The 57,671-nt window shown below is 47.3% G+C and carries 44 protein-coding genes and 1 pseudogene (1 of these 45 running past the window's edge); 35 read left to right on the top strand and 10 right to left on the bottom strand.

Annotated elements, in window-relative coordinates; genetic code table 11:
- Positions 1-309: 309 nt before the first annotated feature.
- The 12 genes from ODZ53_RS03815 to ybaK all read left to right on the top strand — a co-directional run bounded on the left by ODZ53_RS03815 (position 310) and on the right by ybaK (position 16,440).
- Positions 310-1,152 (top strand): ABC transporter ATP-binding protein, encoded by an 843-nt coding sequence (locus tag ODZ53_RS03815; RefSeq protein ID WP_064199589.1) that lies wholly within the window; start codon positions 310-312, stop codon positions 1,150-1,152.
- Positions 1,085-1,840, top strand: a complete 756-nt coding sequence (locus ODZ53_RS03820; RefSeq protein WP_372675983.1) for an ABC transporter permease — start codon at positions 1,085-1,087, stop codon at positions 1,838-1,840. The genes ODZ53_RS03815 and ODZ53_RS03820 overlap by 68 nt, the downstream gene beginning before the upstream one ends.
- Before the next feature lie 30 nt (positions 1,841-1,870).
- Entirely contained in the window at positions 1,871-2,866 is a 996-nt protein-coding gene (locus ODZ53_RS03825; protein WP_372675984.1) for an aliphatic sulfonate ABC transporter substrate-binding protein, read from the top strand.
- 79 nt (positions 2,867-2,945) lie between these two features.
- Positions 2,946-3,806: a tryptophan 2,3-dioxygenase gene (kynA, locus tag ODZ53_RS03830; protein ID WP_372675985.1), complete on the top strand. Its 861-nt coding sequence runs from the start codon at positions 2,946-2,948 to the stop codon at positions 3,804-3,806.
- Positions 3,807-4,006: 200 nt separating this feature from the next.
- Entirely contained in the window at positions 4,007-5,107 is a 1,101-nt protein-coding gene (locus tag ODZ53_RS03835; protein WP_372675986.1) for an ATP-binding protein, read from the top strand.
- A complete protein-coding gene (locus ODZ53_RS03840; protein ID WP_372675987.1) occupies positions 5,068-7,470 on the top strand; it encodes a DUF5682 family protein in 2,403 nt (800 codons plus the stop codon). Before ODZ53_RS03835 ends, ODZ53_RS03840 begins: the two co-directional genes overlap by 40 nt.
- A complete protein-coding gene (locus ODZ53_RS03845) occupies positions 7,455-8,594 on the top strand; it encodes a VWA domain-containing protein (RefSeq protein ID WP_016740514.1) in 1,140 nt (379 codons plus the stop codon). Before ODZ53_RS03840 ends, ODZ53_RS03845 begins: the two co-directional genes overlap by 16 nt.
- Positions 8,595-8,613: 19 nt before the next feature.
- Entirely contained in the window at positions 8,614-12,081 is a 3,468-nt protein-coding gene (locus tag ODZ53_RS03850; protein WP_372675988.1) for a DUF4132 domain-containing protein, read from the top strand.
- A 2-nt stretch (positions 12,082-12,083) separates the two neighbouring features.
- Positions 12,084-13,742, top strand: coding sequence for a hypothetical protein (locus ODZ53_RS03855; protein ID WP_372675989.1), 1,659 nt, complete (start codon positions 12,084-12,086; stop codon positions 13,740-13,742).
- Positions 13,743-13,766: 24 nt separating this feature from the next.
- On the top strand, positions 13,767-14,057 hold the full coding sequence (locus ODZ53_RS03860) for a hypothetical protein (protein ID WP_064199585.1): 291 nt from the start codon (positions 13,767-13,769) through the stop codon (positions 14,055-14,057).
- Positions 14,058-14,267: 210 nt separating this feature from the next.
- Positions 14,268-15,845, top strand: coding sequence for a glutathione ABC transporter substrate-binding protein (locus ODZ53_RS03865; protein ID WP_372675990.1), 1,578 nt, complete (start codon positions 14,268-14,270; stop codon positions 15,843-15,845).
- A 115-nt stretch (positions 15,846-15,960) separates the two neighbouring features.
- The gene (ybaK, locus tag ODZ53_RS03870) at positions 15,961-16,440 is read left to right on the top strand and encodes a Cys-tRNA(Pro) deacylase (RefSeq protein ID WP_064199583.1); all 480 of its coding nucleotides are present in this window, start codon (positions 15,961-15,963) and stop codon (positions 16,438-16,440) included.
- 40 nt (positions 16,441-16,480) lie between these two features.
- Here ybaK and ODZ53_RS03875 read toward each other — a convergent pair whose 3' ends face one another.
- Entirely contained in the window at positions 16,481-17,305 is an 825-nt protein-coding gene (locus ODZ53_RS03875) for a hypothetical protein (protein WP_372675991.1), read from the bottom strand.
- A 181-nt stretch (positions 17,306-17,486) separates the two neighbouring features.
- Between ODZ53_RS03875 and ODZ53_RS03880 the strand changes: the two genes are divergently transcribed.
- Both ODZ53_RS03880 and ODZ53_RS03885 read left to right on the top strand, forming a co-directional pair.
- A complete protein-coding gene (locus tag ODZ53_RS03880) occupies positions 17,487-18,512 on the top strand; it encodes an AraC family transcriptional regulator ligand-binding domain-containing protein (RefSeq protein WP_372675992.1) in 1,026 nt (341 codons plus the stop codon).
- A gap of 188 nt (positions 18,513-18,700) precedes the next feature.
- Complete coding sequence (locus ODZ53_RS03885; protein WP_372675993.1) at positions 18,701-19,492, top strand: SDR family NAD(P)-dependent oxidoreductase; 792 nt, start codon at positions 18,701-18,703, stop codon at positions 19,490-19,492.
- Between the two features lie 112 nt (positions 19,493-19,604).
- Here ODZ53_RS03885 and gltC read toward each other — a convergent pair whose 3' ends face one another.
- Positions 19,605-20,507 (bottom strand): glutamate biosynthesis transcriptional regulator GltC, encoded by a 903-nt coding sequence (gltC, locus tag ODZ53_RS03890; protein ID WP_064199579.1) that lies wholly within the window; start codon positions 20,505-20,507, stop codon positions 19,605-19,607.
- A gap of 124 nt (positions 20,508-20,631) precedes the next feature.
- On the opposite strand from gltC, the gene gltB reads away from it, so the two are divergent.
- The 3 genes from gltB (at position 20,632) to ODZ53_RS03905 (ending at position 27,806) form a co-directional block, all read left to right on the top strand.
- Positions 20,632-25,245: a glutamate synthase large subunit gene (gene gltB / locus ODZ53_RS03895; protein ID WP_372675994.1), complete on the top strand. Its 4,614-nt coding sequence runs from the start codon at positions 20,632-20,634 to the stop codon at positions 25,243-25,245.
- A gap of 135 nt (positions 25,246-25,380) precedes the next feature.
- Positions 25,381-27,315, top strand: coding sequence for a hypothetical protein (locus ODZ53_RS03900; RefSeq protein ID WP_372675995.1), 1,935 nt, complete (start codon positions 25,381-25,383; stop codon positions 27,313-27,315).
- Positions 27,316-27,329: 14 nt separating this feature from the next.
- Complete coding sequence (locus tag ODZ53_RS03905) at positions 27,330-27,806, top strand: YfbM family protein (protein ID WP_372675996.1); 477 nt, start codon at positions 27,330-27,332, stop codon at positions 27,804-27,806.
- A gap of 60 nt (positions 27,807-27,866) precedes the next feature.
- On the opposite strand, the gene ODZ53_RS03910 is transcribed toward ODZ53_RS03905, so the two are convergent.
- A complete protein-coding gene (locus ODZ53_RS03910; protein WP_142496388.1) occupies positions 27,867-28,079 on the bottom strand; it encodes a glycine zipper domain-containing protein in 213 nt (70 codons plus the stop codon).
- 184 nt (positions 28,080-28,263) lie between these two features.
- Here ODZ53_RS03910 and ODZ53_RS03915 point away from each other — a divergent pair, with 184 nt between their 5' ends.
- Positions 28,264-28,686 (top strand): VOC family protein, encoded by a 423-nt coding sequence (locus ODZ53_RS03915; protein ID WP_372675997.1) that lies wholly within the window; start codon positions 28,264-28,266, stop codon positions 28,684-28,686.
- 75 nt (positions 28,687-28,761) lie between these two features.
- On the opposite strand, the gene ODZ53_RS03920 is transcribed toward ODZ53_RS03915, so the two are convergent.
- The 3 genes from ODZ53_RS03920 to ODZ53_RS03930 all read right to left on the bottom strand — a co-directional run bounded on the left by ODZ53_RS03920 (position 28,762) and on the right by ODZ53_RS03930 (position 32,719).
- Entirely contained in the window at positions 28,762-30,090 is a 1,329-nt protein-coding gene (locus ODZ53_RS03920; protein ID WP_015891027.1) for a GntP family permease, read from the bottom strand.
- 25 nt (positions 30,091-30,115) lie between these two features.
- A complete protein-coding gene (gene gntK, locus ODZ53_RS03925; RefSeq protein WP_372675998.1) occupies positions 30,116-31,657 on the bottom strand; it encodes a gluconokinase in 1,542 nt (513 codons plus the stop codon).
- Positions 31,658-31,852: 195 nt separating this feature from the next.
- Positions 31,853-32,719, bottom strand: a complete 867-nt coding sequence (locus ODZ53_RS03930) for a MurR/RpiR family transcriptional regulator (RefSeq protein ID WP_372675999.1) — start codon at positions 32,717-32,719, stop codon at positions 31,853-31,855.
- Positions 32,720-32,890: 171 nt separating this feature from the next.
- Between ODZ53_RS03930 and gnd the strand changes: the two genes are divergently transcribed.
- Both gnd and ODZ53_RS03940 read left to right on the top strand, forming a co-directional pair.
- On the top strand, positions 32,891-33,787 hold the full coding sequence (gnd, locus tag ODZ53_RS03935) for a phosphogluconate dehydrogenase (NAD(+)-dependent, decarboxylating) (protein WP_372676000.1): 897 nt from the start codon (positions 32,891-32,893) through the stop codon (positions 33,785-33,787).
- A gap of 182 nt (positions 33,788-33,969) precedes the next feature.
- Positions 33,970-34,755, top strand: a pseudogene (locus ODZ53_RS03940) (enoyl-CoA hydratase/isomerase family protein).
- On the opposite strand, the gene ODZ53_RS03945 reads toward ODZ53_RS03940, so the two are convergent.
- Entirely contained in the window at positions 34,756-35,460 is a 705-nt protein-coding gene (locus ODZ53_RS03945; protein ID WP_372676001.1) for a MerR family transcriptional regulator, read from the bottom strand.
- Positions 35,461-35,598: 138 nt separating this feature from the next.
- Here ODZ53_RS03945 and ODZ53_RS03950 point away from each other — a divergent pair, with 138 nt between their 5' ends.
- From ODZ53_RS03950 to ODZ53_RS03960, 3 genes are all read left to right on the top strand, one after another.
- The gene (locus ODZ53_RS03950) at positions 35,599-38,619 is read left to right on the top strand and encodes an Ig-like domain-containing protein (RefSeq protein WP_372676002.1); all 3,021 of its coding nucleotides are present in this window, start codon (positions 35,599-35,601) and stop codon (positions 38,617-38,619) included.
- Positions 38,620-38,770: 151 nt separating this feature from the next.
- On the top strand, positions 38,771-40,036 hold the full coding sequence (locus tag ODZ53_RS03955; protein ID WP_372676003.1) for a class I SAM-dependent methyltransferase: 1,266 nt from the start codon (positions 38,771-38,773) through the stop codon (positions 40,034-40,036).
- A gap of 2 nt (positions 40,037-40,038) precedes the next feature.
- Positions 40,039-42,624, top strand: a complete 2,586-nt coding sequence (locus ODZ53_RS03960) for a metallophosphoesterase (protein WP_372676004.1) — start codon at positions 40,039-40,041, stop codon at positions 42,622-42,624.
- Between the two features lie 54 nt (positions 42,625-42,678).
- Here the strand turns inward: ODZ53_RS03960 and ODZ53_RS03965 are convergent, their stop codons facing one another.
- Together ODZ53_RS03965 and ODZ53_RS03970 are read right to left on the bottom strand one after the other, a co-directional pair.
- Entirely contained in the window at positions 42,679-44,091 is a 1,413-nt protein-coding gene (locus ODZ53_RS03965; RefSeq protein ID WP_372676005.1) for an alanine/glycine:cation symporter family protein, read from the bottom strand.
- 43 nt (positions 44,092-44,134) lie between these two features.
- Positions 44,135-45,112: a glutaminase gene (locus ODZ53_RS03970; protein WP_087347399.1), complete on the bottom strand. Its 978-nt coding sequence runs from the start codon at positions 45,110-45,112 to the stop codon at positions 44,135-44,137.
- A gap of 264 nt (positions 45,113-45,376) precedes the next feature.
- Between ODZ53_RS03970 and ODZ53_RS03975 the strand changes: the two genes are divergently transcribed.
- The 7 genes from ODZ53_RS03975 to ODZ53_RS04005 all read left to right on the top strand — a co-directional run bounded on the left by ODZ53_RS03975 (position 45,377) and on the right by ODZ53_RS04005 (position 51,858).
- Entirely contained in the window at positions 45,377-46,636 is a 1,260-nt protein-coding gene (locus ODZ53_RS03975) for an ATP-binding protein (RefSeq protein ID WP_188069825.1), read from the top strand.
- Positions 46,637-46,640: 4 nt separating this feature from the next.
- Positions 46,641-47,573 carry a response regulator gene (locus tag ODZ53_RS03980; RefSeq protein WP_087347395.1) on the top strand — a complete coding sequence of 311 codons (933 nt, stop codon included), beginning with the start codon at positions 46,641-46,643 and terminating at the stop codon, positions 47,571-47,573.
- A gap of 155 nt (positions 47,574-47,728) precedes the next feature.
- Positions 47,729-48,478: an alpha/beta fold hydrolase gene (locus tag ODZ53_RS03985; RefSeq protein ID WP_372676006.1), complete on the top strand. Its 750-nt coding sequence runs from the start codon at positions 47,729-47,731 to the stop codon at positions 48,476-48,478.
- Positions 48,479-48,485: 7 nt separating this feature from the next.
- A complete protein-coding gene (locus ODZ53_RS03990; protein WP_372676007.1) occupies positions 48,486-49,082 on the top strand; it encodes a TetR/AcrR family transcriptional regulator in 597 nt (198 codons plus the stop codon).
- Positions 49,083-49,211: 129 nt separating this feature from the next.
- Positions 49,212-49,874 carry a GntR family transcriptional regulator gene (locus tag ODZ53_RS03995; protein ID WP_372676008.1) on the top strand — a complete coding sequence of 221 codons (663 nt, stop codon included), beginning with the start codon at positions 49,212-49,214 and terminating at the stop codon, positions 49,872-49,874.
- Between the two features lie 11 nt (positions 49,875-49,885).
- The gene (locus ODZ53_RS04000) at positions 49,886-51,223 is read left to right on the top strand and encodes a serine hydroxymethyltransferase (RefSeq protein ID WP_372676009.1); all 1,338 of its coding nucleotides are present in this window, start codon (positions 49,886-49,888) and stop codon (positions 51,221-51,223) included.
- Between the two features lie 146 nt (positions 51,224-51,369).
- Complete coding sequence (locus ODZ53_RS04005) at positions 51,370-51,858, top strand: MarR family winged helix-turn-helix transcriptional regulator (RefSeq protein ID WP_372676010.1); 489 nt, start codon at positions 51,370-51,372, stop codon at positions 51,856-51,858.
- 12 nt (positions 51,859-51,870) lie between these two features.
- Here ODZ53_RS04005 and ODZ53_RS04010 read toward each other — a convergent pair whose 3' ends face one another.
- Positions 51,871-52,767: an NAD-dependent epimerase/dehydratase family protein gene (locus tag ODZ53_RS04010; protein ID WP_372676011.1), complete on the bottom strand. Its 897-nt coding sequence runs from the start codon at positions 52,765-52,767 to the stop codon at positions 51,871-51,873.
- 201 nt (positions 52,768-52,968) lie between these two features.
- On the opposite strand from ODZ53_RS04010, the gene ODZ53_RS04015 reads away from it, so the two are divergent.
- The 5 genes from ODZ53_RS04015 to ODZ53_RS04035 all read left to right on the top strand — a co-directional run.
- Entirely contained in the window at positions 52,969-53,955 is a 987-nt protein-coding gene (locus tag ODZ53_RS04015; protein ID WP_267970102.1) for a substrate-binding domain-containing protein, read from the top strand.
- A 64-nt stretch (positions 53,956-54,019) separates the two neighbouring features.
- On the top strand, positions 54,020-54,988 hold the full coding sequence (locus ODZ53_RS04020) for a sugar phosphate isomerase/epimerase family protein (protein ID WP_372676012.1): 969 nt from the start codon (positions 54,020-54,022) through the stop codon (positions 54,986-54,988).
- Positions 54,989-54,999: 11 nt separating this feature from the next.
- Positions 55,000-56,058, top strand: a complete 1,059-nt coding sequence (locus ODZ53_RS04025; protein WP_372676013.1) for a Gfo/Idh/MocA family protein — start codon at positions 55,000-55,002, stop codon at positions 56,056-56,058.
- Positions 56,059-56,081: 23 nt separating this feature from the next.
- Positions 56,082-57,419, top strand: coding sequence for an ABC transporter substrate-binding protein (locus ODZ53_RS04030; protein WP_372676014.1), 1,338 nt, complete (start codon positions 56,082-56,084; stop codon positions 57,417-57,419).
- A 108-nt stretch (positions 57,420-57,527) separates the two neighbouring features.
- Positions 57,528-57,671: the beginning of a carbohydrate ABC transporter permease gene (locus ODZ53_RS04035; protein WP_372676015.1), read on the top strand. The gene runs 1,167 nt beyond the window's last position; the window shows 144 of its 1,311 coding nt (coding positions 1-144); its start codon is at positions 57,528-57,530; its stop codon lies off the right edge, out of view.

The following is a 57,671-nucleotide window of genomic DNA, read 5'->3' on the forward strand; positions in this document are numbered from 1 at the left end:
TTTTATTTTATCAAACCAGTAACGACTATTATAAGTTTTCGGAAGGCGCCTCTCCCGAACAAATCGAAGCATTTAAGAAAAATAACATTGACTTTCTTATAAAACCAGACAGTTCCATATGGGTCAACCGATCGGATGAAATGGACGTAGTGCAATGCTGCACCTAAAGTGTCGCCCTTGCATTGAATAGGAGAAGGTGCCCGCGGCCTTCCCTTTTTTTATCGGATTATAGTTGACAAAAACGATAGGATTAATCATTATTTATTCATAATCCCCATCGACTAAGTTGGAATAAAAAGAGGTGCATTCATGTATCTGACTATTGATAATGTTACGAAACATTTTGTGAATGAGCAGAAACAAAAAGTAAAGGTGCTGGATGATATCAATCTGGAAGTGGAAAAGGGCAGCTTCGTTTCCATTGTCGGCCCCTCCGGCTGTGGAAAGTCGACGCTGCTCTACTTGATAGCGGGATTGGATCAACCGGACAACGGTGACATCCACGTAGCTGGCAATAAAGTGAATAAGCCCGGACCTGACAGGGTTGTCGTTTTTCAAGAAGCAGGGTTATTTCCATGGCTGACCGTTTTGGAAAATGTTACATACGGACTCAAGTTGAAGAAAATGTCTACAGCGAAAGCCAACGAAAAGGCGCTGGAAGTACTCAAGATGGTTCATTTAAGCAAGTATGTTCATTCCTATCCCCATCAGCTCTCAGGCGGGATGAAGCAACGCGTAGCTATCGCTCGGGCACTTGTCATGGAACCCGACATTTTGCTGATGGATGAACCGTTCTCGGCGCTGGATGAACAGACGCGGATGGTTCTTCATAAGGAGTTGCTTGAGATTTGGCGGACGACCAAGGTCACGATTTTTTTCGTTACCCATAATATCCGGGAGGCCGTTTTGCTTGCGGAGAGGATCGTCGTTTTTGCCACACGCCCCGGAAAAATCAAGGAAATCATTGCGGTTCCTGCCATGCGCGATGGGGTCATGCCGGACAGTGTGACAGTAAGCACCGAGCAGAAGGTGCTGTCGATCTTGCAAGAAGAGATAGAAAAGGTGCTGAAGGAGGAAATGGGCAATGACTACAGCTTTAAGACGGGTTATCTTCATCGCTATGATAGCGGCGATATGGGAAGTCACATCTAAATTATCGGGGCTGCCATCGTTCATGTTTCCTAGCCTGACTCAGGTTTTTGAAACACTCGTAAATGGCTTGATAAGCGGGCAAATTACCGCCGCGATTGGAAAAAGCATGGGACGAATCCTGTTGGGCTTTCTCATTGCCATTATCATCGGACTGATATTGGGTTACTTCATTTGGAGATACAAACTCGTAGAAGATACACTTGGCTTTGTCGTGACTGCGCTTCAATCTATCCCGAGCATTGTCTGGTTCCCGCTTGCGATTATCTGGTTTGGCTTAAATGACTTCTCCATTCTGTTCATCGTGACGATCGGGGCGACCTGGACCATGACGGTCAACGCGACCAGCGGTTTCAAAAATGTCCCGCCGCTATATCAGCGGGTAGCCAAGACTTACGGTTCGACTGGCTTTCACTTTGTACGAACAGTCATTCTTCCCGCATCTGTACCACAGATCATCTCTGGGCTTCGAATCGCTTGGGCATTTTCCTGGCGGGAGCTCATGGCTGGTGAGCTGCTCGGGGGTGGCGGTGGTCTTGGGCAATTACTCGAGATGGGCCGTTCACTTGGACAAATGGATTTGGTGATATCTGTCATGATCATTATTGCGATCATCGGGACCATCGTCGATAATGTTGTCTTTTCACGGATCGAACGCAACGTTCAGATGAAGTGGGGAGTCCATTCATAAAAGAAAAATGGCTAAGGAGTGTGTTGTCACATGCTAAAAAAAGTGTTCAGTACCGTGGTTGCATCCCTATTATTGATGGGGATTGCGAGCGGGTGCTCTACAGGCGGAGCCGAATCCTCTGAGAAGGAAGTCAAGATCGGATATTTCCCAAATCTAACCCATAGCGCAACGATCATTGCATTGGAGAAAGGCTATTTCAAGGAAGCTTTCGGTGCGGATGTAAAGATTCAAACGAAAACGGTCGCCAATGGCGGATTGTTTATGGAAGCAATGGCAACAAAGGCGATTGACGTAGGGACAGTCGGACCTGGACCGTTGTTGAACTTTTATGTCAAGCATCCCGGGTATCGTTTGATTTCAGGTGCTGTCAATGGCGGCGCTGTGCTCGTCATGAATGGTTCAACCAATATTACCGAACTAAAGGATTTAAAAGGCAAAAGAATCACGATTCCGGTAATCGGCAGTACACAGGATGTCATGCTCAGAAAAGCACTGAATGAGGTTGGCCTGAAACCGACGACGAATGGTGGAGATGTGGAACTGTATGCGGCAGCTCCGGCAGATACGGCAGCCTTATTCGTACAAAAATCCGTTGACGGTGCAGCAACGCAGGAGCCGTGGGGATATGTCCTGGAAAATCAGGCTGGAGGAAAATTGCTTTTGGACTGGGATCAATTCGCTTGGGGGAAAGAGTCAACCAATACCGTGGTAGCAGCCAGCGATGAATTTTTGAAACGAGAAGGCTTGGCAACTGCCTACCTGCAAGCACATAAAAAGGCAGTCAAATTCATTCAGGAAAATCCCGAAGAAAGCCAAGACTTGATCATCAAGCATTTGAAAAATCTGACTGCCAAAGAGTTGAGCAAAAAAGAAGTGCAGGCAGCCTTTTCCCGTTTGGAAGTTACAACAGCGGTTAATGAAAAGGTCATTCAAGAAATGGCAGATATCAGCCAGGAAGCTGGATATATTTCCAGTAATAAAATCGAAGGATTGATCGATTTGAAATATTTGGAAGCAGCGAAATAATTCGGGTGAGAAGAATGAATATTCAGCAGGAGGAAAGAGGGGTGGAAAGGAATTAGATGGGAAAGGAGGTCGTGCCACGATGAGACCACATGAACAAGGAAATAATCAACCGATCGACACCTCATTAGAGACACAGATTCATACTGATTTCCAAAAGGAGATGACGTACGGCGATTATTTACAGCTCGATCAAATCTTATCGAGTCAACAGCTTCAATCTACCCATCATGATGAAATGCTGTTTATTATCATTCATCAGGTGAGTGAGCTATGGATGAAACAAATTTTGCACGAACTGTCAGCAGCAAATGAATGCATCTGCAATCATGATCTGGAGCCTGCTTTCAAAATGTTCGCGCGAGTCTCGCGTATCCAGCAGCAATTGATTAAATCGTGGGATGTCCTTTCTACATTGACGCCAGCTGACTACCTTCAGTTCCGTGACAAGCTGGGTCATTCGTCAGGATTTCAATCCTATCAAAACCGACTGATCGAATTTACGCTAGGATATAAGAACCAGCATGTCCTTGCGGTGTATGCGCATCAACCAGAGCTTCACGCCCAGATGAGTGTGGCCTTGCAGCAGCCTAGCATTTATGATGCGGCGATCAGGGAGATGGCTGTTCGGGGCTTGCCGATTGATCCGGAATGCTTGAATCGCGATTGGTCGCAACCATATCAACAAAATCAGAGTGTAGAGCAAGCCTGGCTGACCGTGTATCGAAACGTGAACCAGTATTGGGATTTGTACGAGTTGGCAGAAAAGCTGGTGGATATCGCAAGTCAGCAACAGCAATGGCGCTTTAACCATATGACGACAGTCGAACGTATCATAGGCCAAAAGACGGGAACGGGTGGGTCATCAGGCGTCATGTACTTACGCAGAGCGCTCGATCACCGTTTTTTCCCGGAGCTTTGGAGCTTGCGGACACAGTTGTAAAAAACTCTTCAAAAAACAGCGAGAAAAGCGTCTTGGGGACCCAGGGCGCTTTTTGGCATGTAGTACTCAATTCACATCTTTTCACATATCTTTCCTAATAATGGGTACAAATACCCTTCTTTTCCTGACAAACATATGTTTTCATTTTTTATAGTATACCTTATTTTTCAAGTACAACCAGAAATGGAGTGGGCATTTGGATGGAAACAATGAAGCCACCTATGGAAGTGTTATATGCGAAACAGCTGAATGCACTGCGATCCCAGGATACAGGGACAAAACCTCCCAATTGGCTGATGTCGCCCAGAGCTGTGCGCGACTTTATTTTAGGAACGGATGAACCCCTTTCTTATGAGGGCGAAAGTATATCGATTACGAAGAAGTTCTATGGAGACGATGTGCTTATTGAGCGTGCAATCGTCACGTTGGCAGGCAATCGCGGCTTAATGCTCGTCGGTGAGCCTGGAACGGCAAAGACGATGCTGTCTGAGCTGCTGTCTGCGGCTATCTCTGGTACGAGCACAAATACGATCCAAGGCACCGCGGGAACGACAGAGGATATGATCAAATACTCCTGGAACTACGCGATGCTGCTGGACAAAGGTCCTTCGTTGCAAGCGCTGGTTCCTTCTCCTTTATACACCGGAATGAGCAAGGGAATCATTACCCGTTTTGAGGAGATTACCCGTTGTCCGTTTGAGGTTCAAGACGTGTTGATTAGTATTTTGAGCGACAAGGTGATGAACATTCCCGAGCTGTCAGACGGCATCCTGTTTGCCAAGCCCGGTTTTAATATCATTGCAACAGCAAACTTGCGGGACAAAGGCGTCAATGAAATGAGTAGCGCCCTCAAACGCCGTTTTAACTTCGAGACAATCGCGCCGATTAATCATGTGAAAATGGAAGCCCAAATTATCGAATCTCAAGCAAAAGTGATTTTGGAGCAAAGTGGCGTAAACATCGAAATCGATCGCGATGTAGTTGAGATATTGGCGACGACCTTCATGGAACTGCGGATGGGCGAGACCAAGGAAGGATTCAAAATCGATTCCCCTCAATCCGTGATGAGTACAGCCGAAGCCGTATCCGTCTATGTTCAAAGTGCAATGACGTCCCATTACTATGATGGCAGGTCAATTTCCATGGATCGACTGGTACAGAACATGCTGGGAGCCGTCGTCAAGGAAAACCAAAAGGACGCAAATATCCTGAAAACCTACTTTACCAAAGTGGTCAAAGAACGGGCAAAGGAAGAGGGTCTATGGGGAACGTATTACAACGAGAAGAAATGGATCAAATAAAAGATCAGGACCGCTTCATAAAATCATTCGTCGAAGATGAGGTCTACAACCTCAGCAAACAGGTCGTCTATTTCCCGGTTCGTCATCATAGTCCTGCGTGCGCGTTTCATTTGAAAAAAACGATCGAAGAGTATCAACCGGAAATCATTTTGATTGAAGGCCCGGACCATAGCAATCATATCATTCCGATCTTAACGGATGAACGGACGAAGCCTCCTGTAAGTATTTATTATGCGTACGCCTCAGGGGAGCAAAAATACGTCTGTTACTTTCCGTTTCTTCTGTATTCGCCGGAATATGTGGCCTTGGTTGAAGCAAAACGCCGGCAGATTCCTGCTGCTTTCATTGATCTAAGCTACGGAAGCCGCCTCGAAAGCTTGGAAGACGGCCATGATTTGAAAAAGAAGAATGAAAAGCTCTCCTATCACGATGAGCGCATGCTGGCAGGCTCGCAGTTTATTCAGCAATTGTGCCAGACGATGAAATGCCGGAACTTCGATGAGCTGTGGGAAAAGTTTTTTGAGATTGATGGGATTCGCAAACAGACGAAGGATTTCGTCAAGGATGTCTTTGCCTACTGCTACCTGTCTCGAAAATGCTATGATGACGCTACTTTGGAAGCGGAAGGCGATTTGATTCGCGAGGCGCACATGCGTCAAAAAATTGCAGAGGCAAAGAAAAAGCATGCGAGAATTCTCGTGGTGACCGGGGGCTTTCATACATACGGACTCATCGAGGAACGCAAGACTTCCTACAAGATACAAAAGGTACAGGAAGAAAAAATATATCCGATGGTGTACACGTACCAGGAAGCAGATCAGTTGAATGGATACGCAAGCGGGATGCCGTACGTCCATTATTATGAGAGTGTGTGGAAGGCACTGGAGAAGAAGGAGCCTGCTCCCTTCTCGAACAGCGCGTTAACGTACCTTCCACAACTGCTAAAAAAATTGCGTGGCAAGGGAGAAACGACGTCTACAGCGGATGCGATCGAAGCATATAGCCTCATGAACGGCTTGGCTGTCATGCGGGAAAAGGCTGAGGGCGGTGCCTATGAGTTGCTCGATTCCGTTCTCTCTGCTTTTACAAAAGGCGAGCGCTCGATAGCAACCTCTCAGCCGATCGAGACATTGCGAGAGCTATTGACCGGAGACGGAATCGGTGAAGTGGCTCCTAATTCACTGGATGTGCCCATCGTTCGCGATTGCAAAGACAGATGTAAATCGTTAAAGCTCGCGATCACGACGACAGCCCGCAATCAAAAGGTGCTAGAGCTGTATGCCAAGAAGTCGCATCGCGAAGCCAGCCAGTTTTTTCACTGCATGCAGTACTTGGGCACAGAATTTTGCACCAAAGAAGCCGGACCTGACTGGATGAACAACCGAAATGTCAATCTCGTCCGAGAGACATGGCGCTACAGCTATTCCTCTTTCGTAGAAGCCCGTCTGATCGAGAGCTCGGTCTACGGCGGGACGGTGAAGGAGGCAGCTGCCCATAAGCTAGCCGATATGGTAAAAGAACTGCCGCAGCATCAGAGCTATGAGCTGGCAAAATGGCTATTGATGGCGGTCGTTATGGGGTTGGAAGAGCTGTCGGAAAGGCTCTTTGAATCTGTAGTAGAGTCCGTTAGGCAGGATGGACATTTTCTCTCGCTATGCAAGACATTAAAGACACTCACCATTCTTTTGGAGCAAAAACGGTTGTTCGGTCTTAGCGAAACAGAACGGTTGGAGAACTTGGTGGAAGAAGTATATTACCAGGCTGTGACCAAAATCGTCGAGCAGGGAAACCCGAACCCCAACGAACTGGATGAGTTGGCTGATCAGCTCAAATTCCTCTACATGCTGAGTGAGAAGAGACAGGAGGATGATTCCCGAGAGATTTTCAGTGATCAACTGCGGGAATTGCTGCGTAACGACAAGCTCCCCGCGAAACTGGAGGGGGTAGTGGTCGCGATCTTGTGCAATCTTGAAGTGATCGACCGCGCAGAAATCTCCAGACGTGCCCGTGCCTATATGTTCGGCTCGCCTGAGCAAATGCTGCATACCGCCGCGTATTTACATGGCGTTTTTATCGTGGCTCGTGACTATCTCTTTCATCAAGAGGAAATCCTGCGCGATCTGCATCAGATGATTACATCCTTGGCCTACGACGACTTTTTGCAGGTAGTGCCTGAACTGCGATTGGCGTTTACATATTTTAGCCCAATGGAAATTAGTATGCTCTCGGAAAAAGTGGCGGCTCTTTTCCAAACGACGGTGGAACAAGTCACGAATCCAGTCATCGATGAGCGTACCTTGCGTGATGCCCGCATGCTCGATCAAGCGATCAAGGAGGAGTTTGCCAAATGGAACCTGATTTGAGCCGCGAAGCCTTGAACCGCTGGCGGTTGTTATTGGGCTCGCATGCCGAGGAATCATTGGAAGGCAGCGGGGTCTATCAATCATCCGAGTTTTCTTATCAGGAATTGGACTCGATTCTTGAATTTTTATACAACCGTGAATACGGAGAAGAGCAGGGTTATCGAAAAGAAGGCGGCCGAGGAGAATCGGCATTGACGGTTCCCTCCTGGCTGAACAAAATCCGCAAGCTGTTTCCCAAGAAGACGGTAGAAATCCTTGAGCGACAAGCTCTTGATCGCTATAACATGACAGAGCTGTTGACTGACAAAAAAGTGTTGGAAAGCATGGAGCCCAACATGACCCTCTTAAAAAACATCCTCCAATTTAAAGGCAGGATGAAAGGAGAGGTCGTAAAAAGTGCAAAGGAAATTGTACGCAAGGTCGTAGACGATATACGGCGTCAGCTTGAAAATGAGGTGCAGACCAGCATCGTCGGCAAGCGCAATCGCCATAAACGCGGTTATACGAAGTCGATGAAAAATCTGGATGTCCATAAAACGATTCGTAAAAATTTGAAGAACTACGATCGCAAAAAAAGCCGTTTTATCATCGATGAGCTGTATTTCCACAGCAATATCCAGCATCACAACAAATGGAACATCGTCATTGTTGTGGATGAGAGCGGCAGTATGATGGACTCTGTGATTTACAGCTCCGTTATGGCAAGTATTTTTTACAAGCTCGCTGCCTTGAAGACGAATTTGGTTATTTTTGATACGAAGGTCGTTGATTTGAGCGATAGACTGGATGATCCGGTCGATGTGCTGATGAGTGTGCAGCTTGGTGGGGGGACTCATATTGCACAGGCGCTCAAATACGGAAGAACACTGCTCGAAAATCCATCGAAGACGATATTTATCCTCGTCAGCGATTTGGAGGAAGGCTACCCGATCAAGGAAATGTATCGCCAAAGCAAGGAGATTATCGACGCAGGCTGCAAGTTTTTAGTGTTGACGGCTTTGGATTTCAATGGCAACGCTACGTACAACCAGCATGCTGCCAGGGTATTGAGCGATATGGGAGCAAACGTTGCCGCGATCACGCCTGATGAACTCGCGCAGTGGATTGGTAAAGTGATCAAATAGAGAGAAGGAGGAGTAAGGAATGGTATTAAGAAAGACAGATCTGAACCCGGTTACGAAGAAATTTGTGGAGGAGTTTATCAGTGCAAGTGATCGAAACAAGCATTTGTACGATCAAATCGCTGATTACGTTGCAGGTGACACAGACGAATGCCCGGCAATCGCAGAGGACCCGCGGTTTTACAGCTATACGGTTCGATCCGAATTTGACAAGCTGAAAAAACGCGGCGAGGAGCTGGCCTTCTATCGAGCAGCTGTGCTGATCTACAAGGCTAGCAACCGTTTTTACGATAAGAAAAATGTGATGGATGAGTGCTTCCTGGATCAGATCGAACTTCAGGGTATGAAGGACATCAGTGATGATGATATCCGAGCAAAAGATCAGAAAGCATTGGAGGCCATGAGAAAAACGGTCGAGCATTTCGGACATACGTTGTTTGCCGAATTTTTGTCAAAAGCCGCGGAGGATTATCGCGCAAGTATCAGCCGTGATTACTCCTCGACATTTGATCGGGCAGAATTTTTGCTATTCATTTCGTATGCGTACACGATTTCTCCGAGCTTATTGGAAGAAGCAAAAGAAAAGCTGATGCCGAGCTACTATTACCTGATTACAGGTGATACGCGTGAATATATAAAAGAGCTGCATATGATTGCCAAAGAAGTCGTGACCATGCAGTTTTCGAGCAACAATTTACTGACCAACGAGTCATTGTACCCTTCATATGTCAAAGAGAAAAAAGCTGCATTGCGAGAAAAGTATTATCCAGGAGAGCAGGTCAAGGAAGGCTCCCTTTTGAATCAGAAGCATTTGAATCGGTATATGGAGCTGGTCATCAGCTTGCTGTATTACCGCATTCACGTCAAAGGCGGGATCAGTGCGTTCCTGAACAAGGAAGAGGAAATCGATCGGGAGCTGCACGATACTTTGCAAATCCTTTTCGGCGTGTGCCCGCTTGATATCCTGTCCCAAGATAAGAGACTAGTTGACCTCGTGCACATGGATGAGCCTTACGATTTACTGCTGGGTCTACGCGAGCATTTGCTATCCCCGCCGACCAATTGGGAACAAGTGAAGCAACTGGTGTTGGTAGACGTAACGAGATCAAGACGAGCGCTTGAGCTTGCTTCGATCCCGATGGTCAAGGGATTCTTACACAAAACGCTGGCGGCAGAAGGCGTGGATCTTTCCGATTTCCAGCCATCTTTGGAAGGGATTATTCAGGACGCGCTGCGACGTGCGAAGGGCTCTACAAAGCTGGCAAGCTATTTGGATGAAAAAGCTGTCCTAGAGGATGTGCTCGAGCATGTGCATCTGGAGGACGTACAACTCGTCAGACAGCAGATGATCCTCCTAAGCTTCTTGCCTGTGGATCATCCGTTTATTGCACGTCTGATTCCGTTCATGTGCCAATACAAAGACAAGTCCAATCGCAGAGTAGGTCATATGTGCTTCACTCATGCGTTCCAGGATCGATTGACCGCCTTCATCGATCATTACCGGAAGGACGAAGCTGTAGATATCCAGACACTGTTCTATCAGATTTTGTCGATCAAGGAGTCGCACTATTATTACACAGACGTCAAAGAAGAGGTGTATCGTTCGTTAGTCGTAGCGAATCCGGAAATGACTCTGGCTCAATTTGACAAGCTGGAAACGGAGCTTCGCGTTTTTGTGACGCAAACTCTATTAGCCGCAAAGGAGACGCTATCAGAGGAATTGCGCAACCAAGCGATTCTGCTCGGGTTGGGTGACAGCTCGAAGAAAGTGATCGGCCTCGCTGGTGCAGCGTTTCTTCAGGCCAAAGACAAGGAGCTTTATTTGCACGTCTATCAAACAGAGAAAAAAGCAAAGGTCAAGGAAATGGCGCTGGATGCGATTCGCTCCCTGGACAATAACAAGGAGATTTTCCAGGAGCTACTGACAACTGAAAAAAGCAGCAAATTTAAAACGCTGCTGCAAACATTTATCGACGCTGAGGAGCAGGGGCCAGATGCGAGCTTGACTCATTTGGGCAACCTGACCGACAAGCGAAAACTCACAAGGATCAAATGGATGCCACTGGAGCGCATGCCAGCCCTTCGCGACCAAGACGGCAACGAGCTGGGGCAAGAAGTCATGGAGTACATGCTAACCGCCTCAATCGATTTCCCGACTGCGCCAAACCAGCTGGTGCTTGACTTGAAACCATCTCTGCAAGCGGCATCTGTTGCTGACTTTACCACAGAAGTTTTGCGCACTTGGCTCGATAACGGAGCAGTCGCCAAAGAAAAATGGGTCATGCCGCTCTGCGTTGCTTTTGGAGATCGACGTATTGTCGATACGATTGGTCAGTGGATTAAAGAGTGGACAGATCACTCACGCGGGGCTTTGGCAGCGGATGGCGTGCGTGCCCTGTCGTTCTCGAATGATTTGACTGCCCTGCGTCTAATCGACCAGATTAAACGTACGATCAAAAACAGGCAAGTCAAATCTGCAGCAGAAGAGGCGCTGTCCATGGCGGCTGCGAATCAGAACATTTCCGCTATGGAACTGGAAGACCGACTGGTCACGACGCTTGGCTTCGATGCGTCCGGCAAGCAAGTGTTTGACTACGGCGACCGCACCTTCACGGTTAAAGTTAGCAACGAGCTAGAGTTGGAGGTCACGAACGACAGCACGGGAAAAGCGGTCAAAAATCTGCCTGCACCGTCCGCGAAAGACGATCAGGAGAAGGCAGAACAAGCGCGATTGACTTTTGCTCAGTTGAAAAAAGATCTGAAAAATATGGTGAAAGTACAATCTCTTCGTCTGGAGGAGTCTCTGTCCAAATCGCGTTATTGGTCAACGGCAGCATGGAAACGTCTCTTTGTGGAAAACGTGTTGATGCAAAAATTCGCAATCGGGCTCATCTGGGGTGTATACGAGGACGGAAAGCTCGTAGATACGTTCCGCTATATGGATGATGGGACATTTAACACCGTGGATGAGGATGAATATGAGTTGGCAGATGAGCAGCTCATTGGCTTGATTCACCCACTGGAGCTGGACGAAGAGATGTTAAACGGCTGGCGTACGCAGCTAGAAGATTACGAAATTACGCAACCGTTCGAGCAGTTGAGTCGTGAAGCGTTCCTGCCTACGGAAGAAGAAATAAAAGCGAATGAAATGCTCCGTCTGCCTGTTGAATCGTATTCACCAACCGCTTTTGCGAAAATGATGGAGAAATTCGGCTGGGTCAAAGGAACGCCGCTCGATGCCGGTTATTATTATGAGTTCTACAAGCTGTATGACGGTATGGTGGCTGAGTTGAAGATCAGCGGGGCGAGCATTTCGTATTGGGAAGGAATGGAGGATGTGAAGCTGGAGACATTGGCTTTCTTCCCGAATAAAGATGCCGAGTACAAGCATTTTTACTTCAAACCAGTGGATCGGCTGAAGCTCACGGATATTCCAACACGCATTTTCAGCGAAACTGTTTATGATGTCATGCGTGCAGCAGGAAAATAACGATGGCAGATTTCACATCAGAATTTCATCGGTTTATCGCGCTGTGCAACGAAGAGTATCTAATCAAATACGCGAATAAAGGGATTTACAACCGTTCCATCAAGGAAATGGAAAAAGGGATGTCCGTTTCCTACGAGTTCGGGGACGATTACGTCGAGTGTGCGCTGTCAGATGACAGCGTATGCCGACTTCATGCAGATATTGAGCGTTTTTCCTGCTCATGTCCATCTGACAAGATATGCAAGCATGTCATCATCGCCATCGTCTACTATGCCCAAAACCATTTGCAAGTAGGAGCAGAGACCGAGGAAGAACAGGAGACCTACAAGCCTGACTTTAGCTGGATCTTGCAATTGCAGCCGTCTCACATTAGTAAGGCTTTTACCCCAGCGCAGCTGGAAGAAGTGCTGTTTCGCCTCGACTATTTCGAGGAGATGGAGGTCGTTGAAACATCCTTTTTAACGATAACATTGCACACCCAAGATATTTCCGTATCTTTTGACAGTGAATCGGAGATTGGGAAAAGCATGTGCACCTGCAAGGCAAAGGGCAATTGCTTGCACAAGCTGGAGGTCATTTTGCGCTATCGGGCCATGCACCAGCTACAGGATCGTGAGCAGTTACAAGCATCTGTAACCGATGTCAGCTATGAAACGGATGTCGTAACGGAAGCAAAAGCCCTGATCGCAGAGATTCTTGGCATCGGCTTGGCAAAGCTATCCCAGACGATTTGTACACGGCTGGAGCTGCTTGCTATCGCTGCGCATAACGGCAATCTTCCTCGTGTGGAAAAGGACATTCGCGGCATTCATGGGGAGTTGAACTTATTTTTTCAGCGCCATGTCAAGTTTTCGACGGAAGCGCTGCTCGACCGACTTTCCCGGGTGTATCTCAGCTTGCTCGCTCTAGAGAAGACCGATCACACCGAGGCGAAAAAGCAGCTACTCGGCAGCTTCAAAAGTAAGTACCATATGGTTCCGCAGTTAAGTCTATATGCATTGGGAGCAAATCCATGGGAGACGCGGTCAGGGTACAAGGGGATTACGTATTACTTTTACTCGCTTTCTGATCAACGCATCTACACGTATACAGAAGCGCGCCCCGTGTATTATGAAGGCATATCCTTTTCCTTTAAGGACAGCTATAAAAGCAAGGTACCCTGGGGCGGGTTGATCTCGATGGAGGAGCTCTCTCATTCACAGGTCATCCTGACACAGGCGAAGACGAATCGGGAGCAGCGCTTGTCTTCCAGTGAAGAGACGCATCTAACCATCGTTCCCAGAGACAATATCGAAGAGCTCGATCTCGGCAAGGTGGTCGTTCGCGACTGGTCAAATGGATGGAAGGACGCGGCAGGCGATATGTTTGAGACTGCGTTGGACTCGGTTTTTCTGTTGAAAGCGAACAAGTTCAACCAAGTCGATTTCGATCAGAAAACGCAGCAGTTGATTCTGACGATCGAAGACGAGCAAAGTCATTCCCTTCAATTGAGCATCTCCTATCAGGGGGAATTCGCCCGCAATATACGTCATCTCGAACAAAACAAACGGCTGCTAGAGTTGCGCGATGTGTATTTGCTTGTGCAAGAAATAGGAGATGGGCTTTACCCGATCAGCATCATGCAGGGCAAATCGCTGACGAGCTTTAAGTTAGACCTATAACGGTGAGGGAGTGGACGTAAAATCATGGAGGAGTTATATTCCTTTACCGAAAAGCTGACTGATTGGCAGGAACGCTTGTTACTCAAAGGAATTCATAAACTTGACAGGCAAGATTTGCAAGAGCTGAAAAAACTGCAAGAGCTCGCGACCGAATACGATATGAGCTTTCTCGGCTCATTGATCGAAGACCTGCATGTAGAGGGCAATCGCTATTTGCAGGAAGTAAAAACGGATGCGGAGTTGCTAACGCAGCAGTATTTGTATGTGGTGCAGTACATCAATATGATGAAAAAGCCTTTGACGCGATCATCGTAATAGGTTCGAGGGAAGAAAGAGAGATTCTTGAGGAGTCTCTCTTTTTTTTACTCTCTCCCTGCAAAAAGGGGGAGTTTTTTGTTTATATATAAAGTTGTAAAGAAACTGAAAATAAAGGTAAACAAAGTGAAAATATAATAACTGAATATTGTCTAAAATAAAACATGTTTGAATGCTAAAACATTTGCAACAAGAATTGGGGGAACACAGATGAAAAAGAAGAGCTTTTATCACACGCTGATCGCCATGACAATCGCGGTATCTGCGGCTATGGCTGGGTGTTCGTCAGGGCAGGATACGGCGACTAGCGCCGGACAAGCAGGGGGTACTACGGAAGCTGGCAAAACAGGAGGAACCCTCGTCATCGCACGTCTGTCCGATGCGAACAACCTCGACCCGCATTTCCTGTCCCAAATCCCTTCAGCAGCAATCATTCATCACAAAGTATACGAAGGGCTTGTCCGCATGGTTAAAGAAAGCAAATACGTACCATCCCTCGCTAGTGAGTGGAAGCAGCTCGATGACTTGACGTGGGAGTTCAAGCTACGTCAAGGCGTGACGTTCCATGATGGCGCACCTTTCAATGCGGAAGCGGTAAAAGCAACGATCGCTCGCGTTCAAGACCCTGCCGTTGGCTCCAGCCGGATTAACATGTTTGAAGCAATCAAAGAAGTGAAGGTAGTAGATGAGTACACGGTACAATTTATTCTAAATTACCCGTACGCGCCGATCTTGTCTGTTTTGGCGAGTGCAGAGGGAAGCATCATCAGCCCGAAAGCGATTGAACAATATGGAAAAGATTTGAGCAAGCATCCAACCGGTACGGGCCCGTACAAATTTGAAAAATGGACGCCGGGTCAAGAAGTGGTTCTTGTGAGAAACGATAGCTACTATGGCGGTAAACCAAATTTGGATAAAGTCGTTTTCAAAACCGTACCGGAAGACACAACTCGCCTTGCCATGGTTGAGACAGGAGAAGTTCAAGTGGCAGAAAACCTGCCTGTGACGGACATCGATCGCGTACAAAACTCCCCATCCATGCAATTGGGGCGTTACCCTGGTTTCTCGGTCGATCACATCGGATTGAATACAAAGAAAAAACCATTTGATGATGTGCGTGTCCGCCAAGCCATTGCCCACGCAATCGACAAGAAAACCATTATTGAAGGTGTTTACAACAATGTGGGAACACCAGCTCACTCCTCGATTACACCAGCGATGGTTGGGTACAGCCCGAATGTAAAAGACATTCCGTATGACGTCGAGAAAGCGAAACAATTGCTAGCAGAGGCTGGATATCCAAACGGCTTCAAAGCAAAAATCGCGTTGAATGATAACAAAGCACGGATTAGCGTCGCCGAGGTTTTGCAGCAACAGCTCAAGCCAATCGGGATTGACCTGCAACTGGATGTGATGGAATTCGGGGCTTATATCGATGCAGCTTCCAAAGGGGAGACAGACCTGTTCATGAGTGGATGGGGAAATGCTACGGGCGATGCCGATTACAACCAATCGAACCTCTATCACTCGAAAGCACATGGCGCACCTGGTAACCATTCCTTCTACAACAATCCAGAAGTAGACAAGCTAATTGACGAAGGGCGCCGAGAAACAGACGCAGAAAAACGGAAGCAACTCTATGAAAAAGCACAACAAATCGAAATGACTGAAGCACCGCTTATTCCGTTCCGATTCTCCGAGACCTTGGCGGCGATTCAAAAGAATGTACAAGGGGTATGGATTAGCCCGGCAGGTCATATCGAGATTGACGAAGTAACGATTCAATAAGACGAGGCGCCGCTGACATGCTTGTGTCAGTGGCGTTTTTTGGTTGAAAAGTAGAACGGCATCCCCTAAGATAGATTATATTTTGTTGACCAGCGTGTAGCGGAGGTGGAATGGCGTGAAGCAAGGAAAAACGAATGCAATGCGGATATTGGATAAAGAAAAAATCGCATACACCATGCTGACGTATGCAACGGATGATGGAAAAATAGACGGAATCGCTGTCGCTCAAAAGATCGGTCGCGAAGAGAACGTTGTCTATAAAACATTGATTTCGCAAGGGACGAGCAAATCGTATTATGTGTTTGTCATTCCCGTTGAAGCTGAGCTTGATCTCAAAAAAGCGGCGAAAGCAGTCGGCGAAAAGAAAATCGAGATGATTCCCGTGAAAGAGATCACGAAAGTATCTGGCTATATTCGGGGTGGATGTTCGCCAGTTGGGATGAAGAAATTGTTTCCGACGGTGATCGATCAACGAGCACAATCGTTAGAGTCGATCATCGTCAGTGGTGGAAACATTGGCGTCCAGATCGAGATGGCAGTAGAGGGTTTGTTACAAGCAACGAAAGGTTCCTTGGCAGATGTATCTGCCATCTAAAGCAAAAAGGCCACGGCATTAGCTGAGGCCTTTTTGCTGTTTATGAAAAAAGTCCCGTCCAAACATGGATAGGGGTGTCACATGAGCAGCAGTTCAATTCACCAGCAAGATAAGGAAGGTGGGCTAGCAGTGTTTTATCCTCAATCGCAAGCACACGTTGGTATAATCTCTGAAGTCCGCTGTCGTTTGTCGTGTCCGGTCTTTTGGTGATGATTGAAAGTCGTTTCGCTTTCTCATGAAAAACGGGGTCTTCTTCGTAACCGTACAAGACATCCTCGTCCTCATCTGGCCATATATAGATAGACTGATCACACGTCGGACACACCGTTACATATTCGTCACCCGCAGAAAAGGTGAGAAGCATGTTGGCAATGTCTTTGTCCCCACGAAACGCAGCGTCCGCAGCTAGTATGTAGCGCTTGTCTGCATCATGCTCTCCCGTCCGTGCTAGGTGAAGGATGGATTCTGTCTTCGCGGTCAACGAGAGAATGGCATGTCGGTATTCACGATTGATCTCTCTGATGGTCTCTTGATCCAATAATGGCGGCTGATAGCGTAAAAACTCCGCTGGCACATCCCCATGAGGCGTATTTTTGCTACTGGCTTCGAAAATGCCGCAGGTTATGAAGATGTCTAACAAAATAGCGGGGCTCTCTGTTTTTTGTGCGATCTCTACTAAATAGGGGAAAGCAGCATATGTACATGGATAAATCGTATTTTGATGATACAGAAGCTCCCAATACAACTCTTCTTTTTCGTCGGAAAAATAGTCGTGCATTATATGCTGGATGAGCGCAGGGATGCGATCAGAAAAACCATAAGGGCCTTGTAGCTTACCCCATACAGAACTTACGAAATCTAGCATAAGAACATCACCTCTCTTGCTGAAATGTGACACTATTCCCATATCATAGTAAAACTTTCCGCATACGGCTATATTTGAATCGCAAAATGTAGAGGCGTCAAATAACGGGTACGATCACCTTCATGTATACTTAGGGATAAGCGGAACGAATCGGTAAGCAATTAAAGGAGATCCATACGTAATGAAATCAGACCGAATAAAATTTCCGGCGGGATTTTGGGCGGGATTACAACGACTAGGGATTGCCCCACACGATCTAGCTCGGAAAGCGTGCCTTCCGCTCACCATTCTTACAGAACCAGCCGTAGTCACCACCGCTCAATATTTCAGAATCTGGCAAGCGTATTCCGATCTCGTTGGAGATATTGCTACGGGAATCATCAAGCTTTCAACCAGCTTTGAAACGGCACTCTATCCACCGACTGTTTTAGCGACCTACCATGCTCGTGACTATCGCGACGCGCTTAATCGAATGGCCCGGTACAAACAACTGTGCCCTCCGGAAAGATTGCGTATAACAGAGGAGGGCGAGCGCTGTACAATCGACTTGGAATGGATGTACAGCGAGCAGCCCGGACCACCAGTCCTGATTGGAACCACGCTCGCCTTTCTTCTAGAACTTGGACGAAGGGGCACGGGCAAGCGTTTAACTGCTCAGTCCGTGGAATTTTCTCACGCGATGGGGGATGTAACTGCACTTGAGGCTTATTTCGGTTGCCCGGCACGGATTGGTGCCACTGATAACCGATTAACCCTCCATCGACGCGATCTGGACCGACCCTTTCTTTCGTATAACAAAGAATTGTTGGAGATATTGACACCTGTATTGGACCGATCATTGGATGAACAGGGTAGTCATTCCATTGCTGAGAAGGTCAAGTGGATATTGAAGCGAAGTCTAACCGGAAACCGCCTTGATATTCGAGCAGTTGCCAGCGAGCTGGGCATGAGCGATCGTACCTTGCAGCGCCGTCTTGCGGATGAAAGCACAACGTTCAAGCAACTGTTGACACAGGCTCGGCATGAACAGGCACGAGAATACTTGGCCGACCCCAAGCTCGATATAAAAGAAGTGGCTTTTTTACTTGGATATGAAGATCAGAACTCATTCTACCGGGCCTTTCGCCTTTGGGAAGGCGATACACCTTCAAACTGGCGCTCCGAATACTTTCGGGTCAATCCACCCGTCATAGAATTCCTAACCTAAACCGTTCCAAACAGGGCTACCATTTTCCCGGTTTTCATATTTGGCGGGTTCAGCAAGAAAATTGGCATCGTACGCTAGTTACCGAACGATCCAGACAAAGTACGATAATCTCTATCCGGAGCACAAGGATGTTCCAAGATGAACTTCAAGTCAGCTTGCCGCGAATGACTACAAAGGAGACAAGTGTTATGGATATGGGATTACGGAACAAAACTGCTTTGGTAACGGGATCAACGAAAGGGATTGGGAAAGCAATTGCCATTGAGCTTGCCAGAGAAGGCGCCAATGTTCTTGTAAATGGACGGAATGAGGAAGAGGTAGAACGAATCGTAAATGAATTAAAGGCAGAATTCCCGGCTACGTCACCTCAGAATGCTACGGCCGATATAGTGGATCGACAGCAAAGAGAAGCTTTATTTGAGAAATATCCCAACGTTGATATCCTCGTTAACAATATGGGGATTTATGAGATCATGTCCTATGAAGACGTTGACGATGACATATGGGAAAAATATTTCCGAACCAATGTCCTTGCCGCGAATGGATTATCTAAATTTTACTTGCCTAGCATGTTGAAGAACAATTTTGGACGAATCATCTTTATCGCAAGTGAAGAAGCGATCATGCCTTCAGGGCAAATGCCTCAGTATTGCATGACGAAATCCATGCTATTATCCCTGTCAAAAAGCCTATCCAAACGAACGGTAGGAACAGAAGTCACATCCAATACAATCATGCCAGGACCAACGCTTTCCGAAAATGTCTATCAAATCATTGATAGCCTGTTTCCTGATGATCTGGCATTTTCGGAAAAAGAGAATCAATTTATGGCAGCAAACCTGCCGCAATCCGAATTACAGCGGTTTATCAAGCCTTTTGAAATTGGCAGGCTGGTAGCATTTGTATCCAGCCCTTATGCAACCGCATTTAAAGGCTCACCAATCCGTATGGACGGGGGCATGGTGCCAACTATTTTTTAAAATACCGAGATAGACCCGACCAGGCGCCAGAGGGCCAGCACATGGAAATTTCCTGTAACTGAATGAAGATACACAAAAGTCCTGATGCATCTGTTCATCAGGACTTTTTTCGTTAGCTATACTTACTCAGCACATCAAAAAACTCCTTCAGAAAATGATAAAAAAGCTTTTCAGAAGGGGGAAGCTCACGGTTGTTCGGGATGATAATGCCTACTGTTCGCGTCACCAATGGCTCACTTATCGGGATTTTTACTGTCTCACGAGGAACGTTATCCGTTAACGTAAGCTCTGGCAACAAAGTGACGCCCAAGCCTGCCGCTACCAACCCTTTAATGGCATCGATATCTTCTCCTTCAAAAGCAACTTTAGGAGAAAAGCCCATTTGTGAGCAAGCATTGACAGCGATATTGCGCAGGATGAAACCGGGTGGAAACAACACAAAAGTATCTTCCTGCAACTGACTGAGACGCAGGCTTGGTTGCTTGGACAGCGGGTGCTTCGCGGGCAGCAACGCGACGATATTTTCAGCGAAGAAGATGTAGCTGCGCACATTTTTTTCCTGAGTGGGAACAGGTCCAAGAAAAGCCAAGTCGATTTCACCATGGATGACCGAGTCGATCAGCCCCTGATAAGAGCCTTGTTTCAATTGAAAGCCGATGTCCGGATATCGGGCTCGAAAACCGGAGATGACCGTCGGAAGGGGATTGGCGGCAAGGCTGCTCGTAAAACCAACACGAATCGTGCCCCGCGACGGGTCAAGGAACTCTTCAATCTTTTCTTTCGCTTTCTCGATTTCGTTCATCGCCATTTCGACGTGCTGCAAAAAGATTTTTCCGACTGCCGTCAGCTTGATATTGCGACCTTCGCGGAGGAACAGTGACACACCGAGCTCCTCCTCCAGATTGGCGATTTGCCGACTGAGGGCAGATTGAGCGACGTGCAAATGATGGGAGGCTTCGGTGAAGTGCTCCCGTTTGGCAACCTCGATAAAGTATTGAATCTGTCGTAGCTCCATGAATACCCCCACCTTACCCATTTATCTCGATTTGAGATAGATTTTGCATAAATTATATATTGTTTGTATCGTTTCGCTCAATCTAAAATGTACATACAAGAGAGAGCAAGGAGAGTGGAGAAACATGACGACACAAGGAATGCCTGCTAAGCAAGGTCTGTACGATCCGATTTTCGAACATGACGCTTGCGGAATTGGTTTTATTGCCAATTTGAAATCGAAATCGACGCATGATATGGTCCGAAAGGGTCTGAAAATTCTGTGCCAACTGGAACACCGCGGCGGTCAAGGCAGTGATCCGGAAACGGGAGATGGTGCAGGGATTTTAACGCAAATTCCACACGCCTTTTTCAAAAAGACCTGTAAAGAGCTGAATATCACGCTGCCGGCGCTAGGTAAATACGGTGTAGGTATGCTGTTTCTTCCGATGGATGAAGCGAAACGGCAAAAGTATGAAGAGCAGCTGGAGGAGATTGTCGCAGCAGAGGGACAAAAACTGCTCGGCTGGAGAACCGTTCCTGTCGATGCGACGAAAATTGGCAAAACGGCTGTAGCGAGTCAGCCTTATGTCCGCCAAGTATTCATCGGAGCCAGCTCGGATATACAGGACCAAATGGCATTTGAACGGAAGCTGTACGTCATTCGCAAGCAGGTGGAACGGGCAACAGGTGCTGATTTTTACGCCGCTTCCATGTCTTCGCGTACGATTGTCTATAAAGGATTGCTCACACCAGGACAACTGGATGCTTTTTATCTTGATTTGCAAGATAATTCTTACACTTCCACCTTCTCCGTCGTTCACTCCCGTTTCAGTACGAACACATTCCCTACATGGGAGAGGGCGCACCCGAATCGTTATTTGATTCACAATGGGGAAATCAACACCTTGCAAGGAAACATGAACTGGATGATGGCTCGTGAAAAAATGTTCCAGTCCGATGTGTTTGGTGCTGATTTGGCAAAAGTGGTGCCAGTCATTGATATGGCGGGTAGTGATTCGGCGATTTTGGATAACTGCGTGGAGTTTTTCTCGCTGGCAGGTCGCTCCTTGCCACATGTCGCAATGATGATGATTCCTGAACCGTGGGATCAGGATGAGCAAATCGACGAAAATAAGAAAGCTTTTTACGAGTATCACAGCTGCCTCATGGAGCCGTGGGATGGTCCAACAGCTATTTCTTTTACGGATGGCAGAATCATTGGCGCGATTCTCGACCGAAATGGCTTGCGACCAGCGAGATACTATGTGACGTCCGATGATACCATCATTTTCTCATCGGAGGTTGGCGTTCTCGAAGTTCCAGATGAAACGATTGTTCAGAAAGGTCGGCTGAGTCCGGGACGGATGTTGCTGGTCGATCTCGAGGAAGGCAGAATCGTTTCTGACCAGGAAATCAAGCAAAAAATCGCAAGCGAACAGCCATACCAGGAGTGGGTGAAAAACAACCTACATGCTATCGAGGATTTACCGGCAGCGAGTCGCATGGAGGAGCTGCAAGGAGACAGCTTGCTTGCGCATCAAAAAGCTTTTGGCTATACACAGGAGGAAGTCGACAAGGTTCTTGCCCCGATGGTGGCTGATCAGAAAGACCCCATTGGTTCGATGGGCGTAGACACACCACTCGCGGTATTGTCTGATCGCGCACAGCTCTTGTACCACTATTTCAAACAGTCTTTCGCCCAAGTCACGAATCCGCCGATCGATGCGCTGCGGGAGGCTTGCGTAACATCGACCCACACTGTGCTTGGCGCGGAAGGAAACCTGCTTGCACCGGATGCGAGCAATTGCCGTAGAATTCGTTTGTCCAATCCGTTGATCTCTAATCAAGAGCTGGCGAAGCTTCGCGCGAACCCATACCAAGAGTTCAAGGCAAAAACATTGTCGATACTCTTCCCGGCCCAAGGGGGCGAACACGGGCTAGAACTGGCACTTGATCAAATGTTCGCTGCGGCGGATGAAGCGATTGCTGCCGGCTACACCTTGCTGATTTTATCAGATCGCGGAATGAATCAAGAGTTGGCCGCGATCCCTGCCTTGCTGGCTGTAAGTGGACTTCACCATCATCTCGTCCGCGCAGGGACACGTACCAAAGCGAGCATCATCATAGAATCCGGTGAACCGCGTGATGTACACCAGTTTGCCATGCTGATTGGGTACGGTGTCGATGCGATCAACCCATACGTCGCCATCTCAACGGTAAGCAATCTGGTTGTAACGGCAAAGCTGAAGGAGATTACGAGCGACGAAGCAGTCGAAGTGTACCTCCAAACAGCCGTTGAAGGTGTCGTAAAAGTCATGTCCAAGATGGGCATTTCGACCATTCAGAGCTACCGTGGCGCACAAATTTTTGAAGCAGTGGGCATTCATTCTGGCGTCATCGATCGCTATTTTAGCCGTACGCCTTCTCAGATTTCGGGGATCGGACTGGATGTAATTGCGCAAGAGACTTTAATTCGCCATGCGAAAGCATTTTTGCCGGAGCATTCCGAGGAAGTATTGGAGGCGGGCAGTGATTTTCAGTTCCGCCGTGACGGTGAGTTTCACTTGTTCAACCCAAAGACGGTTCATGCCCTGCAAAAAGCTTGTCGGGAAGGTAGCTATGAGCAGTACAAAATCTATGCAGAGCAAGCGACAGCCCAGCAATTCGTAGCCCTGCGGCATTTGCTCGATTTCAAGTCCAATCGGCAGCCGATTCCGCTGAGTGAGGTAGAATCTGTTGATTCCATTGTTCATCGTTTTAAAACGGGGGCGATGTCATACGGCTCTCTCAGCAAGGAAGCACATGAGACCTTAGCAATCGCTATGAACCGTTTGGGTGCGAAAAGCAACAGCGGGGAAGGCGGGGAAGATTCGGCGCGTTACATCATGGATGAAAACGGAGATTTGCGACGCAGTGCCATCAAGCAGGTCGCATCCGGACGCTTTGGCGTATCTAGTCATTACTTGGTCAATGCCTCTGAGATCCAGATCAAGATGGCACAGGGGGCAAAGCCGGGCGAAGGCGGTCAATTGCCAGGAAGCAAGGTCTACCCATGGATTGCCGAAGTACGCGGATCGACACCAGGAGTTGGACTCATTTCGCCGCCTCCTCATCACGATATTTACTCGATTGAGGATTTGGCACAGCTGATTTTTGACTTAAAAAATGCGAATCCGCGAGCACAAATCAGCGTGAAGCTCGTATCCAAGGCGGGAGTCGGAACGATTGCGGCTGGTGTGGCGAAGGGTCTTGCGGATGTCATTGTGGTCAGTGGACACGATGGAGGCACAGGCGCTTCTCCCAAATCAAGCATCAAGCACGCAGGCTTGCCATGGGAACTCGGTCTTGCTGAGACACACCAGACGCTCTTGCTGAACCAGCTGCGCGACCGTGTGGTTCTGGAAACAGATGGCAAACTGATGACGGGACGCGATGTCGTCATTGCAGCTTTACTCGGAGCGGAAGAATTCGGCTTCGCTACAGCTCCACTTGTTTCGATAGGGTGTGTCATGGCTCGTGTATGCCACCTCGATACATGCCCAGTGGGTGTGGCCACACAAAATCCCGAGCTTCGCAAACGGTTTAAAGGCGATCCGCAGCACGCAGTGAATTTCATGCGTCTCGTGGCCCGCGAAGTTCGTGAGATCATGGCAGAGCTGGGCTATCACTCCATCGAGTCGATGGTCGGTCAGAGCCATGTCCTGAAGATGGGCGACAAGGCAAAAGAACATTGGAAAGCCAAGCACATTGATTTGTCTGCGCTCTTGTTCCAACCGGATGTCTCCGAGGATGTGGGCCGCTATCATCAGCGCAACCAAGATCACAAGCTGGAAGAAACGCTGGATCGTCAAAAGCTGCTCAAGCTGTGCAAGCCAGCATTGAATAAACAGCAGCAGGTAGAGGCAAAGCTCGCCATCACCAATACGAATCGCGTGGTCGGTACGATCTTGGGCAGTGAGGTAACCAAACGCTTTGGCGAGCACGGTCTGCCGGAGGATACCATCCGACTGCATTTTACTGGCTCGGCAGGTCAAAGCTTCGGGGCATTTGTTCCACGAGGGATCACACTTCATCTCGAAGGAGATGCAAATGACTACGTAGGAAAAGGGTTGTCTGGCGGCAAAATAACGGTCGGACCATCGAAAAACAGCAAATTCGCTCCCGAGCACAACATGATTATTGGCAACGTTGCGTTCTACGGAGCTACCTCTGGGGAGGCGTATATCAACGGGATGGCTGGTGAGCGGTTCTGCGTGCGCAACAGCGGAGTGACGGCAGTCGTGGAGGGAGTAGGCGACCATGGCTGCGAGTACATGACTGGAGGACGCGTCGTCGTTCTCGGCCCCGTCGGCAAAAACTTTGCAGCAGGCATGTCAGGTGGTACTGCTTACGTGCTGGCTGAGGATAAAGAGAAGTTTGCTGCGATGTGCAATCAGGAGATGGTACTCCTGGAGTCATTGGAAGATCAACATGAAATCGCACGAGTCAAACGCTTGCTAGAGAACCACGTCAACCACACAGGTAGCCGTCATGCACAAGCTTTGCTCGATGAGTGGGAACGAACCGTCCAACAGTTTGTCAAAGTCATTCCAAAAGATTACAAGCAAATCGTCTCCACGATGGAGGAGTTGGAGAAATCCGGCATGAAGCGCCAAGAGGCGATATTGGCAGCTTTTGAAATGAGCCAGAAGAAAGGCGATGCCAAAGCACCGAAAAAGAAAGCCACCGAGCAATCCTATGTTTCAGTGGGGAAATAAGGAGTTGGCCGATGACTTATTTTGTGAGTCGTCGGCCTTTCTTCGTTTTCATTCAAACAGATTGGGAAAAAAGACAGAATTTGATATGATAAGAAAAGATTAGATTCTATAAATGATTGTACGGCAGGTGACGGGATGTTTTTCCAAAATCACGAATCGCAATCAAGTTATCGGCAAACCCCTGAAAATTCTCCGCTATCCCCAACCCCAAAAAGCGCTGCACCCCATGTCTTACAGCTCGCCAAAAAAATCGGAAACAAAGCCATGATCCAGTTACATCAAAAGCAAAGAAATAACGAACCGGTCATACAAGGCAAATTTAAGAATATTGAACCAACCGATTACACAAAAGATGAGTATGATAACAATCTAAATAACGAAGGTCAATTTACTGCTGTTCGAGCAGATAAAGGCCTCCCTACCTTTTTGGGCGTGTTGAAAGATACATATGGAGAGGACAACGTAAATAAAAACTTCTTTTCCAAGACAGAAGTATTAGGAGATACATGTGATCGTCCTCATTCCGTTACTGCTATCGTAAAAAAAGGCACATCGAGAAAGGATCGCAAAAGCGATTCTGTTGTAAGTGCGATTGGGAATCTGGGTACAGAAGAGCGATTGATACGGGATGGAAAAAATGATGCAGCTAAAACCGCATACGATGGGGGGCACTTGGTCGGATATCAGATTGTACGAGGAATCGAAGCGAACCAAGCGTGGAATATAGCCCCGCATGATGAGAAAAACAACGAGCATTCTTATAATAATACGATTGAAAAAATGCTACGTGGAGCGTCAAGAGGTACGGAGTATACGTACTCTGTTGAGGTGAAATACGATCAATGGAACTTTCGTGTGGATCAAGAACAATTAGTTAAGCTAGGTGCTTTGAAGCAGGTCGATTCAACGAAGCCATGGGAAATTCAGCTACCAGTCAGGATTCCGTTTAAATGGGATGCAAAGGCGGAAATGAGCAAGAAAGATGAAGAGAAATGGAAATTTGCCAGTCCAACAGAGGGAGAATCTTCTTTCGAACAGTTTTCTCAAACAATGGATGAAGGGAATTTGGATTTTACAAGAAAAAGCCACACAGCAAGATTTAATCTCGCATTTTCCGATAAGGACGGAAATGAGGAGCTCTATGACATTGATTCCAACAACTTCGAGGCGACGAAAGTGAAAGGGATTCGCTATTCCATGCATCAATCACTACCAACAGACTTTTTGAAAAATCAAAAACCGGTAGAATGGAAGGGAGACGAAGCGAATGCAGTAGCTCATTTTGGTGAGGTGAAAAAGGGGCAAGCTTCGTCCACCAATGTTTTTGAAATCATACCAGCCAAACTGAAACGAAACAAAATTCTTATCGATGAGATTGAAGAAATTGGTGATGTAGAAAAGCCAGAAAAAATGAGATTAATTCCAGAAGGCATTTCCCTGTTAGACGAACGAGACGAGAAAAAATGTCTATTTATTTATCAATTAGAGAAAAACAAAATTCGAAATGAATACGAGATACTTAAGGAAATAGAGGCGGATTATTACCCATTTTTTGATGTACAACAAGAAGAAGAGGAAAGCTTTGAGAAAGAAAAAGAGGACTTCGATACCATAGCAAGTGAGTTCGCCATGTTGGTGGAAGAATTAGACAATAAGAAAGAGGATGAGATAGAGAGTGCTCAACAAAACATGGCCCAGTATAACAAAATACTAGAGGCACAGACCCTAACCCTAACGCGGATAAAAAACCATCGAATCGGAAGGAATTTATACAAGGACACAGTAAATGAGCTCTATCCTCTATATAAAGAGAAAATATTTCGTAGCTTACAAGTAGTGCATTCGATAACTGGGTATGATTTTGGCATCGAATATTATCATAATGACAAAAAAACAGACAGTAAAAACAAAACGAACAGAAATGGGAAAAGAACATTGGAGGCAAGGGAAGATAAGCGCAAAAAAAGAAAAGCTGATAAGGAACAACAAGAAGAAATGAAAAAGATGATCGGAGAAGCGACAGGCAAGTATTTGAGAAAATCAGTAGAAGATTATTTAAATAAGAAGTAAGGGGGAGAAAAAGAATGGGTATGTGTGGCAATTACATCATAGCAAATGACGAGATGATCGATTCATGGATTGCAGGGACGATCGATTTATATGAGGTAGAGCTGAAAGAAGAGGATATGCTGGATATAGATAAAACGTGGCAAGCTATTCCCTATACTTTGTGCGGAGAATTAATAGATGGAGAGCCTCCATTTTGCTATGTGGTACCTTTATTAACGGACCAAGCAGTTGAATTCGGGGAGTTTGGCGCATTCTATTTACATAGTGAACAGGTAAAAGCAGCGTATGAGGCCATTGCCAATATGTCCGAGTCAGCTCTAAAAGAGAAGTACCATTTTCCTACCTTGGTGGAAAATGATGTGTACCCACTTAACGAGGGAGATGAAGCGGAAGAATTTTTCGCGTACATGTTTCATCATTTTCAATCTGTTCAAGCATTTTTTAAGCGAGCAGCAGAGCAAGAAAAAGGCCTTATTTTCTACATCAGCTAATGGAATGAGGTGCAGGTTTGCCCCTGCACCTCGTCTTGAGAAACATAGAAGAAGCTTGCTTTATTCTGTTCGGTCTCTATTGGCATCATTATTCGTAGCACCAAACGTGTCATTGGCGTCAGCCGACACATTTTCCCCCATTTTGTTGCCAACTGCACCCCCGGCAACGGCACCTGCAATGGTACCAAGCGGACCTAAAATAGAACCTACAGCAGCACCTACTGCCGCACCGCCAACTGTTCCTACAGCTTCACCAGCTCCACTGCCTGCCATGTTCGCTTCGTCGTTGCCAACAGCATCGTTGTGATTGCGTTCGTTGTTCGTAGCCAAGATTGTCACTCCCTCGATTAGTGTTGGGAAGCTCTGCTATATCATACGTGCAGCCCCAAGGCATAGTTTGTCCCAAACCTATCTTTTCATTCCAAAAAAAACCTTTAAGCAGGAGGAACGCAAGATCATGATTCAATCCATCGTCCATATCGCGCTCGTGGTCAAAGATTATGATGAAGCCATTGAGTTTTATACCAAGAAGCTCCATTTTACGTTAGTGGAAGATACGTATCAGCCAGAACAGGATAAGCGGTGGGTTGTCGTATCTCCGCCTGGTTCTGTTGGCACTACGATCTTGCTTGCAAAAGCATCCAAACCTGAGCAAGAGCCATTTATCGGGAATCAGGCTGGCGGAAGAGTTTTTCTCTTTTTAAACACAGACGATTTTTGGAGAGATTATCATGAGATGGCTGCAAGAGGAATCCAATTTGTGAGAGAGCCAAAAGAACAGCCGTATGGAATGGTCGCTGTCTTTCAGGATTTATATGGCAACCTGTGGGATTTGCTTCAGCTGAATGAAGACCATCCGATTGCCAAACGAATGAAGTAGCAGGTTACCCAGCCAGAGAAAAAACAGGTCTTACCTCCAGTGATATGGATGGAAAGACCTGTTTTTCATTTTGTGTTACACGATATAGGAAAGTCCCATGATCAAAATAATTGCCACAACAGAAAGAATGGTCTCCATCACTGTCCACGTTTTCAGTGTATCTGGCACAGACATATTGAAGTATTCCTTGATCAGCCAGAAGCCGGAATCATTTACGTGAGACAGGATCAGGGAGCCAGAACCTGTTGCCAGTACCAAAAGCTCTGGGCTTGTTCCAGGGATTTGCAGCGCGATAGGACCTACGATACCGGCTGCCGTCATCATGGAGACGGTCGCAGAGCCAGTTGCCACACGGATCAGGGCCGCGATCAGCCAGCCCAGGAAAATAGGGGAGATGGCAGATGCCGTAGCAAGCTCGGCAATATAGTCACCCACACCGCTGTTCAGTAGCACTTTGTTAAATGCGCCACCTGCGCCGATGACGAGCAAGATTGTCGCGGTTGGAGCCAAGCAATCATTTGTGAATTTGAGAATATCGTCTTTGGTAAAACCACGGTTGAACCCGAGTGTCCAGAAGGAAACAATCACGGCAATCAACAGAGACGTAATCGGGCTTCCGATAAAATCTGCCCATTGGCGAATCGTATGTTCTTTTGGCAGAGTCACATCCGCAACCGTTGCAGACAACATCAACAGCACAGGGAGCAAGACGGTGAAGACGGTGATCCCAAAGCTAGGCAAATCACGCTCGGATTTTGGCTCCGCCAACTGGGAAGCGAGCTCTGGAGAGATGCTGGCCTTGACTCTTTTGCTAATCCAGCTACCGTAGATCGGTCCTGCAATGATCGCGGAAGGCAGTGCGACAATGAGGGAGAGCAGAATCGTTTTACCGACATCTGCTTGGAACAGATCGACAGCGGCCATAGCAGCAGGGTGAGGCGGCACAATCCCGTGAACGATAGAAAGGCCGGCTACGAGCGGAATTCCGATTTTGACAAGGGAGACCCCTGTTTGTCTGGCAATCGTAAACACGAGCGGAATCAAGAGTACAAAACCAACCTGGAAAAATACCGGAACCCCTACGATAAACGCCACGAACATCATGGCCCAGTGTACGTTTTTCTCACCGAAGCGGTTGATGAGCGTACGGGCAATGCGTTCGGCACCGCCAGATTCGGCCATCATTTTGCCAAGCATAGTTCCCAAGGCTAGCACGATCGCGATAAAACCGAGAGTGCCACCCATCCCATCCTTGATGGAGTCCACAACTTTTACAAGCGGCATGCCGGATGCGATTCCCACAAAACCTGCGGCCAATAACAGTGCGATAAACGGGTTCAGTTTAAAGCGGGTAATGAGAACGAGCAGGAAGACGATGGACAGCAGTGTAATGACGAGTGGCATGATGAACCCTCCCTAGTTGTTGTCTCTAGTTGTTCAACCGCTTTTGGAATTCGGCTATCAGCTTGTACTCTTCCAGCAGGTTGTAATAAACACGCTCGTATATATAGAAAAGCTCCAAATAGACACTAGATCGTTCTAAATCAGGCTCATGGCGATGCGAAATATGAATCATTTTTTTCACATCTTGCAAATGATCCATCGCTCCCAATGCATGCATCGCCAGAAGAGCGGCACCAAAGCTCGAGCTTTCATGACTCTCCGGAATCAGCACTTCATACCCGAACATATCGGACATTATCTGCCGCCATTCCCGCGAGCGGGCGAAACCACCCGATGCTCGGATTTCCTTGGCTCCACCTGCCAGATCGCGCAGGGCGATACCAATGCTGTAGACGCTAAACAAGATTCCTTCGAGAACAGCTCGGATAAAATGCTCACGCTTATGATGCAGGCTGATACCGAAGAAGGAGCCTCTTGCTTGTGCGTTCCAGTACGGAGCTCGTTCGCCCGACAAAAAGGGGAGAAAGAGCAACCCGTCTGCACCAGCTCGAACATGCTCAGCAGCTTGGATCATGACATCGTAGGGATCAACGCCGAGCTGTTTGGCTTTTTCCACTTCAGGCCAACTGAATTCGTCACGGAACCAGCGAAGCATGATCCCACCGTTGTTCGAGGGTCCACCTATCACCCAATGGTTTTCCGTCAGCACGTAGCAGAAAGTCCGTCCTTTTGGATCCGTGATCGGCTCTGGAACAACCGTTCTTACTGCGCCACTCGTGCCAATCGTGATGGCTACTTGTCCGGGGTCAATAGCTCCAATGCCGAGGTTTGCCAAAACCCCATCGCTGGCACCGACAACGAAAGGTGTATCTGGATCGATCCCGATCTCTTCCGCATAACGGATCTTCATTCCTCGCAGGATATGAGTAGTTGGTACAGGTTCACTGAGATGTTGCTTGGAGATGCCTGCGACTCGCAGTGCCTCCTCATCCCAGTCGAGCTTTCTCAGATTAAACAGCCCCGTAGCAGAAGCAATGGAGTAATCGACGATGTACTCACCAAACAGCCGATAAATGACATACTCCTTGATCGAAATAAACTTGGCAGCCCGCCGAAACGTATCTGGCAAGTTCTCCCGTAGCCACATGATTTTGGGCAGTGGAGACATGGGATGGATGGGCGTGCCCGTCGCTAAGTAAATCTGATGACCGACACCGTCGGCTTTTAATCGATCTGCCTGTGCCACGCTCCGATTATCAGCCCAGATAATGCTATTCGTCAGGGGATTGCCACTCGGATCGACAGCAATCAAACTGTGCATGGCAGTAGAGAAGCCAATACCACCGATCTCGCTTTTAGCAATGCCTGCATGCTCCAGTGCTTGCTTTAAAGCCTGAATGACAGCAGCAAAAATCGTCTCCGGCTCTTGCTCAGCCCAAGACGGCTGGGGAACGAGTAGCTGATAATCGATATTACCCGTACCGCGGATGGCGCCGGAAGGAGTGAAAACAATTGCTTTGGTACTGGTCGTCCCGATATCAAGCCCGATAAAGTAGGTTTGCGTCATAGAAGTCACCCCTAATTGAATACGCTTTCAACGTGTTGTCATGGAGATAACGAGATTATATCGAAATTTTTTTCATTTGTTAAGCATAAAGAAAAAAATTATTTCATAATTGAACACTTTACACGTTGCTTGTATGATTTGCATTTTTCTCCTGTAAGTTGCAAGAGTAGGCAAGCAAAAGAAAAAACGCCTGATTTACAGACGTTTGAGTGAAATAGCTTCGCGAATGTGCTGGATATTGGCGATCGTATTATCCTGGCGCCGTAAGGATACGGCTACATAGAGCAGATCAATTAAGCTGAGCTGAGCAAGCCTGGACGACAGGGCTTCTGTACGAAATACCGTTTCGCGTGAAGTCGTGTACAAGCACATGTCTGCCAGGCGCACAAGAGGAGATTTTCCATAGCTCGTGATGCCGATTGTTTTTGCTCCGGCTTTCTTGGCAACCTGCAGGGCTGCCAAAATATCCTTATTGGACCCAGAATGGGAAATGCCTACAACGACAGCACCTTTGGTAAGCAGAGAGGCGGACATCACTTGATAGTGAGCATCAGAATGATAGAGACAAGGAATGCCTGTCCGCATAAATTTGTGGTACGCATCCTGCGCGATGACGGCTGAGCCTCCCGAGCCATAAAACTCGATCCGGCTTGCGTTTTCCAAACAGGAGACGATTTTCATTAACTCATCTTTATTGATAATCTGCTGCGTATCCCGAATCGTCTCGATATTTGCTGTGAAAATTTTTTCAGCAATTGCACTGACGTCATCGTCGTCGAGATTGATTTCTTGGTGAATCGTTTGCTTGGGATTCGTGACTTCACTCGCCAAGGCGATTTTGAATGCTTGGTAGCCGCGAAATCCAAGCCTGCGACACAGACGAAATACGGTAGCATCTGCACACTGGCATTGATCGGCTAGCTCCGTGATCGAGAAGTGAATAATTTCACTGGCATGCTCCAAAATATAGTCGGCGATTTGTTGTTCTTTCCCGCTTAATTGTGTATAGATGGCGCGTAATTGCGTGAGCACACGAGGAGCATGCGGGGTGGAAGCGTTCATCAATAGGTACCTCCTAACGTTCCTTTGTGAATCTGTACTGATAGTATAAGGAAAATCAGACTCCTTTTCATAGGTTCGAAAAAATTTTCTTCATTTTTGATGAAAGATGAAAATTTTTGTCTTATAATACGTGGTAACGGATATGATCCAAAAAGGAGTGACGTACACGATATGAAACTTGCGATCCTCGGATTAGGAAAAATGGGGTACAATCTCACGCTTAATTTGCTCTCGCATCAGCATGAGGTCGTAGCCTATGATGTAGATTCTACACGTGCAGAAGAGTTGAGTCATGAAGGCGCGATTCCAGCATTTTCGGTGGAGGACGCTGTGGCAAAGCTACCGACACCTCGCGTAGTATGGCTGATGGTACCAGCAGGAGAGATTGTAGATCAATTGGTCGATCAGCTCTCTACCTTGCTTGCTGCAGGAGATATCGTCATTGACGGTGGCAACTCCCATTACAAGCAATCGCTAGAGCGCTATGAACGCTTGAAAGAGAAAGGTATTCACTTCATGGATGCAGGAACGAGCGGAGGCATGGAGGGAGCGCGCCACGGAGCATGCATGATGATTGGTGGAGATCGGGAAGCATTCACTCATATCGAGCCAATGATTCGCGACATTAACGTCGAAAACGGATATTTGTATGCTGGGGAAGCGGGCAGCGGCCACTTCTTGAAAATGATTCATAACGGAATCGAATACGGTATGATGCAGGCGATTGGGGAAGGCTTTGAGGTACTTGCGAAAAGCCAGTATAACTTCGATTTTGCCGAGGTTGCACGCGTATGGGCAAATGGTTCCGTCATTCGAGGCTGGCTGATGGACTTGACAGAGCGAGCTTTTCGAAAAGACGCCAAGCTTGATGAAATCCGTGGGGTCATGCATTCTTCCGGGGAAGGAAAATGGACGCTGGAAACCGCGCTGGATTTACAGGCAGCTACACCCGTGATTGCGATGTCCTTGTTGATGCGTTATCGTTCATTGGACGAGGATACGTTCCACGGAAAAGTGGTCGCAGCCTTGCGTAATGAATTTGGCGGACATGCTGTAGAAAAGAAATAAGAAAGGGGATGACCGTAATGGTGCTTCGGTGGTTGAAGCTCCGGGGTCATCCTTTTTTTGTATATGGGAGAAGGAGGAATTTTCATTTAGAAAGCAAAGTATGCGCGTATCACCAAGAAGTTTGTCAGGTCGAAAAATGCTTGATTATTCTGTAGCTTCTAAAACGATGGGAGGATGGAAAGATGAGCGTTGAAGAGGTTGTTTTATACAAGAATGAGAAAGGAATCGTTACCCTGACGCTAAACAGACCAGAGGCATTGAATGCATTGAACCGAGATGTGCTTTATCAGCTCTCGACCATCTTGGACCGGATCAAAAACGATACCAGTGTGAAAGCGGTCATTTTTACAGGAGCGGGAGAAAAAGCATTTTCTGCCGGAGCCGACATCTCGTACCTGCATCAGGCGACACCGATGGAAGTAAGGGATTTTGCTCAGTTGGCCGTTTCGGTGACCAGTCAAATCGAATCGTTGGGAAAAGTAGTCGTTGCTGCGATTAACGGCTATGCGTTAGGCGGGAGCCTTGAAATCGCTGAATCGTGCACGTTGCGTATTGCGGTTCAACATGCCAAAATGGGTCATCCAGAGGTGCGAATTGGAGCAGTAGCCGGCTTTGGTTGAACAACCAGACTCCCTAGGCTAATAGGAAAAGGCCGTGCCGCGGAGTTGCTTCTTACAGGAGCCGCGATAGATGCGGATGAAGCACACCGCATAGGACTGGTAAATCGGGTCGTTTCGCGTGAGCGGCTACTGAGAGAAACAGAGGAGGTTCTCCAAGAAATTTTGTCTCAGTCTCCGCTGGCAGTGAAACTAACGTGGGATGCGATACATCGAGGAAGTAACCTGACAGTAGAGGAGTCCGCACTTCTGGGCGCAGATTACTTCGGACTCGTGGCATCCACCGAAGACTTTCGGGAAGGAACCAAAGCATTCTTAGACAAGACACCACCGCGTTTTACAGGAAGATAATCAAACGAGCTCCAGTACTTCACATAATTCAACCAACCGTCTAACCCCGAACATCTGATGGCGATTGCGATCGTGAATGCTTTTGATCGCATCTGCCGTCACTTTTTTGGCCTGCTCCATGCTGTGATTTTCAACGGCTTGTACGATTTCTTTCATGTTCGTTAAAAAATACACCGTATTGCGCAATGTGCGGATAAGCAAAATCTTCCGTATATCCATGGGAGTGAATAGGCGGTAGCCATTCTCAGGATCTCGTGGCAGTACGAGCAAGCCTTCTTTTTCCCAGTGGCGAATCGCAGACGTGGTGACTCCTGTGTAAGCAGCGACTTCACCAATCATCATGCGGTTTCGCCACTTTTTGTTTAAGGGCAAGGAGACGTCGAGATTTTCCAAAAGTTCGAGTGTTTGGTCTGCTGCGACCTTCTCTTGTTGGAGATTGGCCTGTTCTTTATTCACGAGCCAAAAGGCAGCATCCATATCCGCTTTTTGAATCGATCGAAGGACTTCACAGGTGATGGCGACTCCGAAGCCGGGGAACATGGCGCGCAGGCAACGAAAATAGGCAAGATGGATCTCTGTATACAGTCGATAACCATTGTCTGCCCGATCAGGAGCAGGAACGACTCCCCATGATTCATAATGACGCAAAGCACTCGTGCTAATATGTAGCTCGCGAGCGATCTCAATCGGCTTGTAATAAGGCATCTGACGCACCTCCCGCTGGTTTGTTATCGCGGATTTCACCATACCAAGAACAGCATTTTGAAGCAAATCATCCTATGATAAAATAGGTAATATTTCTTAATGAAATCATCCCATGAGAAGACAAGAGGAGGAAGGTTCGTGAAGGTTGAGTCAGGAAAAGTCTGGAGATTCATGATTTCTGGATCATTCAGGCTGCTGTATAGCAGCGTGGCAATATTATTCATCATGTTTATGGGCTTTACCCTATCAGCTAGTGCTCTTACGATGCCATCGATACAAAATGCGACTGCCGATGCGATTGTATCACCGATTCAGCTAGAATTACCGCAAAGTAATATATACAGAGAAGGAGAGGTTCTTACTTTTGCGGTATCGTACCCAGAGAATGTAACAGTCTCTGGGACTCCAACTTTGCCATTGCTGATCGGCTCGACTCCTGTGAGTGCCCATTTTGTAAGTGGTTCAGGCAGCAACAAGTTGTTTTTTGCGTACACGATTGTGAATGATCTGGAAGATTACGATGGAATCTCAATTGGAGCATCTCTTGAATTAAACGGTGGTTCCATAACTGATTCGTCGAACAATGCTGTTCCGATTACACTCGGAACGGTTTCGGGAACAGGGATCAATGTTGACTCCAGAACCTCAACTCTCCTTAATGTGGAGGTGCCTCAGCCTGGAATATACGGCATTGGAGACAAGCTCTCTTTTAAACTGAAATACAGTGAGCCTGTGAATGTAAGCCTCATGAATAAGGTCCATCTTGATTTGATAGTCGGAGCGGAATCCAAGCAAGCCATGTACGAATCTGGTTCAGGAAGCGACACACTGGTTTTTACATATGTTGTGCAACCAGGTGACAGGGATATGAACGGGATCACCCTTCAGCCTACGATTGTGCTAGATGGTGGTACCATTCAAGATTATGCGGGCCACTCGTCCAGTTTGATGCTATCGAATATAGGGAACACAACGGGACTTCTCGTAAATGCTGCTTCTCTAGGAATAACAGGTGTCGGGGTTCCTAGCGCCGGGGTGTATGGAAGTCAACAGAGTCTGGACTTTGTGGTGAAGACAAATGGACCTGTAACGGTAAACACGGGAACTGGAACACCCGTGATCCAACTCATGATTGGTTCAGATGTTAAGGAGGCACAGTATCTCTCAGGCTCTGGCACATCCGAATTGATTTTCCGTTATGTTTTGCACAAAGGAGACGAAGACAAAAACGGTATCGCTATTCATTCCAATCAGATTTTACTGAATGGAGGTACGATTCAAGATACAGCAGGTAATGCACTGGCGCTCGTTTTGCAAGGAATCGGGGATACATCTGGGATCCTTGTTGATGCGAATCCACCAGCTATTCCCGGCCTGAATCCGCTACCCTTCATCCACAAAACCAACCAGATTACGATAAGCGGATCGGCTGAGCCAAAGAGTACGGTAACAGTCATCGTCGATAATAAGGCTGCAGGTTCTGTGACAGCGAATGACAGTGGAGGTTGGAGTACGATTGTTACACTTGCAAACGGCACGCATCAAATCAAGGCTCGTGCCACTGACCTTGCGGGGAACAATAGTACAGATAGCATAACCTATACCATCACAGTAGATGGCGATGCCCCAAACAAGCCAGTTATTACGGTGAGCCATGACAAATGGACCAACCAAGATGTAGTTGTGAAGCTGACCGGAGAAGTTGGGGCAAAAGTCGAGTATAAGCTGAATTCGGGTGGATGGGTACCGTATGCAACCCCCTTCACAATATCCGATGAAGGTATCACAACCATTCGGGCAAAGCAAACCGATGCAGCCAATAACAGCAGTGAGGAAGAAATGACTGAGGTTCGCATCGATAAAACCAATCCAGTGATTACGTTAAAAGGCGATACGACCATGAGAATATACAGGGGAACAGCCTTTCAAGACCCCGGGGCTACGGTGAACGACTTGGTCTCTGGCTTGTCAGCCGACGTCTCCGGAAATGTCGATACGAATCGAGTGGGGACCTATACCCTTCAGTACGATGCCATCGATCCGGCTGGCAACAGAGCAATTCAGGTGATACGTACTGTTCATGTTGTTGAACGACCAGTTACACCACCACCGCCTGCTTATTTTCCAGTCACGGATATCAATCTGGACAAGGAAAAGCTGATTCTCGAAGTGGGAGAAGAAGTCACGTTAAAGGCGACGATCACCCCATCCTATGCAACGAATCAGGAAGTGAAATGGAAGAGCAGTAACCCTAAGGTAGCCGAAGTGGATGATGAGGGGCACATAACTGCGAAAAGTGAAGGAAAGACCACCATTACCGTAACGTCTGTAGATGGAAACAAAGAGGCGATGACGGAAGTGACGGTAAAAGAAGAAGCAGACGATTCCTTCCGATTGGAAATCATCGATAAGAAATACTGGGTAAGACCGTACTCCAGCGTTCGTTACAAGGTGTATGCTGTCAAAGATGGCAAACGTACTGATATTACGGAGGATAAAGAAATAACGTACGACAGCGACAACGATTTGGTTGAAGTCAAATCTGGACGCATAAAAGCGGGGAAAACAGAGGGAGAATCTGTGATTACTGTTCGTTATCGGGGAAAAGAGCTGGAAATTCCCGTCACGATTTCCAACGTGTATATCCGTTCACTTACAGCCAATGTTCAAAAGGTTGTCCTAGAGGTCGATGAAAAAAGGGAGCTGGAAGTGACCGCCCTCTTGAGCAACAAACAGAGCGATGAGGTGACGAAATTCGTCCAATGGTCTTCAAGGAATCCTCAGGTTGCAGACGTAACGGAGGACGGGGTACTGCTTGCCAAGAAGCCTGGAACGGTTGTCCTTACAGGGAAATACGCAAACAAAGAAGTAAGGCTGAATATCTTGGTCATGGAAGAAAAAGTACCAGATTGGTTAGAATCAAATCGCGGCTCGTTTTATCTAGAACCGGAAGAAAGCAAGTCTGTCACCGTACATGCTGTGTATGGAAAGGGTTTTAAAGAAGAAGTGACGTCGGATGCCGAGTGGACATCCGAAGACCCAGAAATAGCAACGGTAGATGATAATGGGAACATCACCGCCATGGCTGAGGGGAATGCGATTGTCACGACCAGATATAAAGGGAAAAACATTCAGATCAAGGTTGTCGTTCGTAAATAAGGGGTGAACAGAGCCAGTTATACCTATGAGGGGTTATAACTGGCTCTTCCTTTTTGGAAGGTCGTAATACTTATACCCTGTTCAGCACGGGATGGAAAGGTGAAAATTGTCAGTAGATATTCATTCTTCCTTTCCAGAGGTGAGACAACGTATGGCCATTGTTCAGCTACGATCAGAGAACCCGGATTTTTCGTACATGATCAAGAAAAATCCGAATTCCGGAATGAGTTTACGATCCATTCGAAAAGGCATCGCTTACGGATGGTTTTCCAATACGGATACATACAACGTTTACTTTAAAGATGCAGAAAATGAAGTTTCCTACAAACAATCCGAACAAGAGCATTTTGAATATTTGAATGTCTCCCGCTACAATACCCCGTTGTTTCCGTTAAATGCGATCAATGAATTTTTTTCCGCAGCGATGAAGCAACACAACGAGCAGGATGCAGAAGGGTATGAGCATGTGTTTTTCATCAACATGATTCACATCGAACGCTTGCTGTATCTTACTTTTTTTGAGAAGCACCTGAAGGACTTCACCTTTGAACTCAAGCATCACGCCGATAAAAGCTACGCTCTGACTATCACTACGAGAACGAGTCTACATCAGCTTCTCCACGTCGTAAGTGTGCTTTGTCTATTCTTGAGTATGTTTGGAAAAGAGTACATCGATATATCCGATAACATCCTGGATAAATACATCAAAAGCATCCATGTCATCGACGCACCTTTTTACATACGTAGCCTGTTCGCACGCAACTTCCTGACAACCAGAGAGCGCTATCGCAAGTACAAGACCGAGATTGAGAAGACAAGCCACTACCCCATTCAATTGGAGTATGGCAGCACCGGTTTGCAGAGAAGGAACTACATCGCGAGTAAGCTTCCTTTTACCAAATCCATTGTAGATATCGGTTGTGGAGAAGGCTTTTATGCGATCCCGTTTGCTACCAAGCTGCCACAGTATTACTATGCCATCGATATCGATGAACAATCGCTGGAAGTAGTCAGACGTAGGGCCGAAGAAAAAGAAATCTCGAATTTAATTTTGTTCCCCTCGCTCGATCAGTTTTTACAGGATTACAACGGTGAACAGGTTGATGTCATTATGACTGAGGTCATTGAGCATATGAGCAAAGAGGAAGCGAGAGGGCTCATTCAGCAAATCTGCAGTCGATTGGATTTTGACCATCTTATCATTACGACACCAAACTCAGATTTTAATCAGTTCTATGAGCTGGAAGGTTATCGCCACGACGATCACAAATGGGAAATGGGACAAGAAGAGTTCCAGGCATGGATGATCGAGATCATGGAAGAAGCCGGGGTGCAGGGGCAATTTGTGTCCATTGGTGACGGCGTGAACGACATTCACACCACTCAAGGCGTCATTGTCCAGAGAAAGGGGGCGTAACGATGCTGTTACAGACACAGGTTCACACGATTTTTATGCTCGTTGGTCCCACCGAATGTGGGAAAACGACTTTTGCCAAGGAAGTACTCATGCCGAGGCTTTCGTTTGAAGATGAACAAAAAAACGTAAAAGCAAATGTCCAATACATTTCCTCGGACAGCATTCGCCAGGAACTGCTAGGCTATGATTACGACAAGTATGATCAGGTGATGCTGGAGGCCAGCGAGCAGGCGTTTCAGCTTCTGTTTGAAAAGCTGCGCTTGGTGACTGCGTTTCCGATCAACGCCGAATTCGTGGTAGTCGATACAACAGGGCTAGCAGAAGACTTCCGCTCGAAAGTCCGCGACATTGCAGCAGAGAACAATTACCGCTTGGAGGTGATCCTCTTTGATTATCGCAATCGGGAAGATTACTATGCATCCGAACGGTCGAAAAAACTGATTACCAACCATATTCTCCGGTTGAAGCAAGAGGTTCTCCGGGCATTATCCAAAGAAGGGTACCACAACATTCACCGGATACGACACAAAGATTTTTACACACTAGCAGATGAGATGGCAAATCCTCGTTATGAGGTCGTGATCGAAAATAAGGATGCCTATCTGGCTACGATCCTTCCCAAAGATCAAACATATATCATCATCGGAGACATTCACGAATGCGTCCACGAATTAAAAGGTCTCCTGCAAACCTACGGATTCAAGCTCGAAGACAATCGGCTCATCTCGACGGACAAGGTGCAGCATACCAAAATCATCGTAGCAGGGGACTGGATCGACAAAGGAGCGCAAACGAGGGAGATCATCGAGTTTCTATACACAAATCAAGAGCATTTCTTGTTCGTTCTTGGGAACCACGAAAATTTTGTCTACAAGTACCTGCGAAAGGAACTTAAAGGGGTAGACCCACAGCTACTGGATACTTATTTTGATTCCACACACGTTTTGGAAAAAGACGCCGAATTAACAGAGAAGTTCAATCACCTGTATACGCTGGCTCAGCCTTTTTATCGATCGAACGCATTAACTGGGCCGTCCTATTATGTCACACATGCACCCTGCAAAAGGAAATATATCGGAAAGCTCGATGCGAATTCGATGCGGCGCCAACGCAATTATCGGATAGACCGAACAGCATCATTGGAAGAGCAGCTCGCTTTTTTGACAGTTGAAGCGGTCAGTAACCATCCGTACCATATTTTTGGGCATATCGCGGCACAAAAAACGTTTCGCCTGAAAAACAAGCTCCATCTCGATACCGGATGTGTGCACGGAAATGCGTTAACGTCAGTCGTGATCGCACACAAGCCGTTTTTCAAATCGTTTCAGTCTGAGCATCGGGTGATGACTGAGGAGCTACCATTCTTGTTCCATGCAGAAAAACAAGTATCCATGGGAGATTTGGAAGAGGAAGAACTCCGTCGTCTCCGTTACTGCTCGCAAAATAAGGTCAATTTTATTTCTGGAACGATGCCCCCGGCGGATAAGGATGCGGCAACGCAGGAATTGGAGTCGTTGAAGGCGGGGCTGGATTATTTCGCGAATCGAGGCGTTCATCAAGTCGTGTTGCAGCCGAAATACATGGGCTCGCGCTGCAATCTCTATCTCCATCTTGATCGCGACAAATGCTTTGCAATCAGCAGAAACGGTTATGCTATCAAACAGGTTGATTTGACACCGATTTATGACAAGCTGCATGCAAGATTCCGCGCATACATGGAGCAAAATGAAATCGCGATGCTCATCCTGGATGGCGAATTGTTGCCGTGGAGTGGAATAGGGAAGGGCTTGATCGAAAAGCAGTTCAAACCGATCGAATCTGCGTTGCGGAGTGAATTTGCATTTTTACAGGAAAACGGCTTTGAAGAGGCGCTGCACCAACTTTTTCACAACTATGACGAGAGCGGATTTGAAAAAGACCAGTTCCACCTATCCAAGAGTGCACTCACGGAAAAATTTGGTTCGAGCTTGTATCAAAACTATAAGTATGTGCGAGAAATCAAAGAGAGCTACGTTCCTGTAGACAAGCATTTGGAGGCCTATCACATTTACCAAAAACAGTTGGAGCTCTATGCAGGAGAAGGGGAGCTGGCCTACAAGCCTTTTACGATTCTAAAGACCGTCTATTTGAATGGGGACGAGGAATTGCCCGATTGGAAAACATCCGATATGTATCGCTTCGTCAATGCCGATCATTTCCTCACGATCGATTTGTCCGAGCCGAATGCGTATGAAGAAGCAGCTCGTTACTTTTCCACGATTACACTGGAAAACAAAATGGAAGGCATTGTGATCAAGCCAGAGTTCAACAATCAGAAGGTCGTTCCTGCCATGAAGGTACGCAATCCGGAGTACTTGTCGATTATTTATGGCTACGACTACCGATTCCCACACAAGTACCGCAAGCTTTTCAATCAGAAAAACATTTCGCAAAAGCTCAAGACTTCGATGCAGGAGCACAAGCTGGGTGAGCGGATGCTTGGTTTTACATTTGACGACATTTCTCCAGAAAATACGGAGTATCAAAAAGTAGTCGCAACGATGCTCTTTGAAGTGGCGAAGGAAAAGGAGATCGATCCGCGATTGTAAATGAAAAACGAGAAGCTGCTATCTGAGCAAGCTTCTCGTTTTTGGTTTGCAGAACTATTTGTTGGAGGATGGAGCAGCATCCCATGCTTCGATATTATCGACGCCTTCAATACTGTCCTTGTAGAACACAGGGTTTTTTCCTGCTTTTTTCTGTTCCAAATAATCATGTAGCGCAGCATAGGCAATTTTTGACAACATGGCGATCGCAATCAGGTTAACAATGACCATCAAGCCCATGAACAAATCGGCCAAATCCCATACGAGCTGTACCTTTGCCACTGATCCAAACAACACCATAGCCAGTACACATAAACGATACAGCAATAGCCATGCTTTGCTTGTCTTTAGGAACTCGATGTTCGTCTCGCCGTAATAGTAGTTACCGATCAATGTACTAAAGGCGAACAGGAATACCATGATGGCAAGGAAGCCGGACGCCCAAGAACCGATATGAATGCTCAGTGCTGCTTGGGACAACTCAATGCCACTCAGTCCTTGTTGCGTGTACGCACCGGACAGCAAAATGATAAAAGCTGTGCTTGTACAGATCACGAGGGTATCGAATAGAACACCGAATGCTTGAATCAGACCTTGCTTCACTGGATGGCTTGTTGTAGCTGTAGCCGCAGCATTCGGCGCACTACCCATACCAGCTTCGTTCGAGAACAATCCTCGCTTGATGCCGTGCATGAGCGCTGCACCGAGAGAACCACCTGCGATTTGTTCGAAGCCGAACGCGTTTTTCACAATCAACGCGATCATTGCAGGCATCTCGGAGATGTTCATGATCACAATGAAGAGGGCCACCCCGATGTACAATACAGCCAATACAATGACGATGTACTCAGACATTTTCGCAATGCGTTTCACACCGCCGAAGATGATAGCGGCAAATGCAATCGTCATGATGATACCCAGTATCAAACGATCTGTCCCAAACGAATTTTCAAAAGCAATTGTGATCGTGTTGGATTGCACGGCGTTAAATACGAGACCAAACGAAAGGGTGATGAGGACAGCAAACAGGGCGCCCATCCAACGTTTGTTCAGCCCTTTTTCCATGTAATAAGCCGGACCGCCACGAAAACCGTTCTTATCCTTGATTTTATAAATCTGAGCGAGCGTACTCTCAACAAAGCTGGATGCCGAACCGATAATGGCAATAACCCACATCCAGAATACGGCGCCAGGACCACCTAGAGCAATGGCAATGGCAATTCCCGTAATGTTCCCTGTGCCGACACGCGCGGCCATACTAATAGCGAAAGCTTGAAAAGGGGAAATGCCACCATCGTCTTTCGCTCTTCCTTCTTTAATGGAACGGATCATTTCCGGCAGCATACGTACTTGTAAAAATTTGCCCCGGTAGGTAAAGAACAAGCCTAACGCGATTAGCATGATAATGATAATATAGGACCACAAAAAATCGTTTATGGAAGCTGTTACATCGAGTAGGAATTGTTGCATCGTGTCACCTCGGATTTTGTTATGAATGTTTCCTTAGTATTCTCTAAAAAATCGTTACATCCCATTCCTGAGCAATATGTTTTAATAAAGAAACGCCCGCCACACTGTTTCCGCAACCGTCAATGGAAGGCCCAAAAATACCGATTCCACAGCCATCTTGAAACGGTGAATGTTGTTTGCGGTTAGGAGGAACCAATGTCATGATTCCGCCTGAGACGCCACTTTTTGCTGGCAAGCCAACATTCGCGGCGAATTTGCCCGATGCATCGTACATGCCGCAAGTGAGCATCAGTGCTTTGGCTAAACGGACGACATCTTTCGGGAGAACTTGTTCGTTGCGTAGCGGATGGAAGCCGTCGAGTGCCAACAGGAGACCGATCAAGGCGATTTGCTCGGTGGTTACTTCAATCGAGCATTGCGTTAGATAAACCTCCAAAGCCTCTTCTACTTCGCAGGCCAGATAGCCCGTATCCTTTAAATAATGGGCGAGTGCCCTGTTTCTGTGAGAGTTTTCCCATTCGGAAAGAAACACTTCCTCGTTCACCATTGGCGTCACACCTGTGATTTTACTGAAAAATGCATTCAAGTAACGCAACTTATGATCCGGTGTTTGACCAGGGAGGAGTGAAGATGTCGTAATCGCTCCCGCATTGATCATCGGATTAAAAGGCTTACCTGGCTTGTTCATTTCCAGTCGGATAATGGAGTTGAATGCATCACCAGTCGGTTCTACATCTACCCGATCCAACACGTAAGGGATGCCATGGTAGCAGCAAACAGCAATAAAGCTGATTACTTTGGAAATACTTTGCATCGTAAAAGGAGCTTCCCAGTCACCCGCGGTGTGCATTTTTCCAGTAGGCTCGATGATACAAATACCTAACTGATTCGGATCTGTTCTGTACAAAGCAGGGATATAACTGGCACATTTTCCTTCAGATGCCTTGGAACGATATTGTTCCACCCATTGTTCTAATTCATCCACGAGTAAAACCTGTTGAATCAACGCCTTTCCCCCCAAAAATCGAATACATTGCTCTTACGCGAAGCGAAAGAGAAAGCGCTTCCATGCTTCACGAAAATACATATAATGATCACTTTACAACCACCCTACAAAATAAAACAAAAACTCACAGATTGATTCATGAGAGTTTCAGATTTTTTTTTACTTGTCCTACATGCGATCCTCGGTAAAAATAGATAGGGGCATCAAGAAACAACGTGGGAAGTGAAAGGCGTGCGTGTTCAGACACAAGTAAAACGGGATTGGTATATATTGGTCCTCATGCTTATTACGGTGCCATTGGCAGGGGAGTTGAAATTTTATCCCGTCAATGAGACATTTCGAATTAGCTTTGGAGCTCCTACCTTTTTCTTCTTTTTATTACTGTTTCAACGAATTCCATCTGTTTTCGCCGGCTTTTTGACGGGGATTACGGTCGTATGCTTCCGGATTGTGATTGACCTCATCGCCGGGAATCATTCAGCATGGGAGGATTCTCTCCAAGCGCATTATTCTAGCTTTTTCTTTTATTTCGCTTATTGTGTCCTGTTTTATGTAACAGGAGTACGCCATATTCACAACAGGACGATATTGGTTGGATTAATGGGAATGGTCATCGAGGTATTGGCGGACCTCATTGAGTTTCTCTCGCAGCATGTACTGCTGGATAACGTCCTCACATGGGGAGCGGTGCAAGAAATGCTCGTGATCGCTCTGTCCCACAGCTTTATCGTGATTAGTTTTCTCAACATGATGAAGCTGTACGAGGCACAGTCGCGGGAGCAACAGACAAGAAAACAGAACGAACACATCCTGATGCTGATTTCCACCTTATATGAGGAATCCATTCATCTGAAAAAAACACTGCAAAATGCCGAGAGTATTAGTATGAAGTCTTTCGAGTTGTACCAAGGCTTGCAGGAGCTTCATAAGGAACAGGTGGCCACGAATGTAGAAAGCTTTGCCAAGAAAGCATTGGTTGTCGCAGGCGAGGTTCACGAGATTAAAAAGGATAATCAACGCATTTTTGCTGGGCTGCACAAGCTGATATCGGATGAAAGCATCACGGATTACATGGACATCCATCAGCTCGTGGACATTATCAGACGCAGTAATATGAAGTATGCAACTTTGTTGGAGAAGGACATACAAATCACCGCTTCCATTACGGGGACACACCCGCTCTACCATGTATTTATGATGCTTTCCCTGATCAATAATCTGGTGGCAAATGCAGTAGAAGCCATCCAGCAAACAGGAGCCATTTCCATTGAAATTGATCGGATAGGGGATCTTGTGGAAATCAAAATCAACGATGACGGACCGGGGGTACCTCCACGGAGAAAGGGATTGCTGTTCAAGCCAGGCTTTACGACGAAATACGATCGAACCGGCAACCCCTCTACAGGGATCGGACTGTCTTATGTACAACAATTGGTGGAACAATGGCAAGGGGAAATCTCCCTACAGGATGGAGTGAATGGGAAGGGGACAACATTTCTCATGCGATTACCAATTGATCCGATAACGAAGAAAGAGTGAGAAGATGCTGTTTTATTTAGTTGATGACGACGATGCCGTTCGCCTCATGCTGACGGAAATTATAGAAGACGAGAATCTGGGCGAAGTCGTGGGGGAAGCATCTGACGGCTCGATGGTAGACGGTCATACGTTAACCGCGCGCAATGTAGATATTTTGCTGATCGATTTGTTCATGCCCAACCGGGATGGGATTGAGACGATACGCCAAGTGAAGCCGACATTCACAGGAAAGATCGTCATGATCTCTCAGGCAGAAACGAAAGATTTGATTGCCCAAGCCTACGCCCTTGGAAGTGAATACTACATTATCAAGCCTGTAAACAAAATCGAAGTCGTAACGATTCTCCAAAAAGTGATCGAGAAAATTCGCCTCGAGCGTTCGATACGGGACATTCACAAATCGCTGAATGCCGTCATGCAAGTGGACCAGCCGCCTTCCGGACAAACTCGTCCGTCACAGGGCAAACCACTTCGCGAGGCGGGTCAATTTCTCTTAACAGAGTTGGGCATCGCGGGAGACAATGGTAGCAATGATTTGCTAGATATTTTGGACTTCTTGCATGGATACGAACAGACGCATACGTTTAAAAATGGATTTCCTGCCCTAAAAGAAATCTTTGTGGCGGTAGCACAGGACAGGCTCGGAGTCGCTGTAGACGATCAACAAGTCGCCAAGGTTGTAAAAGCTTCTGAGCAGAGAGTCCGCCGAGCGATTTATCAGTCGCTGAATCATTTGGCGTCTCTTGGGCTTGCGGACCTCTCGAATTGGAAGTTCGAGAATTACGCTTCGCAGTTTTTTGATTTTACGTATGTGTGGAAGAAGATGGCGGAGTTAAAGAGCAATGCTGCATCGCCCGGTTCAGATATTCGGATCAATATGAAAAAGTTTATTCAAGTGCTGTATGCAGAGGCGAAGCGCATTCAGTCGGAGGCGTAGTTGTTCTGTGTTGACTTGTAGAGAGAAGTCCTGATCATGACGATTAGGACTTTTTCTTTTGTAGGGGGAATGCATTTGTTTTTTATTGACTAAACGTTCATTCAATAATAAACTGGGATCATATACCAAATCTACATTTCACGGAGGGATCACCGATGGATTTGTACTATGAGGTTTCAGGGGAAGGAAAACCAGTCGTTCTATTGCACAGTGGCGGTGCTGATTTACGAGATTGGACATTTGTCGCCCCGATTCTGGCGAAGCATTATCAGGTCATCGCTTTCGACGGACGAGGATGCGGGAAATCTCCGTCTCCAATAGAGACAGCGAACTACGTCGATGATTTGCTTTCCGTCATGGACCACTTCCAGCTGGACGAAGCCACGCTCGTAGGACATTCGATAGGCGGACGAATTGCAACAGATTTTGCGCTGACTTATCCGCAAAGAGTGAGCAAGCTCGTGCTGATTGCTCCAAGTTTGACAGGGTATACACCGAGTCAACCGTTCACGGAATGGATGAAGAAAATCCAAGAAGCACCGGATGTTGACCGTATGGTAGAGCTTTCCTTATCGGCCTGCCCGTATCGCGTCGTAATGGCAAGTCCACAGAAGGACTTCATGGTTGAGATGGCGAAGCATAATCTAGCAAAAATGTTAGAGTGGGCGACGTGGGAGTCCGTATGGCCGCAGCCGCCTTCGATAGAGCGGCTCAAAGAATTAGCCAATCAAACATGCTTGATAATCGGTATGGAAGATGCCCTGGATGCGAAACGGATGGCTGAATATTTTAAAGAAGTTTTACCAGAGAGAAGATTTATTGAGATTACGGGTGCCGATCATAAGCCAACGTTGACGCATCCAGAAGAAATCGCTCGCGCTATCACTGAATTTTTGGAGGATTGACTGAACCGTGCCCCGTACCCCAGCTGAAAATGAGCGCATTCGCCAAGCTGCAAAAGACAAAATCCATGCAGCCGCGATGACGCTCTTCATAAAAAAAGGCTACCACGCGACCTCAATCGACGATGTAGCCAAACAGGCCCAGATATCAAAGGGACTGCTTTACAATTATTACAAAGGAAAAGAAGAGCTCCTCGCCGCGATGGTCCAGGTACGGATCGAGGAAGTAAAAGAAGTGATGGAGGCTGCGACTCAGCTTGCAACGCCGCACAAACAGCTGCGCCATATTATCGACGGTGCCCTTGATAACGTCTACCAGCGACCGGATGTCTATCGTTTTTACTTGAATTTGCAGACGCAGCCCGAAGATGATCGCGTACTTGCTTCTTACAGAGAGCAATTAAATGAGGAGTCACTCAGGCAGTTTGAAGTCCAGTGCCGAATTTTCAAACAGTTAGGCGTAAAGCAGCCCAGATTGAGATCGCTCTATTTTTCATCGGCGCTCCAAGGCGCAATGTTGATGATGACGACTTATTCGGAAGGGTTTCCGGTTGAAGAGATGAAGGAGCAGCTGATACGGGAGTATTGTAGCACTCCGGCAGAATGATAGAGTTACGTTCAATAATGAAGAGGCTATCCCATTCGTAAATGTTACTGGTGGGGGTAGCCTCCTCTACCTTCGTGTGTCTAAATATTTAAAATTGACAGATAATAATAAAACCAATATATTGGTTTTATGGACACGAACCTAATCAAACAAATCGAACGCCCCACATTACGCGAACAAGTATACCAAGGGTTGAAGAAAGCGATCATCATGCTGGAGCTAAAGCCAGGACAACGAGTCAACGACAACGAATTGGCGGCTTTATTTGGCGTGAGTCGAACACCTGTGAGAGAAGCGCTCAAACGGTTGGAGGACGAAGGACTTATTGAATCCGTTCCGGGCTCTCTCACACGGGTAACACCCTTACTGGAAAAGGAGGCGAAGCACGCTTTTCCTGTTGTTGCGGCCTTGCACGGGTTGGCAGCACGATTGGCGATGCCATTTGAATCAGAGGTCATCCGTAGTCTGGAGCAATGGAATGAAAAGCTACAGGTCGCGCTCGAACAGCAAGATGTGATCAAAGCGATTGATGCAGATGACGGCTTTCACGACGTGATCCTCGAGGCTGCGGGGAATCGTGAAATCTACCTGGCACTTGAGCGAGTTGTACCAAAAATTCGGCGTTTGGAATTTGCTCGGTTTGGCTCCTTAGAAGGGGTGGAATCAGTAGAACAGCATCGCAGAATCATCGAAGCGATTCGGGACAACAACAGCCAGCTTGCCTCTTCTTTGATGGAAGAAAACTGGATCAACCTCGGCAGATTGCTTACGGACCATTCCAAAAATGAATAGGGGGTAATAGCATGAGTACGGTTGAAAAGAAGGGGGAAGTACATGATTCGCGTGTTCTGCAATGGGCACGATCCATTATCGAAGAGAGTCCGTCCCACCGTCTGATTCAGAAAGAGATCGTGAATGCTGTCAACCGCAATGCGATATGGCGAGGCGAGGAATGTTTGAATTTGCTCGCACCAGAAGCACCTACCACGCCTATCGTACGTCAATTGCTTGCTTCTGAGGTTGGGACTCGCGCTGCGGAAGGACATATCGGGAGCACGCAGAGATGGTTCGCTGGCACGAAATATATCGATGAGATCGAAGCGTTATGTGTTGAGCTGTTGAAAAAAGTATTCCACGCCAATTTTGCTGACCATCGATTGGTAGCAAGCATGATCGGAAACATGACGGTCTACGCGGCATTAACGCAGCCGGGCGATACGATTATGACGATCGCGCAACCGTTTGGAGGGCATTCCAGCAATCGGGTGGACGGGCCTGCTGGCATTCGCGGTTTGCAAATTGTCGATGTGCCAATGGACCCCGTTGAGCTTACCGTTGATCTGGATGAATTCACGAAGGTAGCACGACAAGTTAGACCAAAGCTCGTTACCTTAGGCGCGTCCATGACCTTATTTCCATTCCCGCTGAAGGAAATGGCAGAGATCGTGAAGGAATGGGGCGGTCGCATTTATTTTGATGGCGCACATCAACTGGGTTTGATCGGTGGCGGTCAATTTCAGGACCCGTTGCGAGAAGGGGCTTGTGTGATGACTGGCTCTGCTGGGAAAACGTTTAGTGGCCCACAAAGCGGCATCATCGTCTGGAATGACCCGGAACTTTCGGTACCGATAACAAATGCCATCTTCCCAGCACTTGCCGCGACACATCAAGTCAACCGGGTAGCGGCATTGGCAGCAGCGGCGGCAGAGTTTTTGGCGTTTGGGAAGGAATACATGGCGCAAATTGTGACGAATGCACAAGCACTGGGGAAAGCATTCGATGAACGGGGAATTCGGGTGCTTTGCGCGCACAAAGGCTATACACGCACACATCAAGTCATTCTGGACGTAAAAGAGTTTGGCGGTGGGTACGAGGCAGGCAAGCGATTGGCAGAAGCGAACATCATTACGAACAAAAATTTGATTCCAGGTGACGGACCAGAGGATTGGGACTTTCCAAGCGGCTTGCGTATCGGGACGACAGAAGTCACTCGGTTTGGCATGAAGGAAAGAGAGATGGATACGATTGCAGACCTGATTGCCAGCGTGTTATCAGGCAATGAAAAGCCCGAGGTTGTCCAGTCGAAGGTGATCGAATTGCGCAGATCGTTTAGCAAAATGCAGTACTGCTTCCCAGAATAGAGTAGGTAGGAATAACACCGTATGCCGGAGTTCAGAACTTGGCATACGGTGCTTTTTCGAGTGCGAAGTGGACACTCATTCTTGACAATCTCATTTCATTTCGTAAATAATCGATTGATACCATCAAAGAATGGGAGTCTAAACGGATGAGTACAGACCATACAAACTCGGATGTTACCATTGATCAGACAACGAAAGAGCTGGCTCTCGTATTTGGTCAGTTAAAACGGATCGGACATGTTTTCAGTCCTTCGAAAGACCTCCGTCAGAGTGAATTGAATTTGCTTGTTCACTTGACCTACGTAAGTCCACCAGGAACGAACGGCATCAGAGTTTCCGAGCTAGGCAAGCAGTTGAAAATAACGTCAGCAGCCGTGACGCATGTCATTCAATCACTCGAACAGCTTGGGCTTATTACCCGCACCGTGGGACCTAAGGATCGACGCTCCATTCTCGTAGCCCCAACGAAAGAGGGCTTTGATTTTGTGGCAGCGAGAGAGCAAGAGCTGTTTACTCGTTTTCAGCAGCTGCATAAGCATCTTGGTACGGATGATGCACAGGCACTCATACGGATTTTAACGAAATCAATCAGATTCCTGCATACCTATCAGCATAGCGATGAATCACAACCATAGTTCGATGATGGACTATGGTTTTTTATTGTTTTGATAAGAACCTTGCTCCAGCTCTTTGCGGAGTGAATTCGCAGAGGGACTCCATTGCAGCTGTTGCTCCGCGCGTAATCCAGATATCCTCTGATTGATGCTCGCCCCCCAAGCGGCTGGTCCTAATGCTTTGGCCGCGTCCTCATAGCTCCAGGATCCGACTTTTTCTATCCCTGCTATTTTGGCAATCGAAGTCATGAGCTCTTTCGTCGTGATCATTTCCTTGGAAGTTGCATTGAATAATGAGCCTGGCTGTGCTCGTAAAAAAGCGCATTCGTAAAGCCTTGCCAAATCATCAACATCGATAGTAGACCATGCCGTTTGCCCATCATCGATGTAGTTGGCTGATTGAGAGAGCTTCGTTCTTTGAATCGTTGCTTGGACGAGTCCACCGCCACGACCGTACACAAGTGCAGGACGTATGACGATCGTATGAATATTGTGCTTGGCTGCTCCTAACACTTGCTGCTCCTGGTTCGCTTTCCATTGGAGAAATGGCAAAGGGTTGAGAGGGGAGTTCTCATCCACGACATTGTCGTACGTATCGTTATAGATTAGCGTTCCGCTCGTATAAATGAATGGCTTCCCTGTGCCTTCCAAACCATCGAGCATTGCCCTAACCGCCGCTACATCGAGTTTTTCCATATCAGGTGTGTGCGAGATCGCCGTATGGATGACCCCATCGAATTTTTTAACACTTTCTGTTAACAGGGTGGTATCCGCAAGATCGCCAACAATAGGGGTAAACCCATGTGAGAGCAACAGCTCCGCTTTTTCTTCCGATCGTACAAGTCCAGCAACCTGATACCCTTGGGACTGAAAATGCTCGGCGACTACGGATCCGACATAACCTGTTATTCCTGTAAGGAAAACATTCATGACAAAACCTCCTTTGCATACAATTAATTTAGTAACTAAATTATATGATAAATTATTTAACAACACCTTCACGATGTCAATGGCATTTATAATTAACTGAATATTGACAAAACAATAGTTGGGTGTTATTTTCACATTAGGAAAACGTTTACCCGTTACGTAGAAAGTGAGTGAAGAACCATTACTGTAACCATTAAAGACATCGCACAACTCGCCAACGTTTCCATCGCGACTGTTTCGCGCGTGCTAAACAATTCCAAGCCAGTCCGTCCAGAGCTGCGGGAAAGAGTTTTGAAAATCGTGCAAGAGACGGGCTTTCAGCCGAATGCGATTGCCAGGAGCTTGGTCAGCAAGGAAACCCGCATCATCGGGGTAATGATTCCCGATATCTCCAATAATTTTTACTCCAATCTCATTTACGGAATTGACAGCGTCATTAGCGAGTACGACTACAGCATGTTTTTGGCGATATCCGATGAAGTGGTGGACAAAGAGCTGAAGTACTTGCGCCTTTTCAAAGAAAAACAAATCGATGGTGTCATTATCGCGAGTATTCATTTCCTAGAGGGCAATATCCAGACATTGCAAGAGATTCAGGTTCCTCTTGTTGTTACCGGACACGATTTGCCCGGCTATCAGATTCCGACTGTCAACGTCAACAATGTGCAAGCCGCCTATGATGCTACGGCCTATCTCATCTCGCAAGGCCATACCAAGATTGCTTGTATATCTGGTCCACTGTGGGACCCGCCGTGCGGTCTGGATCGCATGGGCGGTTACCGAAAAGCCATGCGGGCACATGACTTGCCCATCCATGAAGGATTCGTTGTGGAAGGGGAATTCACAGCCAAGAGCGGTTACGAAGCCATGCGCCGTATTTGTGAGGAAAAAATCCGTCCGACAGCTGTTTTTGTCGCAACAGACCTGATGGCGGTTGGCGTCCTCAATTACTTGTACGACCATGGCATTCGTGTACCAGAAGACATCTCCGTCATGGGCTTCGACAATTTGGAGCTCGCCTCCCTTTCCCGCCCCATGCTCACAACCGTGCACAATGACCCGTTCATGTACGGAAAAGCCGCAGCAGAGCAGCTACTCAGACAAATCCGCAATGAACCTGTAGAGAGAATGAGCACCGTGCCACACCATCTCGTGGTTCGCCAAACTGTAAGCGCTCTACTTAAGTGAGGCAACAAGACTGACCATATAGAAGAAGCAAACGAGTTTACGCATTCAAAAGGGGTGAAGAGATATGAAGCTTGGCGTATTTACCGTTCTTTTTAGCGAGAAGTCGTTCGAGGAAATGCTGGATCATGTGAAGGCAGCAGGTTTAGAGGCGGTGGAAATCGGCACAGGCTGCTATCCGGGTAATGCGCATTGCAATCTGGATGAGCTGTTGGAAAGTCCGGAAAAAAGACGAGCGTACAAAAAGGCAGTAGAGGATCGGGGATTGATAATCAGCGCGCTGAGTTGTCACGGCAACCCATTGACACCAGAGAGAAGCTTCGCGCAGCAATCCCACGATACGTTTGTGAAAACGGTACAGCTAGCCGAGCTGCTGGAGGTGCCAGTGGTCAATTGCTTTTCTGGCACGGCAGGCGACCACGAAGGAGCGAAGTACCCGAGCTGGCCCGTTGCTCCTTGGCCCAATGAGTATCGCGACGTACTCCATTGGCAATGGAACGAGAAGCTCGTCCCGTACTGGCGCGAATGGACCGCTTATGCGACTGAGCATCACGTCAAGGTTGCGCTGGAACTGCATGGCGGCTTTCTCGTCCACACACCAGGGACATTGCTAAAGCTACGGGAACAGGTAGGGGAAGGGATTGGGGCAAACTTCGATCCAAGTCACATGTGGTGGCAAGGGATTGATCCGGTAGCTGCGATCAAAATCTTGGGCAAAGAAAAAGCCATCTATCATTTCCATGCCAAAGACACGTTTATTGACCAGGAAAAAGTGAACATGTACGGGCTAACGGATATGAATTCCTACGCCAATCTACATGAACGTGCGTGGTATTTCCGAACCGTAGGCTATGGGCATTCGCAGCAGACGTGGGCGGATATGATGAGTGCACTGCGCATGAATGGATACGATTACGTGGTGAGCATCGAGCACGAAGACGCCATCATGTCGATTGAGGAAGGATTCCAGCGCGCTGTTCAAAACCTGCAGCAAGTCATCTTGCGAGAACCAGTCCAAAATCTATGGTGGGTGTAGGAGGGGAGAAAATGACGAATCGACGCAAATGGAAAATCGGAATCATCGGTGCAGGGGGGATTACAGAAGCACACTTGGAGGCGATCAAGGAAGAACCGCGAGCAGAGGTAGTTGCCATTGCCGATATTTCCGTAGAAATGGCTTCCTATCGTGCGAAACGGCATGACATTCCGCAGGTTTTCACGGACTACGAGACGATGCTACAAGAGTCTGATGTAGATGCGATCATTGTTTGTGTCCCGAATTACTTGCATGCAGAAGCAACCAAACATGCGCTTGCAGCAGGCAAACACTTGCTGTGCGAAAAGCCGATGGCGATGAATACCCAGGAAGCAGAAGAAATGATCGAAGCCGCGAAAAAAGCAGACAAAATCCTCATGGTCGCACAAAATAACCGATTCCGAAGCGATTCCCTGCAAGTCAAAACATGGCTGAAGGAAGGAAAGCTGGGAAATATTTATCACGCCAAAACCGGATGGATCAGACGAAATGGGATTCCAGGATGGGGAAGCTGGTTTACACAAAAAGAATCGGCAGGCGGCGGTCCGTTGATTGATATCGGCGTGCATATGCTCGATTTGACCCTATGGCTCTTGGATCATCCAAAGCCTGTATCCGTCCTCGGGCAAACGTACGCGCAATTCGGGCCTCACAAACGCGGCTTGTCAGAGTGGGGAAGAATCGATGATAACGGGAAGTTTGACGTGGAGGATATGGCAGTGGCGATGATTACCTTTAAGAACGGATTGTCGCTTACGCTCGATGCAAGCTGGGCTTCTCACATCGAAGAGGAAAACGTTTTCCTTCAACTATATGGACAAGAGGGTGGGGCATCCCTTCGTTTATTGGAGAACCAGCTCACGCTTTATCACGAGTGGAACGGCGTAACTGCCTCGACAGAATTAACACCAAAGCCCCAAAAAGAACGCGTACTCTTATTCCGTAATTTCATCGACGCCATCGAAGGGAAGGCAGAGGTTCTCTGCACACCAGAACAGGCCTTGTACATCAACAAATTGATCGAAGCCATCTACACATCCGCACAAAAAGGGGAAGCAGTCCGTTTCTAACATGAGCATAGGGGGTTACTTAGATGAAAGTTGCAAAAAGACTTACATCCGTTGGACTTACCTTATTAATGACCTTCGCATTGGCAGCATGTTCTTCCACATCTCAGCAAGCTTCTACAGATACAACCCCATCACAGCCTTCAACACCATCCGCAACCAAAACAGAGCCATCACAGCCCACAGCCGAAAAAATCAAGCTTGTCTATGCACGCGGAAAAGACGCGACGGATTCCACCAAAAAGCTCGTAGAAGCTTTCCAAAAAGCCCATCAAAATATCGAAGTAGAAATCCGTGAGATGCCCGCCGATTCCGGGCAGAGTCATGATCAATACGTCACCATGTTCAGTGCGCAATCGTCTGAAATCGACGTATTTGACCTGGACGTCATCTGGCCGGCTGAATTCGCTCAAGCGGGTTATCTTCTGCCGCTGGACCGCCTAATGGAGCAAGATGGTATCGAGACTGGAAAATACATCAAAGGGGCCATGGATGCCGGGAACTTTGGCGGACAGCAATGGACCATGCCCAAGTTTATCGACGCGGGACTCTTGTTCTACCGCAAAGATCTCGTATCCGAAGCACCAAAGACGTGGGATGACCTGATTGCCCAAGCAAAAGCCACGAAGGGCAAGGGCGGCACGAAGTTCGGCTACTTGATGCAAGCCAAGCAATATGAAGGATTGGTTTGCAACTTTGTCGAGTTCAGTGCATCGTACGGTGGAAAAATTTTGGATGAACAAGGAAAAGTAGCAGTCAACAATCCGGCTACGATCAAAGGATTGAAAAAAATGATCGAGGTCGTCAAATCCGATTTCGTCCCAACCAATATCACCACATTCATGGAGCCGGAATCCCATACGGCCTTCCTTGAGGGGCAGGCAGCGTTTATCCGCAACTGGCCGTATCAGTTCGCGTTGGCGCAGGATCAGGCCCAGTCCAAAATCGTCGATCAAGTCGCGATCGCTCCACTGCCAGCAGGCGATGCAGGCTCCGCAGCAGCACTCGGCGGTTGGATGGGAGGAATCAACAAGTTCTCGAAGCACCCGAAAGAAGCATGGGAATTCCTCAAATTCATGACAGGTCCAGAGGGTCAGAAAATATCCGCGATAGAAGGTGGGCTCGCACCAACCTACCTGCCAGCCTACGATGAGGCCGATGTTCAAAAAGCCAGTCCGTTGTTCGCCAACAAAGATTTCGTCGATGGCGTAAGCGCTGCTGTATCTCGTCCAACGACTCCGATTTATCCGAAAATTTCCGAAGTGATCCAAATCGAGGTGTCCAAAGCGCTCGCAGGGCAGCAAACAGCCGAGCAGGCGGTGCAAAACATGGAATCGCAAATGAACGATCTGATGAAAAAATAAGTAGCACCACGTGGGGCTTCCAAGGGAGTCAAACCGGCTTCCTTGGAAGTTGCCCAACGATCTGGCAAGCACAAGCAAGCTTCTAGCGGGAAGGAAGGTGGTGAACGGATGATTCGATCAACGAAAAGGACTCTCTCAGAAAAACAGATGGGGTATTTGCTGATTTTTCCTGCACTGCTCATCATACTTGTTATCGCGATTTGGCCTGTCATGCGATCCTTTTGGATCAGTCTGCACGACATCCGGTTGAAC

The organism is Brevibacillus sp. BD137, from assembly GCF_041644655.1.
Classification (GTDB): Bacteria; Bacillota; Bacilli; order Brevibacillales; family Brevibacillaceae; genus Brevibacillus; species Brevibacillus brevis_D.

Coding starts and splice junctions, on each gene's coding strand:
- ODZ53_RS03815 (WP_064199589.1), top strand. CDS start 310: ATGTATCTGACTATTGATAATGTTACGAAACATTTTGTGAATGAGCAG.
- ODZ53_RS03820 (WP_372675983.1), top strand. CDS start 1,085: ATGACTACAGCTTTAAGACGGGTTATCTTCATCGCTATGATAGCGGCG.
- ODZ53_RS03825 (WP_372675984.1), top strand. CDS start 1,871: ATGCTAAAAAAAGTGTTCAGTACCGTGGTTGCATCCCTATTATTGATG.
- kynA (WP_372675985.1), top strand. CDS start 2,946: ATGAGACCACATGAACAAGGAAATAATCAACCGATCGACACCTCATTA.
- ODZ53_RS03835 (WP_372675986.1), top strand. CDS start 4,007: ATGGAAACAATGAAGCCACCTATGGAAGTGTTATATGCGAAACAGCTG.
- ODZ53_RS03840 (WP_372675987.1), top strand. CDS start 5,068: ATGGGGAACGTATTACAACGAGAAGAAATGGATCAAATAAAAGATCAG.
- ODZ53_RS03845 (WP_016740514.1), top strand. CDS start 7,455: ATGGAACCTGATTTGAGCCGCGAAGCCTTGAACCGCTGGCGGTTGTTA.
- ODZ53_RS03850 (WP_372675988.1), top strand. CDS start 8,614: ATGGTATTAAGAAAGACAGATCTGAACCCGGTTACGAAGAAATTTGTG.
- ODZ53_RS03855 (WP_372675989.1), top strand. CDS start 12,084: ATGGCAGATTTCACATCAGAATTTCATCGGTTTATCGCGCTGTGCAAC.
- ODZ53_RS03860 (WP_064199585.1), top strand. CDS start 13,767: ATGGAGGAGTTATATTCCTTTACCGAAAAGCTGACTGATTGGCAGGAA.
- ODZ53_RS03865 (WP_372675990.1), top strand. CDS start 14,268: ATGAAAAAGAAGAGCTTTTATCACACGCTGATCGCCATGACAATCGCG.
- ODZ53_RS03875 (WP_372675991.1), bottom strand. CDS start 17,305: ATGCTAGATTTCGTAAGTTCTGTATGGGGTAAGCTACAAGGCCCTTAT.
- ODZ53_RS03880 (WP_372675992.1), top strand. CDS start 17,487: ATGAAATCAGACCGAATAAAATTTCCGGCGGGATTTTGGGCGGGATTA.
- ODZ53_RS03885 (WP_372675993.1), top strand. CDS start 18,701: ATGGATATGGGATTACGGAACAAAACTGCTTTGGTAACGGGATCAACG.
- gltC (WP_064199579.1), bottom strand. CDS start 20,507: ATGGAGCTACGACAGATTCAATACTTTATCGAGGTTGCCAAACGGGAG.
- gltB (WP_372675994.1), top strand. CDS start 20,632: ATGACGACACAAGGAATGCCTGCTAAGCAAGGTCTGTACGATCCGATT.
- ODZ53_RS03900 (WP_372675995.1), top strand. CDS start 25,381: ATGTTTTTCCAAAATCACGAATCGCAATCAAGTTATCGGCAAACCCCT.
- ODZ53_RS03905 (WP_372675996.1), top strand. CDS start 27,330: ATGGGTATGTGTGGCAATTACATCATAGCAAATGACGAGATGATCGAT.
- ODZ53_RS03910 (WP_142496388.1), bottom strand. CDS start 28,079: ATGGCAGGCAGTGGAGCTGGTGAAGCTGTAGGAACAGTTGGCGGTGCG.
- ODZ53_RS03915 (WP_372675997.1), top strand. CDS start 28,264: ATGATTCAATCCATCGTCCATATCGCGCTCGTGGTCAAAGATTATGAT.
- ODZ53_RS03920 (WP_015891027.1), bottom strand. CDS start 30,090: ATGCCACTCGTCATTACACTGCTGTCCATCGTCTTCCTGCTCGTTCTC.
- gntK (WP_372675998.1), bottom strand. CDS start 31,657: ATGACGCAAACCTACTTTATCGGGCTTGATATCGGGACGACCAGTACC.
- ODZ53_RS03930 (WP_372675999.1), bottom strand. CDS start 32,719: ATGAACGCTTCCACCCCGCATGCTCCTCGTGTGCTCACGCAATTACGC.
- gnd (WP_372676000.1), top strand. CDS start 32,891: ATGAAACTTGCGATCCTCGGATTAGGAAAAATGGGGTACAATCTCACG.
- ODZ53_RS03945 (WP_372676001.1), bottom strand. CDS start 35,460: ATGCCTTATTACAAGCCGATTGAGATCGCTCGCGAGCTACATATTAGC.
- ODZ53_RS03955 (WP_372676003.1), top strand. CDS start 38,771: ATGGCCATTGTTCAGCTACGATCAGAGAACCCGGATTTTTCGTACATG.
- ODZ53_RS03960 (WP_372676004.1), top strand. CDS start 40,039: ATGCTGTTACAGACACAGGTTCACACGATTTTTATGCTCGTTGGTCCC.
- ODZ53_RS03965 (WP_372676005.1), bottom strand. CDS start 44,091: ATGCAACAATTCCTACTCGATGTAACAGCTTCCATAAACGATTTTTTG.
- ODZ53_RS03975 (WP_188069825.1), top strand. CDS start 45,377: ATGCTTATTACGGTGCCATTGGCAGGGGAGTTGAAATTTTATCCCGTC.
- ODZ53_RS03980 (WP_087347395.1), top strand. CDS start 46,641: ATGCTGTTTTATTTAGTTGATGACGACGATGCCGTTCGCCTCATGCTG.
- ODZ53_RS03985 (WP_372676006.1), top strand. CDS start 47,729: ATGGATTTGTACTATGAGGTTTCAGGGGAAGGAAAACCAGTCGTTCTA.
- ODZ53_RS03995 (WP_372676008.1), top strand. CDS start 49,212: ATGGACACGAACCTAATCAAACAAATCGAACGCCCCACATTACGCGAA.
- ODZ53_RS04000 (WP_372676009.1), top strand. CDS start 49,886: ATGAGTACGGTTGAAAAGAAGGGGGAAGTACATGATTCGCGTGTTCTG.
- ODZ53_RS04005 (WP_372676010.1), top strand. CDS start 51,370: ATGAGTACAGACCATACAAACTCGGATGTTACCATTGATCAGACAACG.
- ODZ53_RS04010 (WP_372676011.1), bottom strand. CDS start 52,767: ATGAATGTTTTCCTTACAGGAATAACAGGTTATGTCGGATCCGTAGTC.
- ODZ53_RS04020 (WP_372676012.1), top strand. CDS start 54,020: ATGAAGCTTGGCGTATTTACCGTTCTTTTTAGCGAGAAGTCGTTCGAG.
- ODZ53_RS04025 (WP_372676013.1), top strand. CDS start 55,000: ATGACGAATCGACGCAAATGGAAAATCGGAATCATCGGTGCAGGGGGG.
- ODZ53_RS04030 (WP_372676014.1), top strand. CDS start 56,082: ATGAAAGTTGCAAAAAGACTTACATCCGTTGGACTTACCTTATTAATG.